General features: G+C 35.6%; 49 protein-coding genes (1 of these 49 running past the window's edge). 21 read left to right on the top strand and 28 right to left on the bottom strand.

All coding sequences use genetic code 11. The annotated features are described in order from the left end of the window. A protein-coding gene (gene hisS, locus BST93_RS09585; protein ID WP_105019002.1) for a histidine--tRNA ligase crosses the window boundary here: on the bottom strand, positions 1-1,283 show its 5' portion. It extends 88 nt beyond the left edge of the window; the window shows 1,283 of its 1,371 coding nt (coding positions 1-1,283); its start codon is at positions 1,281-1,283; the stop codon falls past the left edge of the window. A gap of 120 nt (positions 1,284-1,403) precedes the next feature. On the opposite strand from hisS, the gene BST93_RS09580 reads away from it, so the two are divergent. Together BST93_RS09580 and BST93_RS09575 are read left to right on the top strand one after the other, a co-directional pair. Then, positions 1,404-2,648: an ABC transporter permease gene (locus BST93_RS09580; RefSeq protein WP_042280168.1), complete on the top strand. Its 1,245-nt coding sequence runs from the start codon at positions 1,404-1,406 to the stop codon at positions 2,646-2,648. Further along, a complete protein-coding gene (locus BST93_RS09575; protein ID WP_105019001.1) occupies positions 2,641-3,180 on the top strand; it encodes a methylated-DNA--[protein]-cysteine S-methyltransferase in 540 nt (179 codons plus the stop codon). The genes BST93_RS09580 and BST93_RS09575 overlap by 8 nt, the downstream gene beginning before the upstream one ends. On the opposite strand, the gene BST93_RS09570 is transcribed toward BST93_RS09575, so the two are convergent. Next, positions 3,173-3,748 (bottom strand): PhnA domain-containing protein, encoded by a 576-nt coding sequence (locus tag BST93_RS09570; protein WP_105019000.1) that lies wholly within the window; start codon positions 3,746-3,748, stop codon positions 3,173-3,175. The two genes, BST93_RS09575 and BST93_RS09570, sit on opposite strands and share 8 nt — an antisense overlap. A 143-nt stretch (positions 3,749-3,891) precedes the next feature. Here BST93_RS09570 and BST93_RS09565 point away from each other — a divergent pair, with 143 nt between their 5' ends. From BST93_RS09565 to BST93_RS09555, 3 genes are all read left to right on the top strand, one after another. After that, positions 3,892-7,647, top strand: coding sequence for a transglutaminase domain-containing protein (locus tag BST93_RS09565; RefSeq protein ID WP_105018999.1), 3,756 nt, complete (start codon positions 3,892-3,894; stop codon positions 7,645-7,647). Between the two features lie 226 nt (positions 7,648-7,873). Beyond that, positions 7,874-10,105, top strand: a complete 2,232-nt coding sequence (katG, locus tag BST93_RS09560; RefSeq protein ID WP_105018998.1) for a catalase/peroxidase HPI — start codon at positions 7,874-7,876, stop codon at positions 10,103-10,105. A 62-nt stretch (positions 10,106-10,167) separates the two neighbouring features. After that, positions 10,168-10,641, top strand: a complete 474-nt coding sequence (locus BST93_RS09555; RefSeq protein ID WP_105018997.1) for an ankyrin repeat domain-containing protein — start codon at positions 10,168-10,170, stop codon at positions 10,639-10,641. Positions 10,642-10,674: 33 nt separating this feature from the next. Here the strand turns inward: BST93_RS09555 and BST93_RS09550 are convergent, their stop codons facing one another. The 7 genes from BST93_RS09550 to aroC form a co-directional block, all read right to left on the bottom strand. Next, the gene (locus BST93_RS09550; protein WP_105018996.1) at positions 10,675-11,826 is read right to left on the bottom strand and encodes a peptidase MATCAP family protein; all 1,152 of its coding nucleotides are present in this window, start codon (positions 11,824-11,826) and stop codon (positions 10,675-10,677) included. A 2-nt stretch (positions 11,827-11,828) separates the two neighbouring features. Next, complete coding sequence (locus tag BST93_RS09545) at positions 11,829-12,662, bottom strand: N-formylglutamate amidohydrolase (RefSeq protein WP_105018995.1); 834 nt, start codon at positions 12,660-12,662, stop codon at positions 11,829-11,831. Beyond that, complete coding sequence (gene gshB, locus BST93_RS09540) at positions 12,655-13,686, bottom strand: glutathione synthase (RefSeq protein WP_105018994.1); 1,032 nt, start codon at positions 13,684-13,686, stop codon at positions 12,655-12,657. The genes BST93_RS09545 and gshB overlap by 8 nt, the downstream gene beginning before the upstream one ends. A 101-nt stretch (positions 13,687-13,787) precedes the next feature. Then, complete coding sequence (locus BST93_RS09535; protein ID WP_105018993.1) at positions 13,788-14,600, bottom strand: lamin tail domain-containing protein; 813 nt, start codon at positions 14,598-14,600, stop codon at positions 13,788-13,790. Continuing rightward, positions 14,587-16,119 carry a phage tail-like protein gene (locus tag BST93_RS09530; protein ID WP_105018992.1) on the bottom strand — a complete coding sequence of 511 codons (1,533 nt, stop codon included), beginning with the start codon at positions 16,117-16,119 and terminating at the stop codon, positions 14,587-14,589. The genes BST93_RS09535 and BST93_RS09530 overlap by 14 nt, the downstream gene beginning before the upstream one ends. A gap of 103 nt (positions 16,120-16,222) precedes the next feature. Continuing rightward, a complete protein-coding gene (locus tag BST93_RS09525) occupies positions 16,223-17,551 on the bottom strand; it encodes a dicarboxylate/amino acid:cation symporter (protein ID WP_042280146.1) in 1,329 nt (442 codons plus the stop codon). Between the two features lie 63 nt (positions 17,552-17,614). Next, positions 17,615-18,679, bottom strand: coding sequence for a chorismate synthase (gene aroC, locus BST93_RS09520; protein ID WP_105018991.1), 1,065 nt, complete (start codon positions 18,677-18,679; stop codon positions 17,615-17,617). Positions 18,680-18,770: 91 nt separating this feature from the next. Between aroC and BST93_RS09515 the strand changes: the two genes are divergently transcribed. Continuing rightward, positions 18,771-19,541, top strand: coding sequence for a tetratricopeptide repeat protein (locus BST93_RS09515; RefSeq protein WP_105018990.1), 771 nt, complete (start codon positions 18,771-18,773; stop codon positions 19,539-19,541). Between the two features lies 1 nt (position 19,542). Then, on the top strand, positions 19,543-20,325 hold the full coding sequence (locus tag BST93_RS09510; protein ID WP_105018989.1) for a chorismate synthase: 783 nt from the start codon (positions 19,543-19,545) through the stop codon (positions 20,323-20,325). On the opposite strand, the gene BST93_RS09505 is transcribed toward BST93_RS09510, so the two are convergent. From BST93_RS09505 to BST93_RS09470, 8 genes are all read right to left on the bottom strand, one after another. Further along, positions 20,322-21,077, bottom strand: coding sequence for a patatin-like phospholipase family protein (locus BST93_RS09505; RefSeq protein ID WP_042280139.1), 756 nt, complete (start codon positions 21,075-21,077; stop codon positions 20,322-20,324). The genes BST93_RS09510 and BST93_RS09505 overlap by 4 nt on opposite strands. A 58-nt stretch (positions 21,078-21,135) precedes the next feature. Next, positions 21,136-21,678 carry a DUF805 domain-containing protein gene (locus tag BST93_RS09500; RefSeq protein WP_105018988.1) on the bottom strand — a complete coding sequence of 181 codons (543 nt, stop codon included), beginning with the start codon at positions 21,676-21,678 and terminating at the stop codon, positions 21,136-21,138. A 65-nt stretch (positions 21,679-21,743) separates the two neighbouring features. Further along, positions 21,744-22,853, bottom strand: a complete 1,110-nt coding sequence (locus BST93_RS09495) for an endonuclease/exonuclease/phosphatase family protein (RefSeq protein WP_105018987.1) — start codon at positions 22,851-22,853, stop codon at positions 21,744-21,746. Between the two features lie 192 nt (positions 22,854-23,045). Then, positions 23,046-23,948 carry a DUF3078 domain-containing protein gene (locus BST93_RS09490; RefSeq protein WP_105019272.1) on the bottom strand — a complete coding sequence of 301 codons (903 nt, stop codon included), beginning with the start codon at positions 23,946-23,948 and terminating at the stop codon, positions 23,046-23,048. Positions 23,949-24,214: 266 nt separating this feature from the next. Further along, on the bottom strand, positions 24,215-27,661 hold the full coding sequence (locus tag BST93_RS09485; protein ID WP_105018986.1) for a methylmalonyl-CoA mutase family protein: 3,447 nt from the start codon (positions 27,659-27,661) through the stop codon (positions 24,215-24,217). Positions 27,662-27,810: 149 nt separating this feature from the next. Further along, complete coding sequence (locus BST93_RS09480) at positions 27,811-28,425, bottom strand: nitroreductase family protein (RefSeq protein WP_105018985.1); 615 nt, start codon at positions 28,423-28,425, stop codon at positions 27,811-27,813. Positions 28,426-28,512: 87 nt separating this feature from the next. Next, on the bottom strand, positions 28,513-28,758 hold the full coding sequence (locus BST93_RS09475; protein ID WP_105018984.1) for an acyl carrier protein: 246 nt from the start codon (positions 28,756-28,758) through the stop codon (positions 28,513-28,515). Between the two features lie 9 nt (positions 28,759-28,767). Beyond that, entirely contained in the window at positions 28,768-30,045 is a 1,278-nt protein-coding gene (locus BST93_RS09470; protein WP_105018983.1) for a beta-ketoacyl-[acyl-carrier-protein] synthase family protein, read from the bottom strand. Positions 30,046-30,159: 114 nt separating this feature from the next. Here BST93_RS09470 and BST93_RS09465 point away from each other — a divergent pair, with 114 nt between their 5' ends. Continuing rightward, complete coding sequence (locus BST93_RS09465; RefSeq protein WP_105018982.1) at positions 30,160-31,422, top strand: POTRA domain-containing protein; 1,263 nt, start codon at positions 30,160-30,162, stop codon at positions 31,420-31,422. Here the strand turns inward: BST93_RS09465 and BST93_RS09460 are convergent. The 7 genes from BST93_RS09460 to BST93_RS09430 all read right to left on the bottom strand — a co-directional run bounded on the left by BST93_RS09460 (position 31,419) and on the right by BST93_RS09430 (position 37,820). Continuing rightward, positions 31,419-31,850 carry a 3-hydroxyacyl-ACP dehydratase FabZ family protein gene (locus tag BST93_RS09460; RefSeq protein WP_105018981.1) on the bottom strand — a complete coding sequence of 144 codons (432 nt, stop codon included), beginning with the start codon at positions 31,848-31,850 and terminating at the stop codon, positions 31,419-31,421. The two genes, BST93_RS09465 and BST93_RS09460, sit on opposite strands and share 4 nt — an antisense overlap. Positions 31,851-31,852: 2 nt before the next feature. Further along, on the bottom strand, positions 31,853-32,632 hold the full coding sequence (locus BST93_RS09455) for an SDR family oxidoreductase (protein ID WP_105018980.1): 780 nt from the start codon (positions 32,630-32,632) through the stop codon (positions 31,853-31,855). After that, on the bottom strand, positions 32,626-33,678 hold the full coding sequence (locus BST93_RS09450; protein ID WP_105018979.1) for a type III polyketide synthase: 1,053 nt from the start codon (positions 33,676-33,678) through the stop codon (positions 32,626-32,628). The genes BST93_RS09455 and BST93_RS09450 overlap by 7 nt, the downstream gene beginning before the upstream one ends. Then, positions 33,675-34,397 (bottom strand): methyltransferase domain-containing protein, encoded by a 723-nt coding sequence (locus tag BST93_RS09445; RefSeq protein WP_105018978.1) that lies wholly within the window; start codon positions 34,395-34,397, stop codon positions 33,675-33,677. Before BST93_RS09445 ends, BST93_RS09450 begins: the two co-directional genes overlap by 4 nt. Beyond that, positions 34,369-35,490 carry an NAD(P)/FAD-dependent oxidoreductase gene (locus tag BST93_RS09440; protein ID WP_105018977.1) on the bottom strand — a complete coding sequence of 374 codons (1,122 nt, stop codon included), beginning with the start codon at positions 35,488-35,490 and terminating at the stop codon, positions 34,369-34,371. Before BST93_RS09440 ends, BST93_RS09445 begins: the two co-directional genes overlap by 29 nt. A gap of 62 nt (positions 35,491-35,552) precedes the next feature. Then, on the bottom strand, positions 35,553-35,741 hold the full coding sequence (locus tag BST93_RS09435; RefSeq protein WP_146105004.1) for a hypothetical protein: 189 nt from the start codon (positions 35,739-35,741) through the stop codon (positions 35,553-35,555). A 72-nt stretch (positions 35,742-35,813) separates the two neighbouring features. Then, positions 35,814-37,820: an alpha-ketoacid dehydrogenase subunit alpha/beta gene (locus BST93_RS09430; protein WP_373420739.1), complete on the bottom strand. Its 2,007-nt coding sequence runs from the start codon at positions 37,818-37,820 to the stop codon at positions 35,814-35,816. A 103-nt stretch (positions 37,821-37,923) separates the two neighbouring features. On the opposite strand from BST93_RS09430, the gene BST93_RS09425 reads away from it, so the two are divergent. Together BST93_RS09425 and BST93_RS09420 are read left to right on the top strand one after the other, a co-directional pair. Then, positions 37,924-38,703, top strand: coding sequence for a phosphatase PAP2 family protein (locus BST93_RS09425; RefSeq protein ID WP_105018975.1), 780 nt, complete (start codon positions 37,924-37,926; stop codon positions 38,701-38,703). 11 nt (positions 38,704-38,714) lie between these two features. After that, positions 38,715-39,665 carry an isopenicillin N synthase family dioxygenase gene (locus BST93_RS09420; protein WP_060522524.1) on the top strand — a complete coding sequence of 317 codons (951 nt, stop codon included), beginning with the start codon at positions 38,715-38,717 and terminating at the stop codon, positions 39,663-39,665. Positions 39,666-39,719: 54 nt separating this feature from the next. On the opposite strand, the gene lon is transcribed toward BST93_RS09420, so the two are convergent. Next, on the bottom strand, positions 39,720-42,173 hold the full coding sequence (lon, locus tag BST93_RS09415; protein ID WP_105018974.1) for an endopeptidase La: 2,454 nt from the start codon (positions 42,171-42,173) through the stop codon (positions 39,720-39,722). Between the two features lie 255 nt (positions 42,174-42,428). On the opposite strand from lon, the gene BST93_RS09410 reads away from it, so the two are divergent. From BST93_RS09410 to BST93_RS09395, 4 genes are read left to right on the top strand one after another with little or no spacing between them, the layout of a single operon-like run. After that, positions 42,429-42,986, top strand: a complete 558-nt coding sequence (locus BST93_RS09410) for an RNA polymerase sigma factor (protein ID WP_258150517.1) — start codon at positions 42,429-42,431, stop codon at positions 42,984-42,986. After that, the gene (locus tag BST93_RS09405; protein WP_105018973.1) at positions 42,976-43,557 is read left to right on the top strand and encodes a hypothetical protein; all 582 of its coding nucleotides are present in this window, start codon (positions 42,976-42,978) and stop codon (positions 43,555-43,557) included. Before BST93_RS09410 ends, BST93_RS09405 begins: the two co-directional genes overlap by 11 nt. After that, entirely contained in the window at positions 43,541-44,638 is a 1,098-nt protein-coding gene (locus BST93_RS09400; protein ID WP_105018972.1) for a hypothetical protein, read from the top strand. Before BST93_RS09405 ends, BST93_RS09400 begins: the two co-directional genes overlap by 17 nt. Positions 44,639-44,653: 15 nt before the next feature. Next, positions 44,654-45,379, top strand: a complete 726-nt coding sequence (locus tag BST93_RS09395; protein ID WP_042280101.1) for a head GIN domain-containing protein — start codon at positions 44,654-44,656, stop codon at positions 45,377-45,379. A gap of 72 nt (positions 45,380-45,451) precedes the next feature. On the opposite strand, the gene BST93_RS09390 is transcribed toward BST93_RS09395, so the two are convergent. The 3 genes from BST93_RS09390 to ytxJ are packed head-to-tail and all read right to left on the bottom strand — an operon-like array spanning position 45,452 to position 48,068. Further along, positions 45,452-46,780, bottom strand: a complete 1,329-nt coding sequence (locus tag BST93_RS09390) for an MFS transporter (protein WP_105018971.1) — start codon at positions 46,778-46,780, stop codon at positions 45,452-45,454. Positions 46,781-46,827: 47 nt separating this feature from the next. After that, the gene (locus BST93_RS09385) at positions 46,828-47,652 is read right to left on the bottom strand and encodes a M48 family metallopeptidase (protein ID WP_105018970.1); all 825 of its coding nucleotides are present in this window, start codon (positions 47,650-47,652) and stop codon (positions 46,828-46,830) included. A gap of 8 nt (positions 47,653-47,660) precedes the next feature. Continuing rightward, complete coding sequence (ytxJ, locus tag BST93_RS09380) at positions 47,661-48,068, bottom strand: bacillithiol system redox-active protein YtxJ (RefSeq protein ID WP_105018969.1); 408 nt, start codon at positions 48,066-48,068, stop codon at positions 47,661-47,663. 168 nt (positions 48,069-48,236) lie between these two features. On the opposite strand from ytxJ, the gene clpB reads away from it, so the two are divergent. From clpB to BST93_RS14035, 7 genes are all read left to right on the top strand, one after another. Then, on the top strand, positions 48,237-50,843 hold the full coding sequence (gene clpB / locus BST93_RS09375) for an ATP-dependent chaperone ClpB (RefSeq protein WP_105019269.1): 2,607 nt from the start codon (positions 48,237-48,239) through the stop codon (positions 50,841-50,843). 244 nt (positions 50,844-51,087) lie between these two features. Further along, positions 51,088-55,152, top strand: a complete 4,065-nt coding sequence (locus tag BST93_RS09370; protein WP_105018968.1) for a beta strand repeat-containing protein — start codon at positions 51,088-51,090, stop codon at positions 55,150-55,152. A 288-nt stretch (positions 55,153-55,440) separates the two neighbouring features. Further along, a complete protein-coding gene (locus tag BST93_RS14200) occupies positions 55,441-55,725 on the top strand; it encodes a hypothetical protein (RefSeq protein ID WP_105018967.1) in 285 nt (94 codons plus the stop codon). 244 nt (positions 55,726-55,969) lie between these two features. Further along, a complete protein-coding gene (locus tag BST93_RS09360; protein WP_105018966.1) occupies positions 55,970-56,419 on the top strand; it encodes a hypothetical protein in 450 nt (149 codons plus the stop codon). 224 nt (positions 56,420-56,643) lie between these two features. Further along, positions 56,644-56,775 (top strand): hypothetical protein, encoded by a 132-nt coding sequence (locus BST93_RS14520; protein WP_258150516.1) that lies wholly within the window; start codon positions 56,644-56,646, stop codon positions 56,773-56,775. Then, entirely contained in the window at positions 56,735-57,046 is a 312-nt protein-coding gene (locus BST93_RS09355; RefSeq protein ID WP_105018965.1) for a hypothetical protein, read from the top strand. The genes BST93_RS14520 and BST93_RS09355 overlap by 41 nt, the downstream gene beginning before the upstream one ends. 130 nt (positions 57,047-57,176) lie before the next feature. Then, complete coding sequence (locus BST93_RS14035) at positions 57,177-57,380, top strand: hypothetical protein (RefSeq protein WP_146105002.1); 204 nt, start codon at positions 57,177-57,179, stop codon at positions 57,378-57,380. The last annotated feature ends 291 nt before the right edge of the window (positions 57,381-57,671 follow it).

The following is a 57,671-nucleotide window of genomic DNA, read 5'->3' as shown; positions in this document are numbered from 1 at the left end:
ATTTCATTTTCCCCTGCCAAAATCACATAGGGAATATTATTCTTATCTGCATAACTCATTTGCTTTTTCATTTTTGCAGCGTCTGGATATAATTCTGTTTTAATTCCGCTTTCGCGAAAGCGAGACAACCACCCAGAACAATGTGCAGCTTCCATCTCTCCAAAATTGATAAATAAAACATCTACACCAGCCCTAACAGAGTCTGGGAACAAATTAAGTTCTTCTAGAACCAAGTAAATTCGATCTAATCCAAAACTTATTCCTACACCACTTACATCCTTTAATCCAAAAATACTGGTCAAATCATCATATCTACCACCACCACCGATGCTTCCTATCTTAACACTGTCTGGAGCAGCAACTTCAAAAATACAACCCGTATAGTAATTTAAACCACGAGCCAATGTGATATCTAAATCTAGAGTTGCGGTTTTTAACTGATTTGACTTTAAGGATTGATTTATAAATTCAAGTTCTTCAATTCCTTTCATTCCTATTTCAGAACTTGATAATAGCCCTTTCATCGCTTCTAGTTTTTCCTCATAACTTCCCGTAAGTGTAAATACTGGTTGAAGTTTTTCCAAGGCTGTAGATGAAATTCCTCGTTCTTGCATTTCTTGTTTTACACGCTCCTCTCCTATTTTATCCAACTTATCGAGTGCAACAGTAAAGGGAATCAATTGATCTGCCGCACCTATGATTTCTGCAAGGCCGGCTAAGATTTTACGATTGTTTATTTTAATGGTAACACCATTAACTTGTAGGCTAGTAAAAACATCGTCGTATAACTTAATAAAATCAACTTCCTGTAATAAAGAATTACTACCTACAACATCGGCATCACACTGCGTGAATTCACGATACCTACCTTTTTGAGGTCTGTCTGCACGCCATACGTTTTGAATTTGGTACCTTTTAAAGGGAAATGTAATATCGTTTTGATGTTGCACTACATACCTAGCAAATGGTACGGTAAGATCATACTTGAGCGCACGATCACTTAACTGTGAAATCATAGCATTTGAATCCTTATTATTCAATAAGTCTTCATCTACCTTATCCAAATAATCTCCGTTATTAAGGATCTTAAAAATCAATCGATCTCCTTCTTCTCCATATTTACCCATTAATGTGGATAAGTTCTCAAAGCTAGGAGTTTCAATAGGCATAAAACCATACAATTCAAAATGTCTTTTTATGGTTTGAATAATATAATTTCTACGTTGTACTTGCAACGGATTAAAATCTCTGGTTCCTTTAGGAGTAGAAGGTTTCTGTGCCATAATTTTTTTTCTGAGTGCAAATATACTGTGTATATACCGTGTTCATAAAGTCATCTTAAGTCTTTGCAACTTTTTTAACCGAATCTCGTAACTTTTCACTCTTTATGTAGTCCTATTGACATGTTCAAATTATTCCGACAGAATATCAGTATTGCACAGCAGAGTATTAAAGGGCAGTTGCTGCGTACCGTGCTCACCGTATTAATAATCGCCATAGGAATAACTGCTCTTGTGGGTATTCTAAGCTCTGTTAACGCTCTTAAAACTACTATTACTAATGGCTTTGAAGGAATCGGTGCCAATACGTTTAATATCCAGCAATATGAATTAGGATTCAGAAGTCGAGGTGGTGGAAAACGCACACAGGTAAACCCTATAATCTCCTATTCCCAAGTTAAAGAATTTGAAGAGCGTTATGTGGATCCATTGACTCAAGTAGGTGTTTCCTTTCAGGCTACGAGCCAAGCCGAAATAAAAAGCGAGGATCGTAAAACAAAACCTAAAGTAATTGTAGCTGGAGTAAATGAACATTATGTAGAAAATGCAGGTATAGAATTAGGGCAAGGTAGACCCTTTACTTCTATCGATATTCAAAAAAATGCAAGGGTTTGTTTGATAGGTAGTGATATGGAAGATGCTCTCTTTCAAGGATTAAATCCTATAGGTCAACAGTTATCCATACGTGGCAATAAGTTTACGGTTATTGGAATGCTCAAGGAAAAAGGAGCCACTTTTGGAAACAATCAGGATCTAAGAGTCTTAATTCCAATAGGTATGGCGAGATCAATTTATACGTCGCCTAATATCAATTATAACGTGAGTGTAAAGGTGTTTGATGCAAATTATATGGATAAAGCTCAAGATAAAGCTACCATACTCATGCGCAGTATAAGAAACCTAACACCCGTTCAAGAAAATAATTTTGGGATAGTACGCAGTGATAGTTTTCTAGCTTCCTTCAATGAGATATCAGGAGCACTAGGATTTGCAGCCTTCTTTATTTCGATTATTACGATTTTTGGTTCAAGTATTGCTTTAATGAACATCATGCTAGTTTCTGTAACAGAGAGAACTAGAGAAATAGGTGTGCGTAAAGCACTAGGAGCTAGACGCAGTACAATTTCTTGGCAGTTTTTTATTGAGACCTTTCTTATCAGTCAATATGGTAGTATAACAGGAATCTTATTAGGTATGCTCATAGGTTACTCCATGTCTACCTTTGCCTTTGAGATTCCATTTGAAATTCCGGTTTATCCGATCATTTATGCAACCATCGTTTCTATTTTAATCGCTATTCTTTCTGGACTTTTTCCTGCAATAAAAGCAGCAAGGTTAGATCCTATTGAATCACTGCGATATGAGTAATCACATACTCGTTGCACCCTATTCCAGTCCAGTAGGAATTCTTTTAATTGGAACTTTTGACGATCATCTGGTGTTGTGCGATTGGAAGTATAGAAAGCAACGAGATCAAATCGATCATCGATTGACTCAATATTTTAATGCAAGCCTTGAGTATAAGAAAACGAGATTCCATCAAACCATTTTCCAACAACTCGAGGATTATTTTAATAAGGGTTTAAAAAAGTTCACAATTCCTATATTACTAGCAGGAACCAATTTTCAAAAAGACATTTGGAATACATTACTGGACCTAGAATATGGCGAGGTTATTTCTTATGGTGCGCTTTCGCGAAAGCGTAATCAACAAAAAGCAATAAGAGCCTTAGCCGCTGCAAATGGTGCTAACGCGCTTTCCATAATTGTACCTTGTCATCGAGTAGTTGGCGCAGACGGCAGTCTTACGGGATATGCTGGTGGCTTAAAAGCTAAGAGGTATTTGATAGACCTAGAAAGAAAAAATAGTGATACAGGTCAAATGAAACTGTTTATTTAGTTTTTTTCACATATTGAGTGAGAATAACAATGTATTGACTATTCACTCTACCTTCAATGTGATTTTCGTTTTCATGATCCAAATTGATATTATGTACTGCGGTTCCTCGCTTTGCAACAAAACTAGTTCCTTTTACATCTAGATCCTTTATTAAAACAACGCTATCACCTTTTTTTAAAACGTTACCATTACAGTCTTTATGTACTATTTGCGGTGTTTTAATTAATCCAGAATCTGCCCAATTTTTTACTTCTTCTTCCATATACATCATTTCTATCAAATCGCGAGTCCATGAAAACTGATTGAACTGATGTAATAGACGATAGGACAACACTTGGATCTCAATTACTGGATGCCAAATGCTATCATTTAATAATCTCCAATGATTTTCATCAACAGGAACAACCTCATTGATTTGTTCTTCACAATTTGAACAGATTATCACCTCATTTTCAAACTGATCAAATCCAGTATTTTCAACTTTAAATTGAACCAAATTCTGTTCACTGGAACATAGTTCGCATTTATGATTGGCTCTGTTTAGTAATTTGGCGTCAAGTTTAGACATTGTAATCCTGATTTAAGGTGCGGCAAATGTAAGATTTAAAAAATTGTTAAATAACTCCTATTACAATGATTTAGAAGGTAAGAAATTACGTTAGAAACAGATTTCTGTTCTATTTTGTCCTCAGTAAAAAATTTTAACCAATCATGAGGAAACCATTCCAAATTGCGCTCATCATATTCTTGATGGTCGCCCAAGGAGCATTAGCTCAAAATCCAACGATTACATCAACCAGTAAATCACTTTTAAACAACAACCGAGCGAAAGCGCTCACGACCTCAAAAAAACTTAAAAAGAACAATATTGAGGAAGCTTTTCTAAGAAAACTAACCGAGACAGAAAATGGTCAAATCGACAATGAATATGAGTTTCTAGAAAGCTTTATAAAGTTACCAGGTTTTGAACCTTATCTATATGCTGGATGGGATTCAAATATATTTTTAGGTGATTATAGAGATGAAGGATTTTCACCAGCCAAACTTAAAGTACTTAAAAAAATTAAAGCTCTTAATACCAATGATGTAACCATACGAGATGGTTACAAATATGTCCAATCATTAGTTTTAAACAATTTAAAGGAATTTGATGATCGACAAGATATTAAGCAATCTATTCCTACAGTAGAAAATTGGGAATTTGTAGGACCTTTTGAAAACCTAAATGAAAGTGGTATGGACATCCAGTATGAGCCAGAACTGCAAGCTGTTTCAGCAAATGGTTTTGATACTAAAGGTAACGGAATAGTTAATTGGTATAAACCTAACTTAATTAAAGATCGACCTTATTTCTTCTTTGTAAATCATGATGAATATGGTGATAAAGTAAGCTATGCTCAAACTTTTATAAACTCTGATAAGGATCAAAGAGTTACTATGTCTTTAGGACGCGGTGGTTTGATCAAAGTTTTTGTGAATGACGCACTTGCTTTTGAAAGTGATGAAGATGTGCAAACCGAAATGGATGCAAACAGATTTAAAGTATCACTTAAGAAAGGTGTTAATAGAATTCTTATCAAAATGGCTTCTAGTGATACGAATTATTTCATGTTAAGATTTATGGATGATGAGAATAACATCCTTCCACTTAATGGCGATCTTTCTAATAAATCTTATACCAAACAAACCATATCAGATATAAATCCAGAGGTAATTACACATCCTTTTGAAAGCTTTTTTGAAAATAAGATTCAAGAGAATCCGGATAATGTTATCAATATCTTCAGTTTATACAGTACTTATTTAAGAAATGGTCGAGTTAAAAAAGCCAGAGCTTTTCTAGAGCCATACATTGAGAAATATCCTAATAGTACTATTATCAAGGTATATTTAATTGAAGCATACGCTTTTGGCGATGATGAGAAAGATGAAAAAATGCTTCAATATCTTGAAGATCTTAAAAGAGAGGATTCAGATTATTATCAATCCTTAGTTCTAGAGTTTTTAGATACAGAGAAGCTGTTTAAGAAAGACGTGAAATCTTTCGAGACTTTTATTAAAAAGGTAAAGAAAGCTACTACACTTGAACAAACTAGATTAGGAACTGACTTCTTTCTTGCGATAAGAAAAGAAGAACCATTAAAAGCTAAAGCAGTTATTGATCAAATCGTAAGTAGCGATAGAGTTAGTTTGAGCACTAAGGTTACTTTTATCAATTTCTATAAAACCCTTTTTAAAAATGAAAATCTTTTTGAAAACCAATTAGAAAATCTTGAGGATGATTACTTTACCTGGCAAATAATGAATAAGCTAGGTTCACATTACTACCAATCTGGTCGTAAAAGAGAGTATGAGAAATTCATGACAAAGCACTTAGGCCGTTATGACTTTATGAATGCTAATGTTCAACGATTAGCTCGAATTAAATATGATCTTGGAAAATTTGATGAATCATTGGAAATACTTGATAAAGCTTTAGAAAACTACCCTTATGCTTTACGAGTAAGAGAAATGAAAGGTGATATATACCTAAAAAAGAATGACAAAAAGAATGCCCTTAAATGGTATGAAGAAAAATTGGCTCGCAGTGCGTCAAACCTAAGTTTAAGACGCAAAATTTTTGATCTTAAAGACAAGAAAGATCCATTTGAGATTGTAAAGGAAAAAGATAGGTATGAGTTCATAGAGGCAAATCGAGGGCAAAAGACTGAAAATGAATACGGCCTTACTATTCTTTCTGATGAAAATTTAATCATGCTTTATGAACGAGGCGGATCTCGTTTTTACGCTAACTACATTTATGAAATCACCTCAGATAATGGTATTGAAATAATGAAAGAATACGATCTAGGCTTGTATGGTAATTATTATATCGATAAATCAGAGATTGTAAAACCTAATGGTTCTGTAGAACAAGCAGAGCGCAGTGGATCAAACATGGTTTTTAATAATCTTGAAATTGGAGATGTTATTTATATATCCTATGAATCAGAATATGGTAGCTATGGACGCTTTTATAAAGATTATGATAACGTATTCTCTGCTCAAGGTTACCACCCTATTAAGGAGTATTCGTTAAGAATCATAACTGAAAATAATCAGCCTTTAAACTATGAGGTTCTTAATGGGAATATGACCTTTAAAAACATTGAGGTTGACGGTATGAAAGGATATGAATGGACAGCAAATAATGTACCTGGAATAGGAACTTCAGAAGACTACATGAAGCCTATGTCTGATATAGGGACTAGAATTCATATAAGTACTATTAAAGATTGGAATGAAATATCAGACTGGTATTCTGATCTTGTGAGAAGTCAAATTGAAGTAGAAGATGAAGTGAAAAACGTTATTGCAAAAATTTTCCCGAATGGTCATGCAGGATTGACTGATGAGCAAAAAGCAAAAACTATATACGACTTTATTACTGATGAGTTTACTTACAGTTATGTAAGTTTTAAGCAAAGTGGTTATGTTCCTCAAAAGCCTTCAAAAACAATTACTTCAAAGCTGGGTGATTGTAAGGACTTCTCTACCCTATTTGTGGCTCTTGCGAGTCAAGTTGATTTAGATGCCAACTTAGTTCTTATCTTGACATCTGATTACGGCGAGAATTCATTGAGATTACCTTCAAGAGATTTCAATCACTGTATAGTAAAGTCAAAAATTGATGGTGAAGAATATTTCATTGAATTAACGGATAAGTTCTTACCATTTAAATCTTTTCCTGAGACGTTAGATGGGGCCATTGCACTAGAAATTCCATTTAACGCAACTGGATCTACTAACGACATTTTCAATCTTAAAGAAGTAAATTTTGAACCAAGTATCGTTACTACCGATGCCATAGTTACCGTAACAGATGATAATTATCAAGCTACCATAACAACTGATGTTTCAAGTAGTGCTAGTTCTTATCTACGTAGTTTATTAGATGAAGAAAGTGAAAAACTTAAAAAAGAGAATTTAGAAAGCTTCATTAAAAATAGATCAAACGAAGAGATAAAACTCAATGAATTAATTACGGCAAACTATGAGCATGAATCTAATAAAGCAATTTTAAAAGCACAGGTTGAAGTAAAAGCTAAACCGGCTAAAATAGGCTCTTTAAAAACATTTAAAATTCCTTTATTTTCTCAACCGTATACCAAAGGAATTGTAGAAAAAGATGAAAGACAGCACGACATAGTTTATAAATACTATGAGAACGCTAATAAGTACATTGAAACTACTTTAATTGAAATTCCATCAGGTAAGCAGTTCATAGAAATACCTGAAAACAAGTCTTTTAATTATAAAAATCATAGTTATTCAATGACTTTCAATAAGATTTCAGCAAATAAAGTAGAGGTCAAAATTATATCTGAAACCGACACAGCCGATATTTCTAAGGAAGAATATGCTGCGTTTAAATCTTATGTAAACAATATAATGGAAACTAGAGAGCAATATTTTGCTTACAAATAAGAACTAGAATAATCATTTTAAAGGGTGTATCTATTAGGTACACCCTTTTTTTATTCTATCACTTAACAATTACTTAAAGCTATGTAATTTTAACCTTTAATAGTTTTTTCTTATTTTTAAATACGATATTAATATTTGTATCTAATCCTAAGTAGCATAATAACAGCTAATTTTGAGAACATACTTAACAAGTTTAATTTCGATTATTAACCTAAAATAAACAACTATGAACTCTAACAAACCACATGGAGAAGCCTTTGACATCAATGATTCCGATGCTTCAAAATGCCCCTTTTTAAGCGGGAATCAAAGTCAAACGGCTGGTCATGGAACAAAAAATCGTGATTGGTGGCCTAATGAACTTAAATTAAATATATTACGACAACACGATCCTAAACATAATCCATTAGGAGAAGACTTTAACTATGCCGAAGCATTTGCTAGCATTGATTACGAGGAATTAAAAAAGGACCTTACACAATTAATGACAGACTCTCAAGATTGGTGGCCAGCAGATTATGGACATTACGGCGGATTAATGATAAGAATGGCATGGCATAGTGCTGGTACCTATCGTGTAGGTGATGGTCGTGGTGGCGCATCAACAGGTAATCAACGTTTTGCCCCAATTAATAGCTGGCCAGATAATGGAAACCTAGATAAAGCGCGTTTATTATTATGGCCTATAAAGCAAAAGTACGGTAGTAAACTTTCATGGGCAGATCTTATGATTCTAGCAGGAAATGTCGCTTTAGAATCAATGGGATTCCCAACCTTTGGTTATGCAGGTGGTAGAGAAGATATTTACGAACCAGAACAGGATGTTTACTGGGGAACCGAGACAGAATGGGGTGAAAACGCAGCACGATATGATGGAGAAAAAGATCCGTTAAAACGAGATCTAGAAGATCCACTTGCCGCAGTTATGATGGGTTGGATCTATGTAGATCCTGAAGGACCAGACGGTAATCCAGACCCTATAGGATCGGCAAAAGATGTAAGAGAAACTTTTGGCCGTATGGCGATGAACGATGAGGAAACAGTTGCTCTAGTTGCCGGTGGACATACATTTGGTAAAGCTCACGGTGCTGCAGATCCAGGACAATACGTAGGTGTGGAACCTCATGGGGCTTCAATGGCCGAAATGAGCACAGGATGGAAAAATACTTTTCAATCTGGTGTACTTGATGATGTAATTACTTCTGGTATCGAAGGAGCCTGGACACCTAATCCAACTCAATGGGATGCCGACTATTTTGATGTCTTACTTAACTACGATTGGGAACTTACAAAAAGTCCAGCAGGAGCGCATCAATGGACTCCTACAAAAGAATCCCAAGCAAGAATGGCACCTACTGCTGGCGGTAAAGGGAAACAAGCGCTCATGATGACTACGGCAGATATTGCTTTGAAAGAGGACCCTGAATACTTGAAGATTTCAAAAAGATTTCATGAAGATCATAAAGCCTTTGAAGAAGCTTTCGCGAAAGCGTGGTTTAAACTTACACACAGGGATATGGGACCAAAAGACCGTTATATAGGTCCAGAAATTCCGAAAGAAGATTTATTATGGCAAGATCCAATTCCTAAAGTAGATTACAAATTAAGTGATACCGATATTCATACGCTAAAATCTATGATTGAATCCAGCGAATTAACCATTTCAGAAATGGTTAGAGTAGCATGGGCGTCTGCCTCTACATATAGAGACTCTGATAAACGAGGTGGAGCAAATGGCGCTAGAATTGCATTACAGCCGCAACGCAGCTGGAAAGTGAACAATCCTAGTGAATTGAATAAGGTTCTTGATGTGTATCAAAAAATAAAAGAAACCTTTAATGGAGAAGTGTCTCTGGCAGATTTAATAGTACTTGCAGGAAATGTAGCTATAGAAAAAGCCGCACACCAAGCAGGATACAGTGTAGAAGTACCATTTACTCAAGGAAGAGGTGATGCACTACAAGAGCAGACAGATATTGAACAGTTTAATTATTTAAAACCAGCAGGTGATGGTTTTAGAAATTATAAAAATGCTAATGTTGATGCAAAAGCTGAAAATCTTCTTGTAGATAAAGCAAATCTATTAACACTTACTGTCCCTGAAATGACTGTTTTAGTAGGTGGAATGCGAGTTCTAGGAGCAAATTATGATCAATCTGATTATGGTGTTTTTACTGAAAATGTAGGAAGTTTATCTAACGACTTTTTCAAGACCATATTAGACATGAGATATACTTGGAAAGAAACGTCAGAAGAAGAAACTCATTTTGAGGGAAGAGATCGAGCTACAGGTGAATTAAAATTCAAAGCTACAAGAGCCGACTTAATTTTTGGTTCCAATACTGAATTAAGAGCGGTATGTGAAGTTTATGGAGCCAATGATGGTGAGGAAAGGTTTGTAAACGATTTTGTAAAAGCATGGGCAAAAGTTATGGATCTAGATAGATTTGACGTATAAATTATTAAAAATTCTAAAACGGGACTTGGATTTAATACCAGTCCCGTTTTTACTTATTCCCTATGACTACTACCCTATTTACTGCCATACAACAAAACCAATTAGTACAAGTTTTAGAAATACTAAAAAGACAACCTGAAATTGTAAATACTACAGATGCAAGAGGTTTTACACCTCTTATTTTTGCCACCTATTTTGATAGAGTTGATATTTCTAAAATATTAATCGATCACAATGCAGTCATTGATCAAAGAGATGGATCAGGAAATACTGCTCTCATAGGAGTTGCGTTCAAAGGAAATATGACACTTGCAAAACTGTTAATCGAAAATGGAGCCAACATAAATGCTACAAATAATTTAGGATACACTCCATTAATTTTTGCCAGCTTGTATAATAATATTGAAATGGTTCAATTTTTAATTGATAATCAAGCCTTAAAGGATATTAAAGATAACGAGGGAAAAACTGCATTGGAACATGCAAGAGCGAAGAAATTCTCGGAAGTTATTTCAATACTATCTAGGAATGAATAATGCTCATTTGTTAAAATTTACTTTTAAAATTTTCTATTTTAAATGTTTCAGAATAAAATCTAAAGTTTCATTCGTATTCAAATTGTTTTTTAAAGACAATGAATCGTAAGAAATAGGAATAGAGAGTCCTTCACGCTCTAGCTCCTGAACTATACCACTATACTCAAGGGAACATTTACCTCTCAATTGTAGTTCTATTGATTGATCCTCTTTAAAAAGGTCATAAATCTTTTTTAAACCTGATAAGTAAAGAGCATCTTTAGTAAAACCACCACCACGATGAACTCTTAAAGTGATCGCAAATGATTTATCCCTATCTAACTTGTATTTAGTATGAAGCAGGTCAAAAGTGTCAGTGAATGTGTATCCTTTAAGTAAGGAATCTACAGCTATTACTCGATAGGCTAGTTCTCTTAATCGATCGATTGTAAGATTATTTGTCATATACTCTGCCATTACAGCGAGCCCTTCTTGAGTTTCAACATTATTAGGAAAACCGTTTTTAAAGACCTTTAATGGCTGTTCCAATGCATTAAAAGTAGTTACCAAATGTACTCCTATCTCATGGTGAGCCAATACATTAAGCTGGTGTTTACTAAATTTAGAATTACGTTTCAGTATTAAAGCCTGGTCAATATTGGAGACCATAGCACTTGCGCTCATAGCACTACTAGTCTTAATAGTAAAGTCAAAATTGTAATTGACTTTATAGTCTTCAAAAAAACTTATAGCTTCCTCCGTAGTGAGAAACTCATCTTCTTTTTGATACTCTTCAATATTATCGGTATAGTGAAGTATAAAACGAGCATTTTCTACCATTTTTTCAGTTGGCGTACCGTAATACCTCAAACTGTTATAATAAAATTTGTTACCTGTATCTCCTATGGTCTCGATACATTCAACCATACCACTGTAATAGTAAATGATATCTTTGTAAAAATCCCTAATAATCTCGTTGTCAATACGCTCCAACCGTTGACTAAAAAATAGCCTGTGTAGTTTATAGGGATTAAATTTTATCTTACGATATTTAAAATTGGGTTCGTAATTGTATCTTTTCTGAAAAAACGTTTTCTTCTCTTTTGCAATATTCTGTGGATTGATATAAGCTAGTAATTCTAGTTTACCTATCAACCTATCTAGACTACGATCTATTTCAAGTATGGAATTTGATGCACTATTCATTCTTATTTCAATCCATGTGTTGTTTGAAAATTATGCGCATGAGATTTGATGTAATATCTTAAAAGATCTTGAACCGATTTAATAACATCAGGAAATAATTGCCCTGTGAGTTCGTCGCAATAGATTTTAGAAATTTCTGTTGCTAGAACTAGTGTATTTTGAGTATTTGCGGTTATAAATTTTAAGAAATATCCGTTACCTTGAAAAACATCATTAATATTACACCTGACCTCTTGATCTATTGGTAAGGGTAAGTCATCTAACATTTCTTGCCATTCAGTTATAGCAACTCTGTATCTATCTTCATCTACATTTGAAGTACCTATATTAAAAACTGGAACTTCTCTATCCCATCTCTTGTAATTATAACTGTGCATGTCATAAACGACAACCGCAGGATACATTTCTTCAAGTTTATGAGAAAGAGCTTTAACTACTCTATAGAAGTTGTTGTGTTTTTGAAGTTGTTGTTCTTTCTGCTTTCGCGAAAGCGGAGTGCTCCACAATTTTTTACCCCATGCAGAATCATAGATCGCAGTATCTGGAGCTCGATTAAGATCGTACTCAAACCTACTGTCTAAACCTATAAGAGTAATTGGTGTATCAGAAATCATTTGACCTGTCGCGGGATCTTCCTCATACCAACGCTCATATTCTGAGTGTAAGCATTGCGACCATAAGGAAGCATCAAAATGATGTCCATCATGAACGGCTGCTGCAAAGAAAGGAACATAATCTTCTATCTTAACAACAAAAGAATAATCAAATGCTACCGCATGAAAGGTTTCTTCCTTTCTAATTTTTTCTATGATTTCTTCAATACTCAGTTTAATCATCTTGTATAGATAACTTGAGTTTGTTACGACGTTCTTGAGCCTTTTTTTCGGTTTCAACTACTTCTTCAAAATAGTTGATTACCTTTTCCTGCAATTTTGTTTTGTTGACTTTATTAATGTACGAAATTCCACCTGGTGACATTACATTAACTTCTACCAGCATACCATTGATCACATCAATTCCAACAAAATAAAGACCATCCTTAACTAATTTTGGTCCAATTTTATTGCAAAGATTCTTTTCTGCTTTTGTGAGAGCATGTTTTTGAAATGAACCACCTGCGCTTATATTAGATCTGTGGTCATCACCACTAGGTACTCTTTTTACTGCACCTATAGGTTTACCGTTGAGTAACAATATACGAACATCGCCATTATCTGCTCCCTCAATATAATCTTGAAGTATTACATAATTAGTGGTTCCATCCTTATTATCAATATAAAAGTCTAGCAAAGAGTTAACATTTTGCATTGCATTTTTTTCAATCATGATCACACCACTTCCGCCATAGCCATTGAGAGGTTTCATAATCATTTTGTCCTTTGGATTTTCCTTAATCACGCTTTTAAGGTACTTCTTGTTTTTGGAAACATGAGTAACTGGAATGATTTCATTGTTTGGATCATCAAAACAAGCAGTGTACAATTTGTTGTTTGCCTCGCGCAATCCCTCAATGTCGTTTACTATGAAGACATCTTCCTTTACACTATCTAGAAAATTTAAGGCTATGGGATCAAGAGGTGGATTTGCTCTCATCATGATTATATCAAAGCCAGCTAGAGGAAGCATTTTTTCTTTAAACTCAGCTTTTTTATAAAACGATTTCATTTGAGCAGGAACTTTATCCATTTTACGTATAACCTTAGAAAAAGCATAAGCTATACTACCACGTATTGTTAGGTTAGATGGCGTTGCAATGGCCACTTTATGACCTCTTTTAACACATTCATGAATTAGGGTAAGGGAACTATCGGTCTCAGGAACGATTTCTTCCCATGGATACATAATAAAACAAATATTCATAAGATATAATTGTGGCTTGATTGCATGTGCAAACTACTAAAATATACAGTAATCTTGTAATGATTTCTGAAAAATAGACTCTATTTATAGAAATCTAGAAATTATCGTGTGCCTAAATGTGAAAAATCATTTTCAGGATGTGCGGTCCATTCTGACGTATTCCATGAGGCGTTAGGATCTGTAATTGATGCTATTCTCCTGATACCGTTTAGGTAGGTATCTTGTCCATCTACAGCATAACCAGTTCCAGGGTCAGTTCCTGGAATTCCCACCACGTCGATAATATTATTTGATAAATCAGTTAACAAAACAGGATCGTCACCATTAAAGTCTAATGGGTCACCAGCATTAGGCACATTATAATCTATCACCGATGCTGAAACTTCAGTTTGCAGCACGTTTGCAATTACAAAAGTGTCTCCGGGAGCGATACTTCCTGTAATAAAGATTTCACGATCGGTACCTCCAATGGGAAAATCACCACCGTTCCTAAAAATAATTAATTTAATGGTCGATAAATCAATAGTACTTGAAGTACCATTATAAAGTTCAATAAATTTATTGTTACCACCACCTTCAATATATTCAGATATAATGAGTTGTGAAGTAACCGTAGAACAGTGAATTTGTTGCCATGAGTTTGTTACTCCATCATAAATTTCTAAACACTGTTGGGTTGTGTAATTTACGTAAACTAATGTCCCATCGCTTGAAGCTGTTGTATTGATAATAGCTTGTTGTGCAGGTGTGACCAAAGGTATTTGCATACCGCCAAAACTTACACTGGTTTGAGCATTTATATCTAAAGCAACCGCACTATCAGGTAAATTGGTATTAATACCGACTTGACAATAAACTTTTCCAAATACTAAGGAAGTAAGTATAAGGAATAAAAAAGATTTACGGATTACCATATAATTCTACGTTATCAATTACCCAAATCTCATTATTATGATCATTATACATTACGATTGAAAAAACCAAATTAGCACTATTTGGGATTCCTGTAATCGTAACTGTAGAATAACCACTAGATCCAGCTGGCGTAACTACCGAGGTGCTTATATTGTCACCATCATAATTTAGAGAGTAAGATCCAGTAGCCGAAAAATCATACCGTCGATTATTATTTCCTAAAATTTCTAATTCATAACTGTAAGTTAAACCACCATCGGTACTAACATATACATCTATATAATCTCCTCCATCTGCACCATTACCGTTCGAAATTAAACTAAAGCTAGCCAATCTAAATGTAGCTGTTACCGAGGAGAAACCACTAGCATCAACACTTCCAAAATCTATATCAGCATAATCATTATTAACTCCATATGATCTAGAGTCAATATAGGTAGGTGTATTGGGCGCAGTTCCTACTCCCGTCTGTAAGCTACCCGTAGCATTATCGGTGTAATTTAATGTAGGTAAAGCTGGAGTAGTCTCAAAATCTTGTATTCCCAATAAAACGGGTACACCATCATCATCGTAAACATCCCAAAGATCAGTATCATCTGTACCTATTGAGTTTGTTCCTAATCCACCAGTAACATTTGTAATGGTAAAAGTTAGGTTTGCGGTTCCATCCAATAGCAAGTTATCTTGAACATTAAATACGGTTGTCGTGTATGGCGAGGTTTGATTGGCTGGTATAGTTATCGTAACAGGTCCTGTTTCTTGCAATCTAGAATAGTCATCACTTGAGATGGTTACATCAACAGCTGTAGTTGAAGTATAAGGATATTCAAAAACTAAATTAATATCATCGGGTACGGCTCCTTCAGATATTGTAGATAATTGTGGATCAAACTCAACTATCGTTGGCGCATACTCAATTTGAGAACTATATGAACTAATTGCCTCGATCCCAGGACTGGCTCCAGTTGTTGTTGTAGGCGTAATTCCTAAATAGATATAGTTACCAGCATCTGCCGCTGTAATGGTATAAGTACTATTAGTTGCTCCTGCAATAGGTGTCCCTACACCAGAATTGGTAGTATTGGTATACCATTGATATAACGGTAAACCTGGTGTATCATTTTCATTATCAGTTTGAAAACTGCTGTTATTTTCATCGTAGGTGGTTGACAATGTTTCACCTACAAGATTTTCAGATGATATCACGACGTTAGCAGCTACAGGTGGTTGATTCATACAGTAAACATCATCCCAACCAGTCAATTGACTATAAATTTGTAAACATCTTAAAGATCCATCAGATAGATAAATCATCATTCCATCAGGAATCGGTGTGGTTATAGCAGCACGCTGGACCAATGTCACAGTAGGTAACTTTAAACCACCGTATACACCTGTACTTATTTCTGCATTTATATCTAGCGCAGCAGCACTATTAGGTGTAGTAGTTCCTATTCCTACTTGTCCAACTGAGAGTTGAACAGAACATAAAATGAGTATAAAATAGAAAAACTTCAAAATCAATATTTTAGCATTATAAAGCTACATGGTTTTGAAGTTTTTAATGTTAATTCATTGTAGTTTTTCGATAAACTACCTTAAACTTTTTATTAACACAATGTTAAGAAGTCACTTCGTCTAGGTTATCATCCCAATTTTTAACATCTGGCTCACCAAATTTTCCCAGACTCTTTGCCACTACCGATGCTACTGTAGCATCTCCAGTAACATTAACTGTGGTTCGCAACATATCAAGTGGCCTATCTACCGCAAATATTAAAGCTAGTGCTACTGGTAACAATTCTGATGGAAAGTCAATAGACTCTAATACGATTACAAGCATCACCATGCCTGCTCCTGGAACAGCTGCACTTCCTATAGATGCTAATAAAGCCGTTAAAATTATAGTTAATTGTCCAGCGAGACCTATCTCAATATTAAGAGCTTGACAAACAAATACCGCTGCCACTGCTTGATATAAACTTGTCCCATCCATATTAATGGTTGCTCCTACCGGTAGTACAAAACTGGAAACATCTTTTTCAACACCCATGTGTTCTTCAACACGTTCCATGGTAACTGGTAAAGTTGCCGCACTGGAACTGGTAGAAAAAGCAAGTAATTGAGCTGGCGCCATTTTGTTAAGAAACCAAAACGGTGACTTTTTTACATAAAGGGCAAAAATCAGACAATAAACTACGATCATTAAGAACAATCCTGCTATAACAGTAAGTGCATAATATAATAAGGCCAATAAGATTTCAGGATCATCGGCACTTACAACAACATTTGCTAGTAAAGCAAATACTGCAAATGGTGCAGTGAGCATAATTAAATCAACCATTTTCAATACTACATCGTTTAAACTGTCAAAAAAGTTCTTAAGTGGTTGCGATCTCTCCTCTCCTATTAATAACATACTTATGCCTAGAAAAATGGCAAAAAATATGACCTGTAACATTAAACTGTTATTGGACATAGCGCTCACAGCATTATCTGGCACCATATCTACAAGAGCTTGTAAAGGACCTGCATCTTTTTGAGCAGCAGCAGTTGCTAGCTTTCCTTGAATATTCTCATTACCCTCGTAAGTACGACTTAATTTTTCTATTGTTTCTTCAGAAACTCCTGATCCAGGTTTTACCAAATTAACAATTCCCAATCCTATAGTTATAGCAATTACAGTAGTTCCTATATAAATAAGAATGGTGCGCAATCCCATGTTGCGAAATTTGGCGATATCCTTTAAATCGGATATACCTTTAATAAGCGATGCTAGAATTAAGGGTACAGCAATTAGCTTTAATAAATTGACAAATATTTTACCAAATGGAGCTATCCAATCACCTACAAAATCTTTTCCTCCATCCCATTGAGCCATTCCTATACCGAATAGGATTCCGACTACCATTCCAATTAATATCTGCCAGTGTAAAGCTAATTTCTTCATATAAGTTGTTTGTTGCTCACGAATAATTCGGTAGGTTGGACCGCTTTCGCGAAAGCGTAATTATTATAATTTTATTGTTTTTGATCTAAGTAGATGATCTAGAATAGTTATTGCAGCCATAGATTCTACAATGGGAACTGCACGAGGAACTACACAAGGATCATGTCTACCTTTACCTTTCATAATCACTTTATTACCTTCATGATCAATAGTTTCTTGATCCTGCATAATGGTGGCAACTGGTTTAAAGGCGACTCTAAAATAAATGTCCATTCCATTTGAAATTCCACCTTGAATTCCACCACTCAAATTGGTCTGGGTTGTGCCATCTTCATTGTAAAGGTCATTATGCTCACTACCTTTCATTTTGGCCCCACAAAAACCGCTACCGTATTCAAATCCTTTAACAGCATTAATAGAAAGCATGGCCTTACCCAAATCGGCATGTAACTTATCAAATACGGGTTCTCCCAATCCTGCTGGAACATTTTGAATTACACAGGTTATCGTGCCGCCTATAGTGTCGCCAGATTTGCGTACTTGCATAATTTTTTCTTGCATAGCCTGTGCAGTAGAAGAATCTGGACAACGCACATCATTTGAGTCGATTTGTGAAAAATCTAACTCCTGATACATTTTGTTTATAAATAAATCTCCTACACTACTAGTGAAGGCATTTACCTTAATATCGCTTAGTACTTGTTTTGCAATTGCTCCAGCAACTACTCTACAAGCTGTTTCACGAGCGCTACTGCGACCACCACCGCGATAATCTCTTACACCATATTTATCCTGATAAACTTTGTCGGCATGACTAGGTCTATAGGAGTCTTTGATATGCGAATAATCTTTTGACTTTTGATTTTCATTTACAATTTGAAAGCCTATTGGTGTTCCTGTAGTTTTACCTTCAAAAATACCTGAGTAAAATTGAACTGTGTCACTTTCTTTACGTTGAGTAACTATTTTACTTTGACCAGGTTTACGCCTGTCTAATTCGTATTGAATCGCTTCTAGATTGATTTCAACTCCCGAAGGACATCCGTCAATAACACCACCGATAGCCACACCGTGTGATTCTCCATAAGTGGTGAGTTTAAATATGGTACCTATTGTATTTCCTGCCATGTAAGCAAATATAATGAGTCTGTAATATTAGATTTGGATTGAAAAGCACTTTATTTGCTTATATACTATTTAAATATGTAGATTAGCCCGTATGAAAAACAAATCAATAATAAGTTTGGCTGTTGTAGCTTTTTTTGTAATTGCCTGTGGATCAATAAAAAATACAACCACTAAAGAAGAAAAAAAAGAATCTAACCAAGTAGAGGAAGTAAAAGATTTAAGATCTTTATTTTCTGAAGGTGATTCTCAAAAGGCCTTAAATATTTTAAATGAAACCGTTTCAAAAAGTAAGGATTCTAATAAAGTGGAAGAAGCTCTATACTTAAAAGGATTTTATTTTCATGCTAACGATGACCTTACCGCTGCAATTGATGTCTACAACCAACTAGACGAATATGACGCTGACAACTCTTACCTAACTAAAACATCCAGTTTACGAAAACTCATGGATATTAAAGAAAGTATGAGTCAGGTAACTGAAAAGAAGGACTCTTTAGAAACTTTCCTCATGATAAAATCATTTCCTACATTGAAGGAATGTGGTACTTCTAATACTGATAATTTATTGCGTGATTGTTTTAAATCTACAGTAAACGGTATTGTCGTTAACAATTACGATACTAGTATCGGTGAAACATTTACCCTAAGTAATTTCAACAGAATTTACGTTAATTATGAAATAAACGATCAAGGACAGGTTTCCAGTATTAAATCGATAACAAGAAACACTTATAATCCTTATTTAACTCTTGAAGCAGAAAGAATGGTGGCCCTACTAAATATCATAAAGCCAGCAATGAATCAGGATGACGAACCCATGAAAATAAAAGTATCTTTACCAATAACTTACAGAACACAATAACATGTCAAAACTTAACTATCTACTAGCCACAGCCTTATTATTCATTATTGCATCATGTTCCAGCGATGATGAATCTCCTAGAACCGATTTTGATTATTTCCCTAGCTCTTTGAATAGCTCTTGGAATTATGATGTTACTACTGATGGAGTAGTTTCTCAAGATGTATTAACTATTTCAAATGAAACGGGTTCCAGCTTTTCATTACAAAGTAATCCAGATCCTGCTAATGGTTTAATGAGTACTATTTTGACTAGTGGTACATTAACCAAAGAATCAGGTAGGTTATTAGGATCTGGAAATTTGAATTTAGGTTTTCAAGGATTGAACGATTTTGATATTTCTATTAACAATGCGCCTCTTTATGATCAAAATGCAGGAGCAAATCAAGAGCTTTTCTCCACAACCGGTATGACAACTCAACCTGTTCAAGGTTATGATTTAAATATCGTTTATACAGCAAGAACAGTCCAGCAAAGTGATGTGACTAGTCTTCAAGTAAATGGTTCTAACTATAGCGATGTATTACACAGTCAATTAATAGTAAATGCTACCATAACTAGCGATGTTCAAGTAGCAGGATTTACCACTACCGTACCAGTAATGAACGCACAAGATGTTATTGTAATTGATAACTACTGGGTTGAAAATGTTGGTCTAATCAAATCGGATGTAGTATTTACATACCAGCTTGAAGATTTTAGTAGTTTAGGTGTCAATCTACCTATTCCTAGTACGGATCGTATAGAATCAAATCAAGAACTTACAGCCTATAATATCAATTAAGAATACTGTAGTTTCAATACTTTTAGAGCCTCACGATATCCGATTTCAAAAATAGCATCGGCTTGTGAGGCTTGAAATAAATGGTAACTCTCTAATTCTTGCGGTGCTATCACCCATTTGCAGTATTTAAACTTTTTTAAAGACCTATCGTGCATTTTTAAATTTACGGCGCGATTAATCACATCAATAGTTCTTTTGAAATCGTTTTTATTCATTTCCTTTAAGGGACATACATATACTCCATACATCTCATCTACCCTATTCTCAAGTGGTTTACAAGGAAAATTATCAATAATTCCTCCATCTGTGTATAGGTCATTGTCAATTTCAACTGGTGTAAAAACACCTGGAACTGCCGCACTAGCTAGAACAGAAGAAATTAAATCACCGTCACTGAATACTTTCTTTTGTCCTGTGATCAAGCTTGTAGCTGTTACAAACAACTTACGCTCTAGCTTTTCAAAAGAATTATCGGGAAAATACTTAATTAGGTAATTTCTGAACACATCGCTATTGACAAAGCCAGCTTTACTACGCGCAAATGTTGAAAACGTAAATAGTTTTATTTCCTTGAACATACTTAATATATCCTCTGGTTCATAACCTGCACAATACATTGCACCTACAATAGCACCAGCACTTGAACCTGAAACCTCATCTGGAAACAGCTCAAATTCCTTCATTGCTTGTAATGCTCCTGCGTGTGCGACACCTCTATGACCACCGCCAGATAGTACTAGACCTTTTTTCATTATTATTTGTTGGTTTGTATATAAAGGATTTCTTCAGTAGCTAGATCCTTAAAGTTCATTAAAAATCTTTAAAAGCATCTTCTTCATATGAAGGTTGAGAATAAGATGGATTGTTTTCAGATTTAAAATTAAAAGTGTTATTGCCTATACCTTTAGGATTTGGGCCCCAATTGTTGTGACCAGGTTGAGAGTCTTCCGCTAGGTATATAATCAAAATAATAGAACCAACAAAAGGTATTAAACTTAAAAAATAGTTCCATCCACTTCTGCCTGTGTCATGTAATCTTCTTACAGTTACAGCTAGCGAAGGAATAAAAACGGTCAACATATATAATGACCACAAAATGAGAATTAAAATGAGCCCATCTTCACTTTGATTGACTGCAAAAGGTATTAATAGTAAATACAAACCAAATACTACGAGTACATTGAACAATACCAAAAACCAATATTCCGATCTTCTAGATCTACCTGTAAAAACAGCATATTTGTTGAAAACATCTTTTAAAGAATCTTTGATACCATAAGCATCAGATTCCTTTTTAAAGGGTTCACGATTACGCCTGGATCTGTATTCTGGTTGTGATGGTATTGTTTCCATTTGTCTTGATTAGTTCAACAAATGTACATCATAGAAACGTTTTACTATAAAAATATAGTGGTTAGCTAGTTCATAAGATCTCTCAATTGATTAGGCAGCTCAAGAAAACTGCTCATACCATTTTTACTCATTTGATCCTTGCATCTTTGCCAGTCCTGTTTCTCAATGATTTGAACGGGCTGTTCTTCTTTAATTTCAGACTCTAGAGAGACTTTTAAGTATAATGGGTAATGATCACTTCCTACATAAGGTCTGGTTTCCATAGCGACAAACCTAAAGTCATTGCTTACTAGAATATGGTCCAGTGGCCATCTTAATGGAAAATATTCTGCATGATATGAATTATAAAAACCACGTCCCTTTTTAGGATCTAATAATTTACCAATCCGTTGTGTAAGCTGTGTAGCATCTGACCAAATAACATCATTAAAATCTCCCATAATCACAACTGGCAATTCACTTTCATGAGCCTTTAAAGCCACGAGCATGAGTTCCTTGTCCCTATCAGAAGACATAGGATTGTGTTGTGGCATGGGCGGTGTTGGGTGCACTGCATATAGTTGGATGATTTCCCCTTGTGAAGTTGTAGCCTTAGTCTCAATTGAAGGTATCTCTTTATCCACTAAAAAATTAATCTTTGTATCTGATAAGGGTAATTTACTATAAAGTAACATTCCATAGGTATTATCTTGTGGTTGTTCCACCACAAAAGGATACTTATTCTGTAATTTAGTTCTAAAACTATTAGCCCACTTTTGATCAGTTTCAAGTGCAAGCACTATATCTGGATTTACATTTTTAATATCCTTAATTACTGCAGATTGATCCTTATTTTTCTGTAGTACATTAACAACGTAAAGCGATATATCATTCTGTTGATTGGATACTTTCTGAGTTTCTAATAATTCTGTAGGATATAAAAATGTATAGGGAATTATTTTGGTCAATTGAAAACCAAAACAAGCTATTAAAATCAAGATATAGGTATAGTCGTTTATGAATTTCGGCTTAAAAACAAAAAAGTATAGAATTATAGCAATGAATGTAAAACTGGTAAGGAGTAAATGAGGAAAATCAAAAATTCTTATCCACCAAAAATCTGCCGCTACTAAGGGCATTAATGATAAAAGAGCTGCAACAATACCGAGTACTTGAAATAATTTTCTCCAATTCATGTTTTGAAGTTACCGAAGCTTACAGAAATTGGTGGTAATACTTTGTTAATTAGATAATTATTTGAATTTCTTTACACTTTATTAAAGAAAAAATGAATCTAATTGATACGTGGTGTTTGGTTTTAGTTACGCTTTCGCGAAAGCGTAATACCTAAAGAGTGTACTAGTTTGCTTACAGTAATAAAAAACTAACTAAGCTTGTTTTTCAGGTTTCTCACCTAGAGCATATTTAAATCCTAATCCGATTACCTGACGTACTTGAAAACCTTTAATGGTGTTATCGTCGTAAATCGTTTGAAAGGCAAAATTACCGCTTATATAATCGTTAACCTTCAGAAAAAGATTGAAAGTAAAATCAATATCCACATTCTCAGGTTCGTCCAAGTAGTCACTGTATAAACTTAGAACATTTTCCATATGAATATTTTTTGCTACCTCGAGCTTTGAATAGCCACGAAGAGAAGCACCTACTTCCCATCTCGCGGTCTTATTGGCTTCAACTCCAAAAAAAGGATCATAGCTTTCGACCGCAGCAGGATCATTCAAGTCAACATCTGTAAATCTGGATGATACGGTTATCAATCTTGTTGTAGCCGGTGCTACATTAAGATTAAGGGTTTTGGACTTTTTCCACAAAATACCTAGACCTAGTTGAAAATACGATGGCGAAAAACCACCAGAAATTTCTGTTCTATCTTGAATAGTACTCACACTGCCATCTGGATTGACCTCTTCTTTATTTGAAAATTCATACCCTGAGATAAGTTGTGTTCTAAAATTGAAAATTGTACTATAATTCCAAAAACTCTTATTTATTTGATTACCCACGATACTTGTAACCTCAAATCTATCGGTTGTCTTGCGTAAAAAACGTTGGTCCTTAACCTGTGAAAGTCCAAATTCTAACAGCGCCCTCGTATCCCAGGACAGTTTATCTTTTTTATACTGTATATCATATGTAAGACTTACATCACCTGAAATATTAGTTACTCCACCACCTTGCCATTCATCATTAAAGGCACTTTGATTAAATATAAAACTCGCTCTACCCCATGATGCCCAATTGGTAGGTTTTGTGACTTCTGTGGAGTCCATTGGCACTTGTTTTTGAGCAAACGATAAATAGGAACTTATAAATACTAAAAATAATAAGGAAACTTTCAATGTAATTCTGGCTTATTTTCAAATATATTAAACCTGTATTTAAGCAAAAAACTACATCAAAACATTAAGTTTTCTTTAAGTTTTAGTAGGTTTCTCAAAAGCAATATTTTACGACTACCTAATCTGGTTAATCCCTAAAAACAAAAAATGCGCCTTTTTAACTGGCGCATTTTTATTAGATACAGGTTTGTAACAACTTACATATTCCTTCTATACTGCCCACCTACTTCAAATAGAGCTTCTGTAATCTGCCCAAGCGAACAAACTTTAGCAGCTTCCATTAAATGTTCAAAGATGTTTTTATTCTTAACAGCAGCTTCTTGTATGGCAGATAGCTGTTCTTGTTGCGCTTTCGCGAAAGCGGTATGCAAATTATCCTTTGTAGCAATTTGAGCTTGTTTCTCCTCTTCTGTCGCGCGGATTACCTCTGCTGGCAACACCGTAGGACTACCTTTACTGCTCAAGAAAGTATTTACACCAATTATTGGAAATTCACCAGTATGCTTTAACATTTCATAGTGCATACTTTCTTCCTGAATCTTACTACGCTGGTACATGGTTTCCATAGCGCCTAAAACTCCGCCACGCTCTGTGATGCGATCAAATTCTGTCAAAACGGCTTGCTCTACTAGATCGGTCAATTCTTCAATGATAAATGAACCTTGAATAGGGTTCTCGTTCTTAGCAAGACCTAGCTCTTTATTAATGATTAATTGGATTGCCATCGCACGACGTACACTTTCTTCTGTAGGAGTGGTTATCGCCTCGTCATATGCATTTGTGTGTAGCGAGTTACAGTTATCGTAAATTGCATAAAGTGCTTGTAAAGTGGTTCTTATATCGTTGAAGTCAATCTCTTGTGCATGTAACGAGCGACCACTAGTTTGGATGTGGTATTTCAACATCTGTGCACGAGCATTTGCTCCGTATTTGTGTTTTAACGCCTTAGACCAAATCTTCCTTGCTACACGACCTATCACGGAATATTCTGGATCGATACCATTACTAAAAAAGAAACTTAGGTTAGGTCCAAATTTATTAATGTCCATACCACGGCTTAGGTAATACTCTACATAGGTAAAGCCGTTTGCCAAGGTAAAAGCCAATTGTGTGATTGGGTTGGCACCAGCCTCGGCAATGTGATAACCAGAAATAGAAACACTATAGAAATTACGAACTGCTTTTTCGATGAAATATTCTTGAACATCACCCATTAATCTAAGGGCAAACTCGGTAGAGAAAATACAAGTATTTTGAGCTTGATCTTCTTTTAGAATATCTGCTTGTACAGTACCACGAACTTGGTTAAGTGTTTCAACTTTTATTTTATTATAAACCTCTGGTTCTAATATCTGATCACCAGTAACTCCTAGAAGCATCAAACCTAATCCATCGTTACCTTCCGGTAAATCACCATGGTACTGTGGTCTTTCTAGATCTAGATCATCATAAAGCTCTTTTAATTTAGCCTCTACTCTATCTTCTAGACCATTTTCTTTGATGTACTTCTCACAATTTTGATCTATGGCAGCATTCATAAAAAAGCCTAATAACATAGGTGCTGGACCATTAATAGTCATCGACACCGAAGTTGCTGCGTGAGATAAATCGAATCCGGAATACAGTTTTTTAGCATCATCTAGACAGCATATACTTACTCCTGCATTACCAATTTTACCGTAAATATCTGGTCTGTGGCCTGGGTCATTACCATAAAGCGTTACACTATCAAAAGCTGTACTCAATCGCTTGGCTGGCATGCCTAAACTCACATAGTGGAAACGACGGTTTGTACGTTCTGGTCCACCTTCACCAGCAAACATACGTGTAGGATCTTCTCCTGTTCTTTTAAATGGATACAATCCTGCGGTATATGGAAATTCGCCAGGAACGTTTTCTTGTAAACACCATAGTAAAATATCACCCCAAGCGCTGTATTTAGGTAAAGCAACTTTTGGAATTTGTTGGTGCGACAAACTTTCTGTGTGCGTATCAATTTTTATTACCTTATCACGTACCTGAAATTCATAAACAGGTTGTTTATATCGGATAACTTTTTCACTCCAACCCGTAATAATTTCCCAGTTGTATGGATCCAGGTCTTTAAGAGTCTTATTGAATTGGGCGATTAATAAATCAATAAATTCTTTATCTGAAGAATTAGCTTGATTTAAAATCTCATCTTCGTTTAACCCCTTTTCGGCTAATAAAGAATCAGTTTGATTCTCATTCTTTATATCGAGAACTGTAATAATAGTTTTGAAAACACCAAATAGCTTTTGAGCAGTTTCAGATTGAGCTTTGGCCGTTGCGTCGTACGAGCGATTATTTTCTGCGATTTCACTTAAATAACGTGTACGTGCTGGTGGAATTACAAATATCTTCTCGCTTTGTGATTTGTTTAATTCACTTTGTGGTTTTAAATCTACACCTGTTTTATTGGTGACTTCTAACATTAATGCCTCATATAAGGCATTCATACCAGGATCATTGAATTGACTAGCAATAGTACCAAATACTGGTAGCGTTTCAGGATCTGTTTCCCATAAATTGTGATTGCGCTGGTACTGTTTTTTGACATCTCTTAAAGCATCTAAAGCACCTCGCTTGTCAAATTTGTTTATGGCAACGACATCGGCAAAGTCTAACATGTCAATTTTCTCTAATTGTGTAGCCGCACCAAATTCTGGAGTCATCACATATAAAGACACGTCGCTGTGTTCTAATATTTCTGTATCGCTTTGCCCGATTCCACTAGTTTCTAGAATGATTAGATCATAATTAGAAGCTTTAAGAACATCTACTGCTTCTTGCACGTGTTTTGACAGTGCAAGATTAGACTGTCGCGTTGCAAGTGAACGCATGTAAACACGATCGTTATTGATTGCATTCATGCGAATGCGATCACCCAACAGCGCTCCACCAGTTTTACGCTTTGATGGGTCAACTGATATTATACCTATATTTTTCTCTGGAAAATCGATTAAAAATCTACGAATTAACTCGTCTACTAATGAGGATTTACCAGCTCCACCTGTTCCTGTTATACCTAAAACAGGTGCTTGACTATCAGTTTTATCTGCTTCTGCAAAGTGTTTTTCAAAATCTTCATGCCTATTTTCTGCTAGCGATATCAATCTCGCAATAGTAGGCACGTCGTTTTGCAATAATTCTCCGTTTAATTTCGCTTTCGCGAAAGCGGGAACAGGAACATCGCATCGTTTTACTAGATCATTGATCATTCCTTGTAGTCCCATTTCACGACCATCGTCTGGACTGTAAATGCGCTCAATTCCATAATCCATCAATTCTTGAATCTCGCTAGGCAAGATTACTCCACCGCCACCACCAAATATTTTAATATGACCAGCTCCTTTTTCCTTGAGTAGATCATACATGTATTTGAAGTATTCATTGTGACCACCTTGATAGGATGTCATTGCGATGGCATTTGCATCCTCTTGAATTGCTGTGTTTACCACTTCTTCAACACTGCGATCATGACCTAAATGAATTACCTCACAACCGGTTGATTGAATAATACGGCGCATTATGTTAATAGCAGCATCATGTCCATCAAATAGACTAGCAGCTGTTACAATTCTTACTTTATTTTTTGGGGTATATGGTGTTTGATCTTGCATGACGCTATTTCTCAATTTTTGTTGTGCAAAATTACGAAATCGTTAGCGTAAAACGTATGAGTTTTTGAATTTGATTTTAACCAAAGCTCAAGGCCTGGCTTTGATTTATAAAGAAAAACTCCCGTATTAAATTCGGGAGTTTTCTTTATTTATTGGATATCAGCTCTTTTTACATAATCCCCATTAAAAATAAATTCTTCTTGAGGTTTTCGAGAGCGTTTTCCATGCTCCATTTCTTCTAAATCATCAGGTAGCTTACTAGGATCACCACCGTAATGTCCTATGGCAATTGCAGTTGTAAAATGATACTGTTCTGGGAATTGGAATTCAGATTTTGCTTTTTCGTGATCAAATCCTGCCATCTGGTGAATAGCTATTCCCATTGATTGAGCTTGAATAGCCATAGTTGCTACATATTGTCCAAGATCATAAAGGGCATGAAAGTTATTGTTACCATCTGGATTTTTTGTATCCATTACTGCTAAAGCGAGAGCTGGAGCGTCTTGAGCCCATTGCTGGTTAAAATCGTCCAAGCAATCAAAAATTCTGTCGTACGCCTCGCTTCCTTTGATTCCATAAACAATATTCCAAGGTTGCCAATTGTTACAGCTAGCAGCCCAACGACCAGCTTCAAACAAACTATATAAATCTGTTGCAGTTACTGGAGCATCGGAAAAAACTCGTGGACTCCAGCGATTTTCTATTATTTCGGTAATTGGATGGTCGGTAGGTGTTTCCTTAAGTAATGGTGCTTTATCTTGCATTTTTTATTTTAAAAATACAACTAGCACCTTTTAATCACTAGGCTATTAAGATTGTTTAACTGCAAACGATTGAAAAATTAACGTTTTTTATAATTTGTTCTGTATGACTGTAGTTGCATCTTCAACGCGTTGCATTTGCTGCATATCGTTTTCATCAAGCATTATATCAAAAGTATCTTCCACATCCAAAACAATATCAACAAGGTGAGCGCTATTGATTCCTAGATCTTGCATGAGGTGGCTTTCTGGTTTAATAGAACTTTCTGTCACATCCTGTGGCAAGTAAACCTTTACAATTTCTAATAGTTTTTGATTTATTTCCTGAGTTGTCATTGATAATTTTTAAGGTTTAAAGGTAGATAAAATTGCACATGCATTTACGTCTCCAAATCCAAAACTTGCTTTGGCCAACGAATGAATTTTAGTTTTAATAGGTTTTAATGGAACTTTTTCTTTATCAATTACAGAAACAATTTCCGGATGTAATTGAGAAATATTGATATTAGGATATACCACTTGATGATGAAGTTGTAATGTAGAACCTACAAGTTCTATACTGCCAGAAGCTGCCAGGCAATGACCTATTGTGGATTTGAAAGAATTTATGAATGGAAAATCCTTGCCTGACCTATTTAAAGCTGCAGACCAATTTTTCACCTCAAAGCCATCTTTACTAGTAGCTGTAATGTGACCATTAATAACATCGATTTGAGAAGAGTCAATTTTTGATTCGATTAATGCTGTTTTAATACAAGCTTGTACCGCAAGACCATTGGGAGCAGTCATTGAGCCACCATTAGTTTGTCCACCGCTATTTAAATGTCCTCCTTTTACCTCTGCATAGATTGTTGCCTTTCTGGATAAGGCGCTTTCTAATGTTTCTAATACTAAACAGCCTGCTCCACTACCAGGAACAAAACCGCAGGCATCATGTGAAAATGGTCTACTAGCCATCTCAGGCTTGTCATTGTATTTAGTAGGTAAAATACGCATAGCATCAAAGCCGCCCCAAATGTAGGGTCCAGAATCACTACAACTACCGACTAACATGCCACGAGCCTTACCTGACTTTATTCGATCGTATCCCATCAAAAGAGCTTCGGTACCGGTAGAACAAGCGCTGCTGTTTGTGGTCACCCAATTACCTAAACCTAATTCACCACTTATCCAAGCGCTTACACCACTACTCATAGTTTGGATAACACTAGTGCTACCTAAACGCCTTACGTCATTGTCATCTATGTGGTGTATTGCCTCTCTAAACTTATCTCCACCACTTTGTCCTGTGCCAAAAACAACTCCTATGTCTTCATGATAGGACTTGTTTTTAAAATCGATACCAGAATTCTCAAAGGCTTGTTTAGCACTAATTACACCATACATTAAACCAGTTGCAAGCAGTCCTCTTTGTTGTAGCGCTGTGAAATGTTGGTCAATTATTTCTTGGGTGAGTTGCGGTTTCCCAGCTACTTGACACTTAAATTGTAATTCTTCTAATTCCTTTTGATGTTTTAAGCCAGATGTACCAGTAAGTAAAGCTTTATGAAAGTCATGCATGGTAATAGCATTAGGTGCTACTACACCTAGTCCAGTAATTACTACTCTTCTATCTTTACTCATTAATGTTATTTATTTAAATGTACTACATAAAACAGACATGTTTGTGATAATTATGTAATACAATTCATATTAATTGAAGATATCTTGTAAACCGTTCTCCCTTAGTTTTGCTTTATGAAAAAAGCTGTAGCACTCGTAATATATCTCGTAATAACTAGTTCCTTTGCGCAGAATGATATGATCATTGAGCGAATCGAATTTGAAGGCTTGAAAAAAACTAAGGAAAGCTTTCTAAGATATTTAATTAAAACCAAGGAAGGTAATGTTGTTAATTTTAAAACACTTAATTCTGATTTAGAGCGGCTTAATCGTTTAGCTGGAATAGCAAAAGCTACCTATCAATTAACTAATAATGAAAATAGAACTACAATAGCATTTTCAATAGTTGAAAACTTCACTATAATTCCTGGAGTTCGAGTATCCCAGGCTAGTGATGATAGTTTTTCTTATAGATTATCCTTATTTGAATTTAATTTACTGGGCCGCAATCAAATCATCGGTGGTTTCTATGCCAAAAACGTTTTTAACAGTTATGGATTGTACTGGGAAGCACCCTACGCTATTTCCAATAAATGGGGAATTGGTGTATACTATATAAGCAATATTACAAGAGAACCCGTTTATCAAAATAATGAAGAACAAATATATAAATTCAATAATCCTAACGCTAGCCTATATGTGCTCTATGAACATAATTTCCACAACAATTTTCAATTAGGAGTAAAGTATAGCGACGAGCGTTATGAAAGAATTGAAGACCTTACTATCCTTAATTTACCAGAACACATTGAAGAGAAGAGATATAGCATATTAAGTGAATATGAGAATAATCACATCAATATAGATTATCAATATATTGAGGGATCAAGGAATCAAATTAATCTAGAATATAAAACAGGGATGATTGATGAGTTGAGAAATACTCTTCTAGTAATATGGGATTCTGAAAGATTTTATCGCATTGCAAAAAAAGGGAATTTGGCTAATAGAATCAGGCTAGCCTATTCTAGTTTTAATGGTAGTGAATTTGCACCTTTCACCATAGATAATCAACTTAACCTACGAGGTTCGGGAAATACAGTTGATCGTCATACCGGTGCCTTTACTGTAAATACTGAATACCGTCACACCTTGTTTGAAAAAGGTTGGTTTGTTTTACAAAGCAATACGTTTGTAGATGCAAGTGCAGTGAGAAAACCACTTGCAACTATAGAAAATGCTTTTAGCGCTGATGGATTAAACGTTTATTCAGGAATAGGATTTAGATTTATACATAAACGTATTTTCAATGCGGTGATACGAATTGACTATGGTGTAAGAATTGCAGGAGATTATAATAGCTCGGGAATCACCTTCGGTATAGGACAATATTTTTAAAAGTGGTCAGTAATCATACCACTCAATGTTCCACGAGCAATAATTTCGTTATTCTCATTCCTCATATTTACTTGAACCTTTAGTTTATGAAATCTATAATAAACTAATGTAGAAGAGACTATTACAACTTCATTGGGTAGTACTATTTTTTCGAATATCACATGATTTTCTGTCATCACTATACTAGCATGCTCTAATGATGGATTAAGGTAAATTCCAAAACATACTAACCCGATTTGAGCCATACATTCTGTCAAGATAACACCAGGAGTTACTGGATTATTTTTAAAATGATGTTTGTAGAATGATTCGCTTTCGCGAAAGCGGTACCATCCTACTACTCCATTTTCATGAATTTCATTGATGCCATCTACAAAACAGAAATCCTTACCGTAGGGTAACCTTTTAAGTATATCGCCTTCCTTCATAATTATCGTAAATGCTCGCCACCATCGACTTTTATAACATCTCCATTAATCCAAAAACTTGCAGGATCACACATAAGCTCTACTACTCTCGCGATATCTTGTGGTTGAGTTAATCTATTAAATGGATTGCGTTTTTTAGTTTTATCAATAATTTGATCAACGCCGGGAATGCGAGACAAGCTTTGAGTTAAGGTTACTCCAGCTTGAATACAAATACTTGTAATTTGATAAGGCGCAAGTTCAACGGCCAGACTGCGAGTGATAGATTCCAATGTAGTCTTGGCGGCACTTACCGCAGCATATCCTGGAAGCACGCGACTACTTCCTTCGCTTGTAAAACTGATAATTCTTGCTGGTTTATCAAATAAGTCCTTTTTCAATAATTGCATTGACCAAGTATATAACGATAAACCCATAGAACTAACTGTTTGCTCAAAATCTTGACTAGTTAAAGAGTCTTGTTCTTTACTAATGGGTTTTAAGTTCCCTTTTGCAATACTATGCAAGAGAATATGTAATTTAATGTTTTTAGTTACCAAGGCCTGTGAAATCTCATCCACCACTATGGATCGAGTTGCATCATTATTAAATTCAATGAGCTCTATTCCATAGGATTTTAATTGTTCAAAATCGCTGTTCACTTTCTCCATCATCATTCTGCTAGCTCTATAGACGATTATTAAATTCATACCTTGTTGAGCTAATTCTAAAGCACTAGCATAGCCTAAACCTGAACTACCTCCTAATATAAGAGCCCATTTATTAGAATATTTTTTTACCATTCTAGTAATACTCTTTGTGCAGTAAAACCAGGACCAAAGCTAAGCATAAGACCCAATTCACCAGTAGTTATTTCCTTATTCATGAAACGCTCTAACACAAATAACACAGTAGCACTACTCATGTTACCGTACTGTCGTAAGACTTCTTTGGTATCATCAATATTTTTGCCCAATGGTTCAAATAAATCTTGAACCGTTTGTACTATCTTTTTACCACCCGGATGAAACACCAAATGAGACAAATCATCAATTGTTTTATCATAGCCTTTTAAAAAAGGGTGAATAATCGATTCGAAATGTGAAGCAATTGTTTCAGGAACTGTTTTATCCAGCACCATTTGAAGTCCTGTGTTAACTAATTCAAATCCCATCATGTGAGTAGCATCAGGAAAATGATACATGCCATTACCTATTACTTTTGGACCTTTATCATTTTTATGGGAAGACATGAGAACACAAGCACATCCATCTCCAAATATGGCTGCACTCACAATATTTGCCATACTATAATCTTGCAGTTGAAAAGTAGCTGTAGGCGCTTCAACAGCGAGTATGCAAGCACGCTTATTAGGATTTGCCTTTAAAAATTCAGTAGCATAAATCATTGCCGAAACACCTGCCACGCATCCCATTTCTGTTACAGGTAATCGCACAATATTTTGTTTCATATCGAGCTCATTAATTAAATAAGCATCAATAGAAGGGATCATGATTCCAGTACAACTTACTGTAATAATATAATCTAGATCCTGTGCCTGCCAATTTGCCTTTTCTAATGCATTTGTGATCGTTTTCTTAGCAAGAGGAACTACCTCTCTTTTGTATATATCATTACGTTCTTGAAAACTACTTGCGGTAAAGACCTCTGTAGGTTCCATAATGGAATAGCGCTTGTCTACTCCAGCACCTTCAAAAATTTTAATAGCCTTACGTTTAAATCTAGAATCTTGCTCAGACAACCAGGTGTCAACAAAGGGTAAAATATCTTTAGTTTCTTTGTAGTACTGCGGTGTAGATGTACTTACGGCATTTATTGTTACGTTCATTCAAGAGAGATTAGCCATACATATCTAAAGGACCATTTCCAATTTAATCTATAAGAGGTAAATTTTGCTTCTTGTGCGTATTTCCTGAAATCAGATTTTTTAAAACCTGAAGCTATACTGATTAAACCATCATGTCTGGAGATATAGTTCTTGATAAAAATAGGGCTTAAATATTTAAAAAAAACAAAAGCTAGATAATGTCTATGTAAATCGTTGATAATAATATGTTGAGTTCCCAATTCCTTTGCTTTTTTTAAAAACTCTATAATTTGGGTATCTGTGAAATGATGAAAAGTTAAGGTACTTATGAGTATATCACACTTAATGTCTTGAGCGGTTAAATCAAGGATATCGCTTTCGCGAAAGCGTACTCTATCATAACCTTTACTTAAATTTCGCGCATTATCAATGCTCTGTGCACTTAAATCTATACCTAAAAATTCAATCTCGCTATTATCAAGATGATCGTGTAGATAGCGCAACATACTTCCATTACTACAACCTAAATCAACAATATTGAGATTTTTATTTGTTGATTTATTAATGATGTTTTTAATAGCTTTAAGTGTAAACCTATAACCACCTAGTAAATTATTTACTTTATTAATATCCTCTACCGCTGCCTTTAATGTATCAGGATTGATATCGGTCGCATCCATAAGTTCTGGAAGATCATTACGTAGATCGCGGTTATAACGAATATGTGACAGATTGGCCATGGGTATGTTTTATGATGGTTGGTAGGACCTTTGGAACATGTTTGATAATCTTAAAAGCAAATTTATTAATACTAGGTTGCAGTAGTAATGATTGTAATTTTTTACCAGCGTATAATCTTGAGCCAAACGTTCCTTCCCATTCTCTTGTGTAACCTTGCAACATCTCCTCTTGAGAAAGTTGTTTTTCAAATCTACGTTTTAAAAATTTAGAAGCTATAAAGGCACTATGAATAGCCATTGCCATTCCATTGCCGCATAGCGGATGTATTAAACCAGCTGCATCACCAACAGCAAGACAATCATTAACAACAGCAGACTTTTTTTGAAAACTGATTTGAGAAATTGAAAGTGGATTTTCCCATAATGGAGATGCCTTCTCAAAAAATGATTCTAAGTAACTGTTTTTTGACAGCACCTTTCGTTCAAAATCTTGAACATTTTTATATTCAGAGAACTCCTTATTATTTGCCAAATAACACAGATTAACCGTATCATTCTCTACCATGGAAATGCCAGCATATCCTCCATCAAAATGATGTAATCCTACTTCATTTTTATCCATTTCATAATTATAATGTCGTTTAATTGCCAGCCATGGTGTCTTGAACTTGATAAATTCTCGATCTAGACTTTTATCTAATAACGACCTTTTTCCTGTTGCTATAAGAACTTGGTTTGCAGTAAATTCATCTTGTTTGGTTATAACTTTGAATCCTGTCGAGTCTTTTATGACATTAACTACTTTATCCTTTTTGTGACAACCTTTGACAATTACCTTATCATACAGTGCCTTGTCTAGGCAAAATCTAGATATACCAACGGCTCCCAATGGCAAACTAGTTTTTTGAGAAAAGTTAGAATTTAGTGTAAGGTGAAGTTTAGAAATGGAAACATCAGTAAGAGACTGAATATTTATTCCTAATTGATCAAATAATGGAAGTACTTCATTGCTTAAATACTCACCACATAATTTATGTCTAGGATAAGTATCTGGATCAATTAATAGCACATCATAATCTTTACCTAATAATATGGCAGCGGTAAGACCAGCCAATCCACCACCGGCAATGATTATGTCATAAGAAGATTTCACCTAGTAAAAGTAGGTGCTTTGGATATATTAAAAGAAAAAATAAACTTAATAATTTAGGACAACTACTTTTGTTTCTTACGTTTTTGAATAAATTTTAAAACGAAGTATAGAACAAGCAGTGAAGCAAAAATACCAAACATTAATTGGCTAATCATGCCAAGGCTACCATCAGTAGGACCAAAAAATGCCAGTAGACCAAAAAGAATAGTAAGGATTAGTAAGGATGGCCGAAACATGTCAGCCTCTTCCATAAATTTCATTTTCATTTCCCCATAATTTGTTAGCTAGATACTTACAATATTAGGGATAATATTATTCTCAAGCTAATATTCCAGAAGATTTTTTATAACTTCATCTAACTTGTAATTAGCTAGATACTGATTCTCTAACCCTTTTTCAAATGGTATTGGAGTATTTAAACTTCCTACAACTTTCACAGGAGCATCCAGATACTCAAAACAAACATCGGCGATGTGTGCTGCTATGTCTTTCATAACACTTCCTACAGCACTATCTTCTCCTAAAACAATTACTTTTCCTGTACGTTTTACCGAATTTTCAACAGCATTATAATCGATAGGTGCAAGACTGCGTAAATCTATGATGTCTATATCAACATCCAATTCTTTTTTAGCGTCAAGAGCCCAATGTACACCCAATCCATAGGTAATAATACTTATGTCTTGTCCTTGTGATAAATGCGCAGCTTTTCCAATAGGAAGGTTATAGTAACCATCTGGAACGTCCTGATAAACTGATCTATAAAGCGCCTTATGTTCAAAAAACATCACTGGATTGGGATCTTCTATAGCACTTATTAGTAATCCTTTGGCATCTATTGGGAAGGCTGGATACACGATTTTTAAACCTGGTGTTGTGAAGAACCAACTTTCGTTAGTTTGCGAGTGAAAAGGTCCTGCTCCTACTCCAGCTCCACAGGGCATGCGTACCACAACATCGGCATTTTGCTGCCATCTGTAATGAGATTTTGCTAGATAATTAACTATCGGATTAAAACCACTACTCACAAAATCGGCAAATTGCATTTCTACAACTGCCTTCATGCCAGCAATGCTCAATCCCATTCCTGCCTCTACTATTGCACTTTCACAAATAGGCGTGTTACGCACTCTACCAGAACCAAACTCTTTTAGAAAACCTTCTGTAATTTTGAAAACTCCACCGTAATCCGCAATATCTTGTCCCATGATAACTAGGTGTTCATATCTTTTCATGCCTTCAAACAGACCATCTTTAATAGCATCAACTAGTCTGATATTTTGTGTTGATTTTTCAGGTCCTATCTCTTTGTATACATGTGGTTTATAAACGTCATCAATTTCTTGTAACGTGGATGGTGTTGGGTACGCTTTCGCGAAAGCGGTGTCTAAACCTTCATTTATATCAGTTTTAAATTGTTGCTTTATTTCCTCTATTTGATCAATTGTAATTATACCTTGATTTAATAAGAATTCTTCAAAACGCGTAACAGGATCTTGCTGTTCCCAATAAGCCATTAAGTCCTCTGGAACATATTTTGTACCACTAGCCTCTTCATGCCCACGACGTCTAAATGTTTTGAATTCTAATAAAATAGGTCTAGGATTTTCTCTAATATCATCAAGAATACGACTTACGGTAGTGTATACTTCTATAATGTTATTTCCATCGATAATGTGGGATTCTATACCGTAACCTAGACCACGATCTGCTATATGTTCACAAGCGTATTGTTCTTGAGTAGGTGTGCTTAAACCATACCCGTTATTTTCTACACAAAATAAAACAGGTAATTGCCAAACGCTTGCAACATTGAGTGCCTCATGAAAATCGCCTTCACTTGTTCCTCCTTCACCAGTAAATACAGCGGTGGCTTTTGAAGTATTTTTAAGTTTCTGTGCTAGTGCAATACCATCGGCAACTCCTAATTGAGGTCCTAAATGAGATATCATTCCTACTATGTGGTATTCTTGTGTGCCAAAGTGAAAGCTGCGATCTCTTCCTTTTGTAAAACCTTCTACCTTACCTTGCCATTGAGCAAATAATTTCCAAAGCGGTATATTCCTATTTGTAAATACACCTAAATTACGATGCATAGGTAAAATATACTCATCCTGCTGCATAGCAAGTGTAATACCACATGAAATAGCTTCTTGACCAATTCCTGAAAACCACTTTGAAATTTTACCTTGTCTGAGCAAAATAAGCATCTTCTCCTCAATCATTCGAGGTAACAACATGCTTTTATATAATTCAATTTGCTTGTAATCAGGTAATTCGTTTTTAAATAAATCGGTTAAAGTCTTTGGGCTGCTTAAAACTCCGTTCATGAGAGAAAGGTTACAATATTTCTTAAATCAAATGTAACGAAATCGATTTCAAAAAGCTTTTGTTTATAGAATAAAATAGGTGTGTTATTTTTGACCTCGATTTATGAAGAAACACCTTCTTTTATATGTAGTGGTTGCACTGTTTATTTTTCCAAAAATTTACGGTCAACAATCTGATTACGGTTTAAATTTAAATGAGCCTTTAGAATTTAAACATGAGTCCTTATTGTTACCTACCTTTTTAATTGCCTCTGGTGCTTTTGGTATAAGAAAGGGTCCTATTAGAGATTTAAGTGTTGAAATAAGAGAGTCTCTTAAACCAGATGGTTCAAAAATAACAGTGGACGATTACCTGCCTGCCGTAGGAATAGCCAGTGCTTATGGTTTGGAATTTGCAGGATATAAAGGTCGATACGATTGGAAAAACAAAACAGGTGTTCTTTTAGTGTCTGGATTATTCATGTATTCTAGCGTAAGGATAACTAAAAATAATATAAGCGCTCGCCGACCTAGTGGTAGATCAGTTAGTACATTTCCTTCTGGCCATACGGCGCTCACGTTTATGGGTGCAGAGTTTTTACATCAAGAATACGGTCACCGCAGCATATGGTTTAGTATAGGTGGTTATTCAATAGCCACTCTCACTGGTTTTTTGAGAATCTATAATGACAAACACTGGTTCAATGATGTTCTTGCTGGTGCTGGAATAGGAATTCTTTCAACAAAATTAGGATATTGGTTATATCCTATGATAAAGAATATTATATTTAAGGATAAAAATAAAGTTGAATACTCTAGCCAGTCAAAGAAAAGCTATACTATTCAATTTGCTCCGATTCTAACAAATAATGAGGTACAATTGGGAGCATTTATACAATTTTAATAATTTAAGACATGACAAATATTCCTAGTGTAGATCTAGCTGATTTTTTAAGCGATGATCCCGTAAGAAAAAAGAAGTTTATCACAGAAATAGGAAATGCTTATGAGGAAATAGGTTTTGTTTCCTTAAAAAATCATTTTTTAGATGATGAACTTACAGAGAAGTTATATAATGAGGTGGAGAAGTTTTTTAAACTTCCTACGGATGTAAAAAAAGGATATGAACGCGAGGACTTAGGTGGACAACGTGGTTATGTTTCTTTTGGAAAAGAACATGCTAAAGGAAAGAAAGAAGGAGATTTAAAAGAGTTCTGGCACTTTGGACAAGAACCTGCTGCCGATGCCAATTTAACGGAAGAATATCCTGACAACGTTCAGGTCAAAGAACTTCCTCATTTTAATGAAGTTGGAATGCAGGCATACAGAATGCTAGAAAAAACCGGTATCTATGTATTACGTGCACTTGCCTTGTATATTGGTAAACAAGAAAACTACTTTGACCACTGGGCTAGTAATGGGAATTCGATTTTAAGACCTATACATTATCCACCAATTACCGAAGAGCCAGATAACGCAGTGCGTGCTGGCGCACACGGCGATATTAATTTAATAACCCTACTTATGGGTGCTAGTGCACCAGGTTTGCAAGTAAAACATAAAGACGGTCGTTGGATAGATGCAATCGCAGGTGAGGATGAACTTGTTATCAATGTAGGCGATATGTTGGAAAGACATACTAACAATAAGTTGCGATCTACTATACATAGAGTAGTTAATCCTCCAAGAGAGTTATGGCATACTAGCCGCTATAGCATACCATTCTTTATGCATCCTAGAAGTGAAATGCCTTTAGATTGTCTTGAAGAATGTATCGATGATAATAATCCAAAACAGTATGATGATATTACTGCTGGTGAATTTCTACATCAAAGATTAGTTGAAATCGGATTGATAAAAAAATAATTACAAAAAAATAGCCGCTTTTAAAGCGGCTATTTTTTTTAAATATAAACTTGCTTACAACTTCTTAGCGTTTTTAACCTTCTGTTTAGTAATAGCTAATTCAAGTACTTGACTCATATCAGACACAAAATGGAACGTCAATCCCTTTAAGTACTCTTCCTTTATTTCTTCAATATCCCTGCGGTTTTGCTCGCAAAGTAAGATCTCTTTAATCTTAGCACGTTTAGCTGCTAGAATTTTCTCTTTAATTCCACCAACAGGTAGCACTTTTCCTCTCAAAGTAATTTCACCTGTCATCGCAATGCTTTTTTTCACTTTGCGCTGCGTAAATAAAGACACTAGAGAGGTTAACATCGTAATACCAGCACTAGGACCATCTTTTGGTGTTGCACCTTCTGGTACGTGAATGTGAACATTATACTTCTCAAATACCTCTGGATTAATTCCTAATTGATCGGCATTTGATTTAATATATTCCATGGCAATAGTGGCGCTTTCTTTCATAACCTTTCCTAGGTTACCTGTGATCGATAGTTGTCCTTTACCCTTACTTAATATGGATTCAATGAATAAAATATCACCACCTACTCTTGTCCATGCTAGTCCAGTCACTACACCAGCAACATCATTATTTTCATACTTATCTCGTAGAAGTTTTGGAGAACCCAAAACCTCTATAATAGTATCGTTTGAAACCTTGATGTCGTAATCGTCTTCCATGGCAATACTTTTTGCAGCATAGCGTACCATTTTTGCAATTTGCTTATCAAGAGTACGTACACCACTTTCACGAGTATAACCTTCAACGATTTTTTCAATCTGTGGTTTACCTAATTTTAAATGCTCTTTATTAAGTCCGTGTTCTTTAAGTTGTTTAGGAAGTAAGTGTTGTTTTCCTATTTCTACTTTTTCTTCAATGGTATAACCAGTAACATTGATTATTTCCATCCTATCACGTAAAGCTGGTTGAATAGTATTTAAACTATTACAAGTAGCTATAAACATCACCTTACTCAGGTCATAACCCATTTCCAGGAAGTTATCGTAGAACTCACTGTTTTGTTCTGGATCTAATACCTCGAGCATAGCACTTGATGGATCACCATTATGACTGCTACTTAACTTATCAATTTCATCAAGAACAAAAACTGGATTTGAGGTTTTGGCCTTTTTGATACTTTGAATAATTCTACCAGGCATGGCACCAATATAGGTTTTTCTATGACCTCTAATTTCCGCTTCATCACGCAAACCACCCAGAGACATTCTTACGTATTCACGGCCTAAAGCTTCTGCAATAGATTTACCTAGTGAAGTTTTACCAACACCTGGAGGACCGTATAAACACAAAATTGGAGATTTCATGTCATTACGCAATTTAAGTACTGCTAGATATTCTATAATACGTTTTTTAACGTCATCTAGACCATAATGATCGCGATCTAAAATTTTCATCGCTCTCTTTAGGTCAAAATTATCTTTACTAAATTCATTCCATGGTAACTCAAGGAAAAGGTCTAGATAGTTGCGTTGAATAGAGTATTCTGCAACTTGAGGATTCATACGTTGCATTTTGGCCAACTCCTTATCAAAGTGCTCTTTTACCTTATCATCCCACTTCTTCTTCTTAGCACGCTGGCGCATATCATCAATTTCTTGATGTGAGCTCACTCCACCACCCAATTCTTCTTGAATGGTCTTCATTTGTTGATGAAGAAAATATTCTCGCTGTTGTTTATTTATATCACTTTGAACCTTAGATTGAATGTCGTTTTTAAGCTCCAGTTTTTGAAGCTCAATATTCATATATCTTAAAGTTTCAAGAGCTCGTTCCTTAAGATCATCCATCTCTAGCAACTGCTGCTTCTCTCCTACCTTAAGATTCATATTAGAAGACACAAAATTCACTAAAAACGAATCAGACTCGATATTTTTAATAGCAAAAGTCGCCTCTGATGGAATATTAGGACTTCCCTTAATTATCTCTAGTGAAGATTCTTTAATCTTGTCAATAATTGCTTCAAATTCCTTATCTCCTTTTTCTGGTCTAGTATCACCGGTAGGTCTGGTACTAGCTTCCATATAAGGCTCGGTTTTAACGAGAGTATCTATCTCAAAGCGTTTTTTACCTTGAATAATGACCGTTGTATTACCATCAGGCATTTTGAACACCTTAAGTATACGGGCTACAACACCTGTTTTGTGTAAATCTTCAAAAGTAGGATCTTCAATTTCCTCGTCTTTTTGAGCTACAACACCTATAGGATTGTTGTTACGATTTGCGTCTTGTAATAACTGAATAGATTTGTCACGACCAGCGGTAATTGGAATTACAACCCCAGGAAATAATACCATATTACGCAACGGTAAAATTGGAAGTACTTCTGGAATAGATTCTCTATCCATCTCCTCTTCATCTTCCTGACTCAATAACGGGATAAATTCCGCATCTTGATCAAATTCTTGCAATGACAAGTTGTCTATATTGAATTTTTTAGGTTTAAACATAATAACATTTAGGTAGACAACCTGTCATAGGGCTGCCTGTACGTTTAATTTAAATATTTTTTTCTCCGCTTTCGCGAAAGCGCAATCCCAAACCACAACTAACTGTAAAACAACTATATTGACCTAATTAATCAAGTGTAACCTTACATCGAAAGAAGGGAAAAGGGTCTTTTTTCTGATATAATTTTCAAATTTCTTGCCACTTACTGTAACACACTTAAAAAAGTAGCATCTTTATAACGTAACACTGACCAAGTGACTTTAACAGAAACAGAAATATCCATTTATGACTTGTGCGAGCAAGGCGATCGTAGAGCACAAATGAAGTTGTACGACCAGTATGCATACGGTATGTATCATGTTGCACTGCGCATTGTACAACAAACTGATCTAGCGCAAGATATTATGCAAGAAAGTATGATATCAGCTTTTAGAAAAATGAATCAATGGAATAGAGAAAGTACCTATGGTAGCTGGTTAAAAAGGATTGTAATTAATAACAGTTTGTCTCACCTGCGTAAAGCAGGAAAAATGCCTACTATAGATTATGAAGAAGTATCATATGAAATGGAACAACAACCAGATGATACAGGGATTGATATGGAACAAGCCGGAATGACCGCTAGGAAAGTACTGGAAATTATGAGTGAACTAAAAGAAAATTATAGACAAGTACTTACTCTAAGCTTGATTGAAGGAATGGATAATGAAGAGATATGTGAGATTCTAGGCCTTTCAAATGGACAATGTAGAACGATGATATCTCGTGCAAAACAAAGTTTAAGAAACAAAATTGAGGAATATGAAGGATGATATGAAGAGCTGGTTTCAACAGCAAGATTTTGACACCACACCATTGCCTAATGGTCATAGAGAAGCTTTTCTTGAAAAACTAGAAGAGTTATGTGATGAGGAAACAAAGGTAATTCCATTACCTATAGATAAGGATGGTGATAAGGATAACACTTTTTCTTTATCAAAAATTCTAAAATGGAGTGCTGCTGCTACTCTAGCAGTTTTACTAGGAATAGCAGGTTTAAAAATGACGTCTACCGATACAACTGTTACAGAAGTGTCGCCAGAGATTGCGCAAACTCAAACGTTTTTCTCTAGTACGATTAAAAATGAACTAGAACAACTTAATACGTTACGTACTGCAGAAAATGCGGTAATTATTGAAGAGGCGCTAGCTGCTATTGAAAAGCTAGAACTACAGTATGAAGAAATCAAGCAGGATTATAGAATAAATAAGGATAGTAAAGTTGTCATCGCAGCGATGATAGAAAACTTTCAAAATAGAATACAAGTACTTGAAATAGCTCGTGAGCAAATTAAACAACTCGAAGAACTCAAACTAGAAAAAGAAAATGAAAACATTATTTAATATAGTATTCTTACTTATGGTACCAGTAGTAGCTTTAGCTGGTCCTGATAAAGGTAAGTACACCAAGACAAAAACCCTTAATAAATCATTCCCGGTTAACAAAACCTGTATGCTCCAGGTAGAGAACAGTTTTGGAAACGTTTCAATGACAACATGGGATAAAGCGCAAATAGACATCAAAGTCGTAGTTGAAGTAAGTGGCGACGACGAAGATGATGTTGTAGAGAAATTAAGAGAGATCAATGTAGATTTTGATACAAGTAGCTCTAGAGTAATCGCAAGGACCGATGCCGATTTTAGTAATCGAAATCAAAGTTCGAGCATTTGGAATGCCTTGTTTAGTAGTAATAGTAACAGAGTGACAAATATGAAAATTGATTATATCATAAAATTACCCAAAACCGCAGATATTGACATCGCAAATGACTACGGTAACGTTGAAATTGATGACTTATTTGGACATGCAAAAATTCAATGTGATTTTGGGAGAATTGATATAGGAAACCTTCATCACGAGGACAACTTACTCAAATTTGATTATTCTAAAAACTGTCACTTTGATTATATCAAGTCAGCTACTATTAGAGCAGATTTCAGCGGATTTGAACTTGAAAAGGCGGACAAAATTGAATTTAGTGGTGATTACACTACAGGAAAGTTTGGTGAGGTGGATCAATTGAATTTTCGTAATGACTTTACAACTGTTCAAATAGAATCTGTAAGAACGGTCACAGGTCGCGGTGATTATTCTACCGTAAAAATTGATAATGTGTCAGAGTATGTCAATTTGAATACAGAATTTGGGAGTGCAAGAATTAGAGAATTAGGGAGAAATTTTAAAGAAGCAATCCTAAGAGCAGAATATACCAAAGTGGATGTAGGTGTAAATAAAGATGCATCATTCACCTTTGATATCGATACCGAGTTTGCTGGGATCAATCTGTCCAATGATATCATAACAACCAGATCTAATAAAGATATGACCGATAAATCAAAAGCAGGACATTACGGTAGCTCTAGCGCTAGCAGTACCATCAATATCAACAGTAGTTTTGGTGGAGTATCACTTAAAATCAATTAATTAAATCCAAAAATCATGAAACATATAACATTACTTTTTATAGCCCTTTTAAGCGTACAATTATCTCAGGCTCAATGGTGGGGAAAAGATAAAATTAAAGGAAACGGTGAGGTCATTTCAAAAACCTTTGAAGTAGGTGATTATGACAAGGTCAATGTAAGAAATAGCATTGATGTAACATTAGTTGCTGGAAAAGAAGGCTCCATTGAAGTAAAGGCCGAGTCTAATATCATGGAACATATAGAGATCGAGGTGAAAGGCGGTAGATTAAAAATTGGTATTGAGGATGGATATAATGTGAGTACTCGCAAGGGAATCTATGTTACAGTACCTGTTCAAGAAATTGAAGCTTTATCACTGGCAGGTAGTGGCGATATTCATTCAGAACTTGTTTTAAAATCATCTAATATGGAAATAAGTGTTGCTGGATCTGGTAATATAGAAGTTGAAACTGAATCAAGAAACCTAGAAGTAAATGTTGCTGGTAGTGGTGATATAATTTTAAAAGGCCGTACTGAAAATCTAGATGCTAGTGTAGCTGGTAGCGGTGATATTGAAGGGTTCGGTCTAAGAGCCAATAATATTGACGCTAGTATCGCAGGAAGTGGTGACATAAGTGTTTATTGTAATGGAGGTACCATTAATGCAAGTATTGCCGGTAGTGGTGATATTGTGTATGATGGAAAATCCAGTAAGGTTAAAACTTCTATCATAGGAAGTGGCGATGTAGAAAAAAGATAGCATTCCTTATAATTAAATAAAAAGCCGTCTAGTACTTTACTAGACGGCTTTTTATTTGTAACCTAAACGGTTTTACTTAATTTTTCCTGTTCGATAAAGCAGCACTACTCCAATGGAAAAAAAAGCAACTAGAAATAATATACTTTCTCTCATGCTGCCCGTGTACTGATTTACCAATGCAAAAATACCCATTCCAATCACAATTCCGATTTTCTCTGAAACATCATAGAAACTAAAAAAGGAGGCTGTATCAATCGTATTTTCAGGAATCATTTTTGAGTAGGTACTCCTCGACAAACTTTGAATTGATCCCATTACTAACCCTACAAATCCTGCGGTAACATAAAATTGTAAAGGTGTGTATACAAAATAACCGTAAATACATATACACACCCATAAAATATTAATGACCATTAAAGTTTTTATATTTCCATGCTTTCGCGAAAGCTTACTAGCCAACCACGCACCGGGAATAGCAATAAGTTGTATTAACAAAATACTTACAATTAATCCTAGTGTGCCATCACGTTCCCCTGTCTCCTCATTTATAGGCCAAAGAACTTCTTCAGTTCCAAAATAAGTTGCGATTAACATTACAGTTTGTACAGCCATACTGTAAATAAAAAAAGCTCCTAAAAATCTTTTCAATTGTCCTAGATGATCTAATTGATTCCAGATTTTCCTGAGCTCTTTAAATCCATTAGTAAAAATGTTTTTAACTTGAGAGGTATCCTTTTTTGTTCCTAACGGAAGGTATGCATAAGTATATTGAGCAAATCCTATCCACCAAAGACCAGTGAGGACAAAGGAAAGTCGTGGTGCATCTAGACCTAGAATACCTTCTTCTGGGTAAAAGCCACCTTGTATGAGCGCTAGACACAGTAATAGTAAGATCACACTACCTATATAGCCATAAGAAAAACCTTTGGCGCTTGCAGCATCTTGTTGTTCTGGGTGAGCAATATCTGGTAAATAGGAATTGTAAAATACTAGTGATCCCCAAAAACCTACCAGTGCTAGCAAGTATAGAAGTAAACTTACATATAGATAATCAAAACTAAACCATGCTAATCCACAACAACTTAAAGCTCCTAAATAACAGAAAAACTGTAAAAACCTTTTCTTTTTACCAGAATAATCGGCTATTCCTGAAAGTATAGGTGATATTATAGAAACTATTAAAAAGGCAATTGCCGTTGTTATAATAATGATATTTTCATTGGTCACTGATTTTAATAAATCAGGAACGTTGCCTTGTTCATAAGCTTTAGTACTTATATAGCTGTAGAAAATTGGAAAAATAGCGCTCGCTATAACCAGTGAATAAACTGAGTTTGCCCAGTCATAGAATGCCCAGGCCTTTATAAGTTTTTTGTGACCCTTTGGTAAAGTTGGTTTCATAAAAAAAGGCGCTCTTTTATGAGCGCCTTAAAAGTAAAGATTCAAAATTACTTGAATGAAGTAACTCCGTATTTTTTTGCTTCTTCTTTTGCTTTAGGAGCAAGTTGATTAAGAAATTCTATTCGACTATCGTTAGATGGATGTGTACTTAGAAATTCTGGTGGAGCTTGTCCACCACTAGCCGCTTTCATGCGTTTCCATAATTCTGGAGCCTCATATGGATCGTATCCTGCTATAGCAGAAAGATAAAGACCTATTTTATCAGCTTCAGTTTCATGAGATCTTGAGAACGGTAACATTCCTCCTAATTGAGAACCTAAACCATAAGCTTGATTCAAAATTTGTTGAGTTTGTTGATTTGCTCCTGCAACTTGTGACCCAACAGCAACACCTACCGCACCAAGCGCTTGTACCTGAGCTGCACTCATACGTTGCGCACCGTGATCTGCAAGTGCATGTGCTACTTCATGTCCCATTACTACTGCAACACCGCTTTCCCCTTGACAGATTGGTAAAATACCAGTATAAAACACAATTTTACCACCAGGCATACACCAGGCATTTACGGTTTCGTCCTTAACTAGATTATATTCCCATTTGTAGTCCTTTAAATAAGCTTCTTCTCCTAGAGCTGATAACCATCGTTGTGCAGCAATTCTAATTTTATTACCTACATCTTCAATCATCTTTGCCTCAGAGGTTCCTGTAACTACATTATTTTGATTTAAAAAATCGTCATATTGAGCAAAAGCCATTGGAAACAATTGCGAGTTTGACATAAAATTTAAAGTCTTTTTACCTGTAAAAACATTTGTTTTACAAGATAACAATAGAAAAAGACCGGCCAGTATTATTGTTCTATTCCAACTCATAGGTAGGTTTATTTTTTATTAGCAACTATTTCTTGTACTTTTTTAATATCGATACCATGATGAGATTCGTTGTGTAAAACCTCTTCTTGATAAAGTACGATTACTTGAGGACTTTGATGTACTACATTAAGTTTTTGAGCAATAGCATTACTCACTTCTCTAAACTGGAGCAGATCAAGATAATAATAACTTACATCTACATCATTTTTGACATAATTATTTTCAAAATTCTTAAGAACCATCCTTGAAATACCACAACGCGTACTATGTTTAAAAATAACTTTAGGCTTTAATCTAGAATTGCGAATTACATTATCTAATTGATCTACTGATTCAAGAGAGTCCCAAGGAATTCCAGTAATTTCATCCTTGGCAATATCTCTTTGTGATTTGAAAAATTTATCAAAAATTCCCATGTAAATAGGTTATTAAACTGCTACAAATATAGTTCTTGTTCAATAATGATCGTATTATCAATAACTTAAATCAGACAAAATGTCTTGTTAAACTCAGTAATTAATGTCTTTTTGTCAAGAATTAAACAAGGTACAACAGTTGCTAATGTAGGAATAAAAATGAATAATATGAATTTAAATAAATTAACTATAAAGTCTCAAGAAGCGATACAACAAGCTCAACAAATTGCGCAAGAGGCTCAACACCCAAGTATATTAAACGAACATTTATTTAAGGGCATTCAACTTGTAGATGAGAATGTCCTTCCTTTTATTTTTCAAAAATTAGGTGTTCAATTATCCATAATTAGTCAATTAATAGACAAGCAATTAGAATCTCTATCAACGGTAACCGGAGGAAACTTACAATTTTCGAGAGATACGGCAAGTACACTAAACAATGCTATTTCTATCGCTGGTAAAATGAATGATGAATATGTTTCTATTGAACATTTATTATTAGCCATATTTGAAGGTTCAGGAACGGTATCAAGGATACTGAAAGATCAAGGTATCAATGCAAAAGATTTAAAGGCTGCAATTGAGTCGTTAAGAAACGGAAACCGAGTGACTTCATCCAGTGCCGAGGAGACCTATCAAAGTCTTAGTAAATATGCCAAGAATTTGAACGATCTCGCTGATAAAGGAAAATTAGATCCCGTAATAGGTCGTGATGAAGAGATAAGAAGAATTCTTCAAATACTTTCTAGAAGAACCAAAAATAATCCGATGTTAATCGGAGAACCAGGAGTAGGTAAAACTGCTATTGCAGAAGGACTTGCTCATCGTATAGTGGCTGGTGATGTGCCTGAAAATCTCAAAGAAAAACAAATATTTTCTTTAGACATGGGTGCCTTAATAGCTGGTGCAAAGTATAAAGGTGAATTTGAAGAGCGTTTAAAATCAGTTGTGAAAGAGGTTACGCAAAGTAGCGGTGATATTGTATTGTTTATTGATGAAATACATACTCTGGTAGGTGCTGGTGGTGGCGATGGAGCAATGGATGCTGCCAATATTTTAAAACCTGCACTAGCCAGAGGAGAATTGAGAGCTATTGGAGCGACAACCCTTGATGAATATCAAAAATATTTTGAAAAGGATAAAGCTTTGGAACGTCGCTTTCAAAAAGTTACTGTTGATGAACCGGACACAGAAAGTGCTATTTCGATCTTAAGAGGTATCAAGGATAAGTATGAAGCACATCATAAAGTACAAATAAAAGATGATGCTATTATTGGTGCTGTAGAGCTATCACAACGATATATTACAAATAGGTTTCTTCCAGATAAAGCTATAGACCTAATAGATGAATCTGCAGCTAGATTAAGAATGGAAATCAATTCAAAACCAGAAGAATTGGATGTTCTCGATCGCAAAATTATGCAGTTGGAAATAGAAATTGAGGCAATCAAAAGAGAAAATGATGAAGTCAAACTTAAGTCACTGAACTCTGAATTGTCCATTTTAAAAGAATCTAGAAATGAGCTCAATGCTCAATGGGAAAATGAAAAATCTGTAATTGATGCTATACAAAATCTTAAATCAGATATTGAGAATTATAAATTGGAAGCAGAACGTGCAGAAAGAGAAGGAAACTATGGAAAAGTAGCAGAATTACGTTATGGAAAAATCAAGGAAGCACAAGAACAACTGGTAAAACTTCAAGAACAAGCTGCGCTACAAGACAGTTCTCAAGCCCTAATTCAAGAAGAAGTAACATATGATGACATTGCAGAGGTGGTTGCTAGATGGACAGGAATACCGGTGACAAGGATGCTTCAAAGTGAAAGAGAAAAACTACTCAACCTAGAAACTGAATTAAATAAACGAGTTGTAGGACAAAATGAAGCTGTCGAAGCTGTGAGTGATGCAGTGCGTCGCAGTCGAGCAGGTTTACAAGATCAACGTAAACCAGTAGGTTCTTTTCTATTTTTAGGAACAACTGGTGTAGGAAAAACTGAACTTGCTAAAGCTTTGGCCGAGTTTCTATTCAATGATGAAAACGCCATGACACGAATCGATATGAGTGAATATCAAGAACGCCATAGCGTAAGCAGACTTGTGGGTGCTCCTCCTGGATATGTGGGATATGATGAAGGAGGACAGCTCACTGAAGCAGTAAGACGTAAACCTTATTCAGTAATTCTTTTAGATGAAATTGAAAAAGCTCATCCAGATACTTTTAATATACTATTGCAAGTCCTAGATGAAGGTAGACTTACTGATAATAAAGGTAGAGTAGCCGATTTTAAAAACGCCATAATCATTATGACATCAAACATGGGTGCCCACGCTATACAGGATAAATTTGAAAACGCAAATGTGATTGATGAACAATTAATCGATCAAACCAAAAATGAAGTTCTTCAAGCTCTCAAAAAACAAGTAAGACCTGAATTTATCAATAGAATTGATGATATCGTCATGTTTACACCACTTACAAAAGCTGAAATTAAAGAAATTGTAAAATTACAATTGAAGAGTGTAACTAAATTGCTTGCAAAACAAGGAATTACAGTTGACGCCACAGATCAAGCTATCAATTTATTAGCTATTAAAGGATTTGATCCTCAATATGGTGCACGACCAGTAAAAAGAGTCATTCAAAAAGAGATCATGAATGAATTGTCTAAGAAAATACTCTCTGGAGAAATTAGTACTGAAAGTATTGTTTTAATTGATCAATTTGATGACCACTTGATTTTCCGTAATCAAGAAGATAAGATTAGTGTATAATATAAATTATCACAAATTATTTAACCCGAGTTTGTACTCGGGTTTTTTGATTTTACGCTTTCGCGAAAGCATAAATAGGAAAACTCATAGTTAACACAAACAATCAATTCTTTAAAAAATACTCTACAAAAAGAGCTTTTAATCAGAGAAAAATTCCTTTTAACGATTGTTAAACAATTGTGATATTTAATTACTAGAAAAAACTTTATGCTAGATATTTTCGTATGTAATTCAAAGAGAAGATATGAAATCCCTAGTTTATTTTTTCATTTTTTTAGGTTCACTTTACGCCACTTCACAAGTAAAAATTGGTGACAATCCAAATAGTATTGATCCTTTTTCGATTCTAGAATTGGAAAGTACATCCAATGTACTTGTTGTTACACGGGTGACAACTGCCGAGATGAATGCGATTACACCGCTTAACGGTGCTATCGTATACAATTCTACCGAAAATTGTTTGTATCAATATAGGTCTGGAAACTGGGAAAGTCTTTGTATTGGAGGAACTTTGACAGATAACAATGACGGTAGTTATACTTTTACAAATATCAACGGAGGTACTGTTGTTATTGATACCAGTGCAAGCTCTGATCCCTACAATAATGTTACATCAGGTTTGAGTGCATTGAACGTACAAGATGCTATTGATGAATTGAATACGGCAACTAGAAGTATTGGATTAATTGATAACGCAGATGGTACTTACACTTTCAGTGATGCAAATGGAAATATTGTCACTATTGCAGATACGAGTATCTCTACTCTTACTGACAATGGTAATGGTACTTATACCTATACAGATGAAACTGGCACGCAAACTATAATAGACACTACTTTCTTGGAAACTGTCACTTCCCTAGGCCTTAATGCAAGTGAAACAGCCTTGGAGTATAGTGATGAAGACGGCGTAATTACTACTATTAATTTAACCAATGTTGTACAAAACTTAGAAACTTTAACCACTATCGTTGAAAACACAGATGGTACTTTTACCTATACCGATGAAGATGGTGGTACTACTGTTATTGATGTTACCAATCTAGAAACACTTACCTCTATCGCGTTGAATGCTGATGATACTAACATCGATTACACCGATGAGGATGGTGTAGTTACTCAGCTTGATCTTACGGCTTTAGTACAAAACCTAGAGACTTTAACCACTATCGTTGAAAACACTGATGGTACTTTTACCTATACCGATGAAGATGGTGGTACTACTGTTATTGATGTTACCAATCTAGAAACACTTACCTCTATCGCGTTGAATGCTGATGATACTAACATCGATTACACCGATGAGGATGGTGTAGTTACTCAGCTTGATCTTACGGCTTTAGTACAAAACCTAGAGACTTTAACCACTATTGTTGAAAACACTGACGGTACTTTTACCTATACTGATGAAGATGGTGGTACTACAGTTATTGATGTTACTAATCTGGAAACACTGACTTCTATCGCGCTGAATCCTGATAATACTAACATCGATTACACCGATGAGGATGGTGTGGTAACTCAGCTTGATCTTACAGCTTTAGTACAGAACTTAGAAACTTTAACCACTATCGTTGAAAACACAGACGGTACGTTTACCTATACCGATGAAGATGGTGGTACTACTGTTATTGATGTTACTAATCTGGAAACACTGACTTCTATCGCGCTGAATCCTGATGATACTAACATCGACTACACCGATGAAGATGGTGTGGTTACTCAGCTTGATCTTACAGCTTTAGTACAAAACCTAGAGACTTTAACCACTATCGTTGAAAACACTGATGGTACTTTTACCTATACCGATGAAGATGGTGGTACTACCGTTATTGATGTAACGAATCTGGAAACACTTACCTCTATCGCGTTAAATGCTGATGATACTAACATCGATTACACCGATGAGGATGGTGTGGTTACTCAGCTTGATCTTACAGCTTTAGTACAAAACCTAGAAACTTTAACCACTTTAGTTGAAAACACAGACGGTACGTTTACCTATACCGATGAAGATGGTGGTACTACTGTTATTGATGTAACGAATCTAGAAACACTTACCTCTATCGCGTTGAATGCTGATGATACTAACATCGATTACACCGATGAGGATGGTGTGGTAACTCAGCTTGATCTTACAGCTTTAGTACAAAACTTAGAAACTTTAACCACTATTGTTGAAAACACTGACGGTACTTTTACCTATACCGATGAAGATGGTGGTACTACCGTTATTGATGTAACGAATCTGGAAACACTTACCTCTATCGCGTTAAATGCTGATGATACTAACATCGATTACACCGATGAGGATGGTGTGGTTACTCAGCTTGATCTTACAGCTTTAGTACAAAACCTAGAAACTTTAACCACTATTGTTGAAAACACTGACGGTACTTTTACCTATACTGATGAAGACGGTGGTACTACAGTTATTGATGTTACCAATCTAGAAACGCTTACCTCTATTGCGTTAAATGCTGATAATACTAACATCGATTACACCGATGAGGATGGTGTGGTTACTCAACTTGATCTTACAGCTTTAGTACAAAACCTAGAGACTTTAACCACTATTGTTGAAAACACTGATGGTACTTTTACCTATACTGATGAAGATGGCGGCACTAACGTTATTGATGTTACCAATCTGGAAACACTGACTTCTATCGCGCTGAATCCTGATAATATTAACATCGATTACACCGATGAGGATGGTGTGGTAACTCAGCTTGATCTTACAGCTTTAGTACAAAACCTAGAGACTTTAACCACTATTGTTGAAAACACTGATGGTACTTTTACCTATACCGATGAAGATGGTGACACTACCATCATTGATGTTACTAACTTAGAAACGCTTACAGAGATTGCTGAAAACACAGACGGTACTTTTACCTATACTGATGAAGATGGTGTAGATACTATTATCGATATCTCTAACCTAGAAACGCTTACCCTACTTGCTCAAGCTGCTGGTAATACAGATGCTGAAGTAACCGCTGGTGATGCTAATACCATTGCTACGTATACCGATGAGGATGGTTCGGCATTTACTATCAATGAAACTGTTACTGCATTAGTGGAAAACACTAACGGGACAGTAACCTACACCGATGAAGCTGGTAATGACACCATCATTGATGTTACTAACTTAGAAACGCTTACAGAGATTGCTGAAAACACAGACGGTACTTTTACCTATACTGATGAAGATGGTGTAGATACTATTATCGATATCTCTAACCTAGAAACGCTTACTCTACTTGCTCAAGCTGCTGGTAATACAGATGCTGAAGTAACCGCTGGTGATGCTAATACCATTGCTACGTATACCGATGAGGATGGTTCGGCATTTACTATCAATGAAACTGTTACTGCATTAGTGGAAAACACTAACGGGACAGTAACCTACACCGATGAAGCTGGTAATGACACCATCATTGATGTTACTAACTTAGAAACGCTTACAGAGATTGCTGAAAACACAGACGGTACTTTTACCTATACTGATGAAGATGGTGTAGATACTATTATCGATATCTCTAACCTAGAAACGCTTACTCTACTTGCTCAAGCTGCTGGTAATACAGATGCTGAAGTAACCGCTGGTGATGCTAATACCATTGCTACGTATACCGATGAGGATGGTTCGGCATTTACTATCAATGAAACTGTTACTGCATTAGTGGAAAACACTAACGGGACAGTAACCTACACCGATGAAGCTGGTAATGACACCATCATTGATGTTACTAACTTAGAAACGCTTACAGAGATTGCTGAAAACACAGACGGTACTTTTACCTATACCGATGAAGATGGTGTAGATACTATTATCGATATCTCTAACCTAGAAACGCTTACCCTACTTGCTCAAGCTACTGGTAATACAGATGCTGAAGTAACCGCTGGTGATGCTAATACCATTGCTACGTATACCGATGAGGATGGTTCGGCATTTACTATCAATGAAACTGTTACTGCATTAGTAGAAAACACTAACGGGACAGTAACCTACACCGATGAAGCTGGTAATGACACCATCATTGATGTTACTAACTTAGAAACGCTTACAGAGATTGCTGAAAACACAGACGGTACTTTTACCTATACCGATGAAGATGGTGTAGATACTATTATCGATATCTCTAACCTAGAAACGCTTACCCTACTTGCTCAAGCTGCTGGTAATACAGATGCTGAAGTAACCGCTGGTAATGCTAATACCATTGCTACGTATACCGATGAGGATGGTTCGGCATTTACTATCAATGAAACCGTTACTGCATTAGTAGAAAAACACTAACGGACAGTAACCTACACCGATGAAGCTGGTAATGACACCATCATTGATGTTACTAACTTAGAAACGCTTACAGAGATTGCTGAAAACACAGACGGTACTTTTACCTATACTGATGAAGATGGTGTAGATACTATTATCGATATCTCTAACCTAGAAACGCTTACCCTACTTGCTCAAGCTGCTGGTAATACAGATGCTGAAGTAACCGCTGGTGATGCTAATACCATTGCTACGTATACCGATGAGGATGGTTCGGCATTTACTATCAATGAAACTGTTACTGCATTAGTGGAAAACACTAACGGGACAGTAACCTACACCGATGAAGCTGGTAATGACACCATCATTGATGTTACTAACTTAGAAACGCTTACAGAGATTGCTGAAAACACAGACGGTACTTTTACCTATACCGATGAAGATGGTGTAGATACTATTATCGATATCTCTAACCTAGAAACGCTTACCCTACTTGCTCAAGCTGCTGGTAATACAGATGCTGAAGTACCGCTGGTGATGCTAATACCATTGCTACGTATACCGATGAGGATGTTCGGCATTTACTATCAATGAAACTGTTACTGCATAGTAGAAAACACTAACGGAACAGTAACCTACACCGATGAAGCTGGTAATGACACCATCATTGATGTTACTAACTTAGAAACGCTTACAGAGATTGCTGAAAACACAGACGGTACTTTTACCTATACCGATGAAGATGGTGTAGATACTATTATCGATATCTCTAACCTAGAAACGCTTACCCTACTTGCTCAAGCTGCTGGTAATACAGATGCTGAAGTAACCGCTGGTGATGCTAATACCATTGCTACGTACCGATGAGGATGGTTCGGCATTTACTATCAATGAAACCGTTACTGCATTAGTAGAAAACACTAACGGGACAGTAACCTACACCGATGAAGCTGGTAATGACACCATCATTGATGTTACTAACTTAGAAACGCTTACAGAGATTGCTGAAAACACAGACGGTACTTTTACCTATACCGATGAAGATGGTGTAGATACTATTATCGATATCTCTAACCTAGAAACGCTTACTCTACTTGCTCAAGCTGCTGGTAATACAGATGCTGAAGTAACCGCTGGTGATGCTAATACCATTGCTACGTATACCGATGAGGATGGTTCGGCATTTACTATCAATGAAACTGTTACTGCATTAGTAGAAAACACTAACGGGACAGAACCTACACCGATGAAGCTGGTAATGACACCATCATTGATGTTACTAACTTAGAAACGCTTACAGAGATTGCTGAAAACACAGACGTACTTTTACCTATACCGATGAAGATGGTGTAGATACTATTATCGATATCTCTAACCTAGAAACGCTTACCCTACTTGCTCAAGCTGCTGGTAATACAGATGCTGAAGTAACCGCTGTGATGCTAATACCATTGCTACGTATACCGATGAGGAGGTTCGGCATTTACTATCAATGAAACTGTTACTGCATTAGTGGAAAACACTAACGGAACAGTAACCTACACCGATGAAGCTGGTAATGACACCATCATTGATGTTACTAACTTAGAAACGCTTACAGAGATTGCTGAAAACACAGACGGTACTTTTTACCTATACCGATGAAGATGGTGTAGATACTATTATCGATATCTCTAACCTAGAAACGCTTACCCTACTTGCTCAAGCTGCTGGTAATACAGATGCTGAAGTAACCGCTGGTGATGCTAATACCATTGCTACGTATACCGATGAGGATGGTTCGGCATTTACTATCAATGAAACCGTTACTGCATTAGTAGAAAACACTAACGGGACAGTAACTTACACCGATGAAGCTTGTAATGACACCATCATTGATGTTACTAACTTAGAAACGCTTACAGAAGATTGCTGAAAACACAGACGGTACTTTTACCTATACCGATGAAGATGGTGTAGATACTTTATCGATATCTCTAACCTAGAAACGCTTACCCTACTTGCTCAAGCTGCTGGTAATACAGATGCTGAAGTAACCGCTGGTGATGCTAATACCATTGCTACGTATACCGATGAGATGGTCGGCATTTACTATCAATGAAACTGTTACTGCATTAGTAGAAAACACTAACGGGACAGTAACCTACACCGATGAAGCTGGTAATGACACCATCATTGATGTTACTAACTTAGAAACGCTTACAGAGATTGCTGAAAACACAGACGGTACTTTTACCTATACCGATTAAGATGGTGTAATACTATTATCGATATCTCTAACCTAGAAACGCTTACCCTACTTGCTCAAGCTGCTGGTAATACAGATGCTGAAGTAACCGCTGGTGATGCTAATACCATTGCTACGTATACCGATGAGGATGGTTCGGCATTTACTATCAATGAAACTGTTACTGGCATTAGTGGAAAACACTAACGGGACAGTAACCTACACCGATGAAGCTGGTAATGACACCATCATGATGTTACTAACTTAGAAACGCTTACAGAGATGCTGAAAACACAGACGGTACTTTTACCTA

Source organism: Nonlabens tegetincola, assembly GCF_002954355.1.
Taxonomy (GTDB): Bacteria; Bacteroidota; Bacteroidia; order Flavobacteriales; family Flavobacteriaceae; genus Nonlabens; species Nonlabens tegetincola.
Note: the sequence above shows the minus strand (reverse complement) of the source record. Positions and strands in the feature narration are given on the sequence as shown.

What these genes read in the sequence shown, in the direction of transcription:
- BST93_RS09525 (WP_042280146.1), bottom strand. Translation starts at nt 17,551, where the DNA reads ATGAAGAAATTAGCTTTACACTGGCAGATATTAATTGGAATGGTAGTC.
- BST93_RS09360 (WP_105018966.1), top strand. Translation starts at nt 55,970, where the DNA reads ATGCTAATACCATTGCTACGTACCGATGAGGATGGTTCGGCATTTACT.
- BST93_RS09455 (WP_105018980.1), bottom strand. Translation starts at nt 32,632, where the DNA reads ATGGTAAAAAAATATTCTAATAAATGGGCTCTTATATTAGGAGGTAGT.
- aroC (WP_105018991.1), bottom strand. Translation starts at nt 18,679, where the DNA reads ATGGCAGGAAATACAATAGGTACCATATTTAAACTCACCACTTATGGA.
- BST93_RS09460 (WP_105018981.1), bottom strand. Translation starts at nt 31,850, where the DNA reads ATGAAGGAAGGCGATATACTTAAAAGGTTACCCTACGGTAAGGATTTC.
- BST93_RS09430 (WP_373420739.1), bottom strand. Translation starts at nt 37,820, where the DNA reads ATGAACGGAGTTTTAAGCAGCCCAAAGACTTTAACCGATTTATTTAAA.
- BST93_RS09445 (WP_105018978.1), bottom strand. Translation starts at nt 34,397, where the DNA reads ATGGCCAATCTGTCACATATTCGTTATAACCGCGATCTACGTAATGAT.
- BST93_RS09470 (WP_105018983.1), bottom strand. Translation starts at nt 30,045, where the DNA reads ATGAGTAAAGATAGAAGAGTAGTAATTACTGGACTAGGTGTAGTAGCA.
- lon (WP_105018974.1), bottom strand. Translation starts at nt 42,173, where the DNA reads ATGTTTAAACCTAAAAAATTCAATATAGACAACTTGTCATTGCAAGAA.
- BST93_RS09565 (WP_105018999.1), top strand. Translation starts at nt 3,892, where the DNA reads ATGAGGAAACCATTCCAAATTGCGCTCATCATATTCTTGATGGTCGCC.
- BST93_RS09580 (WP_042280168.1), top strand. Translation starts at nt 1,404, where the DNA reads ATGTTCAAATTATTCCGACAGAATATCAGTATTGCACAGCAGAGTATT.
- BST93_RS09510 (WP_105018989.1), top strand. Translation starts at nt 19,543, where the DNA reads ATGTCAAAACTTAACTATCTACTAGCCACAGCCTTATTATTCATTATT.
- BST93_RS09495 (WP_105018987.1), bottom strand. Translation starts at nt 22,853, where the DNA reads ATGAATTGGAGAAAATTATTTCAAGTACTCGGTATTGTTGCAGCTCTT.
- ytxJ (WP_105018969.1), bottom strand. Translation starts at nt 48,068, where the DNA reads ATGGGAATTTTTGATAAATTTTTCAAATCACAAAGAGATATTGCCAAG.
- BST93_RS09535 (WP_105018993.1), bottom strand. Translation starts at nt 14,600, where the DNA reads ATGGTAATCCGTAAATCTTTTTTATTCCTTATACTTACTTCCTTAGTA.
- BST93_RS09575 (WP_105019001.1), top strand. Translation starts at nt 2,641, where the DNA reads ATGAGTAATCACATACTCGTTGCACCCTATTCCAGTCCAGTAGGAATT.
- BST93_RS09515 (WP_105018990.1), top strand. Translation starts at nt 18,771, where the DNA reads ATGAAAAACAAATCAATAATAAGTTTGGCTGTTGTAGCTTTTTTTGTA.
- BST93_RS09480 (WP_105018985.1), bottom strand. Translation starts at nt 28,425, where the DNA reads ATGCAAGATAAAGCACCATTACTTAAGGAAACACCTACCGACCATCCA.
- BST93_RS09550 (WP_105018996.1), bottom strand. Translation starts at nt 11,826, where the DNA reads ATGAATAGTGCATCAAATTCCATACTTGAAATAGATCGTAGTCTAGAT.
- clpB (WP_105019269.1), top strand. Translation starts at nt 48,237, where the DNA reads ATGAATTTAAATAAATTAACTATAAAGTCTCAAGAAGCGATACAACAA.
- BST93_RS09505 (WP_042280139.1), bottom strand. Translation starts at nt 21,077, where the DNA reads ATGAAAAAAGGTCTAGTACTATCTGGCGGTGGTCATAGAGGTGTCGCA.
- BST93_RS09370 (WP_105018968.1), top strand. Translation starts at nt 51,088, where the DNA reads ATGAAATCCCTAGTTTATTTTTTCATTTTTTTAGGTTCACTTTACGCC.
- BST93_RS14035 (WP_146105002.1), top strand. Translation starts at nt 57,177, where the DNA reads ATGCTAATACCATTGCTACGTATACCGATGAGATGGTCGGCATTTACT.
- BST93_RS09500 (WP_105018988.1), bottom strand. Translation starts at nt 21,678, where the DNA reads ATGGAAACAATACCATCACAACCAGAATACAGATCCAGGCGTAATCGT.
- BST93_RS09555 (WP_105018997.1), top strand. Translation starts at nt 10,168, where the DNA reads ATGACTACTACCCTATTTACTGCCATACAACAAAACCAATTAGTACAA.
- BST93_RS09435 (WP_146105004.1), bottom strand. Translation starts at nt 35,741, where the DNA reads ATGGAAGAGGCTGACATGTTTCGGCCATCCTTACTAATCCTTACTATT.
- BST93_RS09490 (WP_105019272.1), bottom strand. Translation starts at nt 23,948, where the DNA reads ATGGACTCCACAGAAGTCACAAAACCTACCAATTGGGCATCATGGGGT.
- BST93_RS09465 (WP_105018982.1), top strand. Translation starts at nt 30,160, where the DNA reads ATGAAAAAAGCTGTAGCACTCGTAATATATCTCGTAATAACTAGTTCC.
- BST93_RS09405 (WP_105018973.1), top strand. Translation starts at nt 42,976, where the DNA reads ATGAAGGATGATATGAAGAGCTGGTTTCAACAGCAAGATTTTGACACC.
- BST93_RS09485 (WP_105018986.1), bottom strand. Translation starts at nt 27,661, where the DNA reads ATGCAAGATCAAACACCATATACCCCAAAAAATAAAGTAAGAATTGTA.
- gshB (WP_105018994.1), bottom strand. Translation starts at nt 13,686, where the DNA reads ATGAATATTTGTTTTATTATGTATCCATGGGAAGAAATCGTTCCTGAG.
- BST93_RS09475 (WP_105018984.1), bottom strand. Translation starts at nt 28,758, where the DNA reads ATGACAACTCAGGAAATAAATCAAAAACTATTAGAAATTGTAAAGGTT.
- BST93_RS09395 (WP_042280101.1), top strand. Translation starts at nt 44,654, where the DNA reads ATGAAACATATAACATTACTTTTTATAGCCCTTTTAAGCGTACAATTA.
- BST93_RS09570 (WP_105019000.1), bottom strand. Translation starts at nt 3,748, where the DNA reads ATGTCTAAACTTGACGCCAAATTACTAAACAGAGCCAATCATAAATGC.
- BST93_RS09420 (WP_060522524.1), top strand. Translation starts at nt 38,715, where the DNA reads ATGACAAATATTCCTAGTGTAGATCTAGCTGATTTTTTAAGCGATGAT.
- katG (WP_105018998.1), top strand. Translation starts at nt 7,874, where the DNA reads ATGAACTCTAACAAACCACATGGAGAAGCCTTTGACATCAATGATTCC.
- BST93_RS09450 (WP_105018979.1), bottom strand. Translation starts at nt 33,678, where the DNA reads ATGAACGTAACAATAAATGCCGTAAGTACATCTACACCGCAGTACTAC.
- BST93_RS09390 (WP_105018971.1), bottom strand. Translation starts at nt 46,780, where the DNA reads ATGAAACCAACTTTACCAAAGGGTCACAAAAAACTTATAAAGGCCTGG.
- BST93_RS09545 (WP_105018995.1), bottom strand. Translation starts at nt 12,662, where the DNA reads ATGATTAAACTGAGTATTGAAGAAATCATAGAAAAAATTAGAAAGGAA.
- BST93_RS09400 (WP_105018972.1), top strand. Translation starts at nt 43,541, where the DNA reads ATGAAAACATTATTTAATATAGTATTCTTACTTATGGTACCAGTAGTA.
- BST93_RS09425 (WP_105018975.1), top strand. Translation starts at nt 37,924, where the DNA reads ATGAAGAAACACCTTCTTTTATATGTAGTGGTTGCACTGTTTATTTTT.
- BST93_RS09385 (WP_105018970.1), bottom strand. Translation starts at nt 47,652, where the DNA reads ATGAGTTGGAATAGAACAATAATACTGGCCGGTCTTTTTCTATTGTTA.